A 57,671-nucleotide genomic window follows, 5' to 3' on the forward strand; every position below is an offset into this window, starting at 1 on the left:
GTATTTTGCAGTTTATTAAATATCTTAATATTGATATCGTAAGCTGGTCCTGAATCGGCCAATAAATCGCTCATTCCGTTTTCGATATAATCAGCATCGGTAAGCATTAAGATTGGTTTCTTTAAATCTAGCGCTAATCCTAAAACAGCTTTACGAGTTAATTTATCTGTCCAAACAATTTTCTCTACTAACCATGGTCTGTTGATTCTTGTTAGTTTTGATGATGCTTCTTTGTCTAAAACAAAAACAACATTATTATGCTCTTGCAAAAATGACGCAGGAATTCTATTGGTAACTTCTCCTTCTACAGATTTTCTTACTACGTCTGCTTTTCCTTCTCCCCAAGCTAATAGAATAACTTGTTTAGCTTCCATTATCTTTTTCACTCCAAGTGTAATGGCTGTTCTTGGCGTATTGTTTAATCCAAAAAAATCTTTACTTGCAGCAACTCTGGTAATGTGGTCTAAGGCTACTAATCTTGTTTTTGAGTTTTGTAACGAACCTGATTCGTTGAATCCGATGTGTCCATTTGCTCCAATTCCTAGAACTTGCAAATCGATTCCGCCTAAAGCTTCTATTTTAGCTTCGTAATCTGCGCAATAATCTGCTATTTGTTCTTTTGTTAAAAGTCCGTCTGGAATATGATAATTTTCAGGTAAAATATCTACTTGATCCATCAATAATTCTTTCATGAATCTTACGTAGCTATTTACTGAATCTGGTTCCATTGGATAGTATTCGTCCAGGTTAAAAGTGATTACGTTTTTAAAACTTAACCCTTCTTCTTTGTGTAAACGTACTAACTCGGCATATAATCCTTTTGGAGATGACCCCGTGGCTAATCCTAGTACACATGATTCGTTTTTCTCTTGTTTTGACTTGATAAGTGCAGCGATTTGCTGCGCAACTGCTTTGGATGCTTCGGTCGAATTCTCAAAAACTACCGTGTCAATATTTTCGAATCGTTTTTCGAAACCAGTTGATTTGTCTATTCTGCTTTTTATCATTTTAAATTTATTTTACCCATTGGGCGTAATTCATTTCAATATTATAGTCCCGATCCTGAAGCACAATGTCATTTAGTTAAGAAAAACAGCTACAATACTGTATCGAATAAATCTCACGCAAAGTCGCCAAGCCGCCAAGTTTACGTTTAAAACCTTTGCGCTTTTGCGTCTTTGCGCGAAAACAATTAACCATAATTAGATTAAAAGAGCTTAACTTAATGACATTATCCGACGCTTCGGAATCGGGTTCCTTTATAAATAGTTATTTTTTAGTACTGGTTAAAAAATGCATTACTATCCAAGCCAATAAATAGGCAGAACCACACATGATAAATATGATATCATATCCTGCAGTAATGTTTCCTAATAGTTTATAATGGTCTAAGATCATACCAATTGCCAAAGGAAAAAGAATACCACCAACCGAGCCTGCCATACCACCAATACCTACAACGGAACTAATATCTTTTTTAGGAAAATAATCAGATACTGTGGTAAAAATATTTGCACTCCAAGCTTGGTGAGCTGCTGCTGCTAAACTAATTAGACCTACTGCAACCCATATGTTTTTGGTAAACTGCGCCAACATAATTGGCAATACACATACAGCGATAAAAAACATGGTAGTTTTACGTGCTCTTTGTACATTCCATCCTTTTTTTATTAGATATGAAGATAAATAACCGCCTCCGATGCTACCAATTGTTGTGGCTGTGTACACAATTACCAAGGGCAAACTTGGCTTTTTTAAATCAAGATTAAAGGTTTCTGAAAAATAAGAGGGCAGCCAAAACAAAAAGAACCACCAAACAGGATCTGTCAATAATTTTCCGAAGATGAATGCCCAAGTTTGTTTTACTTTAAATAAAGCAGTCCATTTTACAGGTAATTCGGTTTCTGAAACTAGCTCGTTATCACTGTGGATATAGCCAAATTCTTCTTTAGATATTTTTTTATGTCGGGCAGGAGTATCATAATATTTCCACCAAAAAATTAACCAAATAAAACCAATAGCACCAGTTATAACAAAAGCTTCTTGCCAACCATAAGCGCCTAAAATAGCAGGAACCATAATAGGAGCAACCACAGCGCCTACATTGGCACCCGAATTAAAAATTCCTGTTGCTAGAGCACGTTCTTTTTTAGGAAACCACTCAGCTACCGATTTTATAGCTGCTGGAAAATTACCTGCTTCGGCTACGCCTAAACCAACTCTTGCTAACCCAAAACCAAAGGTACTTTTTGCAAATGCATGAGCTACAGCAGCAACACTCCAAAAGAAAACAGATACTGAATAGCCTAGTTTAGTTCCGATTTTATCAATCCATCTTCCAAAACCAATAAGTCCGATGGCATAAGCTGCAGAGAAAGCCATAACAATATTACTATAATCTGTTTCTGTCCAATGAAATTCTTTCTCTAATGTGGGTTTTAATAACCCAATTACTTGCCTGTCTATATAATTTATGGTTGTTCCAAAAAACAATAAGGCCAATATACCATATCGAACTCTTTTTTGTGAAGTTATATTCATTTTAAGAATGTTTACAAGATTGAATTAAAATGGTAACTTTTGTGATATATTCGGAAAGGGCTTCAAAATTATTTTCTTCAATTACATTGGTTTTTAATAATTTACTTCCCATCCCTACAGCAGATACACCTGCATCAAACCATGATTTAAGGTTTTGTTCTTCTGGCTCAACTCCGCCAGTAGGCATAAAAAGAAGATCTGGAAAAATATCTTTTATAGATTGTACATAAGATGATCCAACTAAATTTCCTGGGAATATTTTTACCAATCTAGCTCCATATACTTGCGCCTGATGAATCTCGGTAGGGGTTAAGCAACCCGGAATCCAAGCTAAATTATGCTCTAAAACTATTTTTGCAACCTCGGCAGAAACTATAGGACTTACTATGAAATCGGCTCCTAAGTCTATAAATTCTTTAGCTATTTTGGCTGTTTTTACAGTACCAATACCTAGTAATAAATCAGGCATTTCTTGTGAAGCTATCGTCCTTAATGCGGCAAAATTAACTAAGGCATTTTCTCCTCGATTTGTATATTCTATAATACGAATACCAGATTGATATAAAGCTTTTAATATACTTATACTTAAATCTTTACTTTCATGATAATATAAAGGCAACAAACCCGAATTAATGATTTGTTGAATAACTCGTTCTGTCTTATTCATTTTGCTTTATTAACTGTTCGATTTCTTCTACTCTGGATGTTGTGGCGTCCCCTTTTATAAATAACTTTTTGTAGGCTGCTCTTGCGGCAAAATCTATTATTTGCTGTGGTTCTTTTCTGTGCAGTATTCCATAAATAAGCCCAGCCATAAAACAATCACCAGTTCCTACTTTATCTATTGTATTTGTTGCAAGTAAAGTTTCGCTTTTATAACCATTTCCCTTTTGATATAAAGTCCCAAAATAAGTTACACTATCGTTTTTGCTAAAACGGAAAGTATTTGCTACGACGTTACAATTGGGATATTTTGCCAAGATTTCTCTAGAAGTTGCATTTACTTGTTCTACAAAATCAATCTCTTTATCGGATGCTATTAATTCCTGATTAATTGAAATTCCCAGCATTTTTTCTGCCGACCAAATATTTCCCATAATTACATGAGCATATCTAGCTAGTTTAGGCATTACTTCATGAGGTTCTGAGCCATATTTCCAAAGTTTTTCTCTATAATTCAAATCAAGAGAAATGGCAATTCTTTTTTTTGTGGCAACAATTAATGCTTCTTCACAAAGTGCTGCAATATTTGCATTTAAGGCTGGCGATATTGCGGTAAAATGAAACCAAGAAACTCCCTCAAAAACTTCTTCCCAATTTATGCTAGACGGCTGTAGTTCTGAAAAAGAAGAATATTTTCGGTCATAAATTACCCCAGCATTCTTAACGTCTGCACCTTGATTAAGGTAATACGTTCCAATTCTTTCTCCAGATTTTATAACTGTATTTGTATCAACACCCATTTTGTTATAATAGGCAAGAATGGTATCCGACAAAAAATGGTCTGGTAGGGCGGTACAATAGGCTACAGGAACTTTCCATCTTGCCAATGCTAATGCTACATTACTTTCTGCACCACCTATATATGCAGACATATCTTGTTGTTGGGGGAAATTTTCGCCCATGCTATATCGTAAAAGGATTTCCCCAAAACAAAGTACTTTACCCATGATAAATTATGCTTCGTTTGAGGGTTTTCCTATTGTAGCTAGTATTCCACCATCTACATACACGATGTGACCGTTTACAAAATCGCTCGCTTTAGAACTCAAAAATATTGCTGCTCCTTGCAAATCTTCCGGATCTCCCCAACGACCAGCTGGTGTTCTGCCAATTATAAACTCATTAAATGGATGCCCATTTACTCTAATTGGTGCAGTCTGGCTTGTAGCAAAATACCCAGGACCAATTCCGTTTGTTTGTATATTAAACTTAGCCCATTCGGTAGCCATGTTTTTGGTTAACATTTTTAATCCTCCTTTTGCAGAAGCATAAGCACTTACAGAATCTCTACCAAGTTCGCTCATCATAGAGCACATATTTATAATTTTTCCGCCTCCGCGAATGATCATTCCTTTGGCAACATTTTTAGAAACGATAAAAGGCCCTGTTAAATCTACTTTAATTACTGCTTCAAAATCGGCAACTTCCATTTCTATAATTGGAGTTCTTTTGATTATTCCAGCGTTGTTTATTAAAATATCTATAGGCCCAACTTCAGCTTCAATTTTGGTTATTGCTTCAATTACAGCAGCTTCATCGGTAACGTCAAATATATATCCGTAAGCTTCAATCCCTACAGATTTATATTCTGCAACAGCATTATTTACAGCTTCTTGAGAAGAATGGTCGTTAATTACAATTTTTGCTCCAGCATGCCCAAGTCCTTTTGCCATTGCCATTCCCAGACCGTGAACTCCTCCAGTTATAAGTGCTGTTTTTCCAGTTAAATCAAATAAGTTAATTGACATTTTTTCTTTTTTTTAGTTAATAGTAATCTTATGTTATTTTGAATTTTTTATATGATTTTATATAAATTCCTAAACTTTTATTTCGTCAAATAAAGACATGGGTATGGCTGCCAACTCCAATTTAATGGGATGATTAGGTATATTTATCTAAAGTTTTTATTTGAGTATTACAGTAGTCTTATTCTACTTTTATAATTAGTGGATTTTTTATTTGCTGATGAAAATTATCCAAATAAGTAAACCATTGTTTGGCATCGGTAATTTTTCCGGCTTTGTTCCAAGCTGCACCTGTGTAATACACGATAGGTTCGTTATTTGTAACAGTAGTTTTTGCTAATATTTGAGTTTTATCTACCCACATATTTTTAACAGGAGTCGTTAATATCGATCCAACACCAGTTGTGCCGTCTTGACCAAATGTAGGTTCCCAATATCCCATAATACCTTGTTGTTCATTTAATGAAATAACTCCGGCTTCGGGTTTTTTGCTTAAGCCAACTACAACTTCCATAGGTTTATTTCCATCAAAAGTATAGGTGTTTTCTACACGATTAAGTTGTGACCCAGCATCTATAGAAATGATCTTTGTTGCTTTCACTGTTATTCCTCCTGCAATCCAAGTGTCATAAGTTAACTGAAATGTACTGCGCAAAGGACCATTGTCTAATACTAACCATTTACGGTAATTACCTGAATAGCAAATACTATCATTAACATACGGTGCCATGTTTCCTGCGCCCAATGTTGCACCTACATGGTAATAATCCATTCCGTTACCGCTATCTATATGGTAATTTCCAATTTTGTAGCGTTCGTTAATGACCATTTTATCAATTCTTTTTACCCAAACATCAAATCCTGATGCATCTTCTTTTGTGTTTTCTATCGCTTTACCGTAAGCACGAAAGGCTATTTTGTCATTTTCCCAAGCAAAATCATCTTTGCGTTCTGGTACATAACGAGCATACGTTTTTGTCGCAAAAGTTTCTGGTTTTCCTTTTTGAATTATCAGGATAACTGACGCTTTTGCTTTAGCATTAATTTGCACTAAAAGGTTTTGAATAGAGGAAAGTCCGCGATGTTCTAACTGAAAAGGAATTTGTTTTTTTGTAGCCTGATTAATTACAACAAAATTTGTAGTATCTATTTGTGGATAATGAGATAGGATTGTTTCCCATTTTATGGCTATAACAGCTTCTTTTCGTTCTTGAGCAGAATTATTCTGAATCGTAATTGTTGCTTTTGTTTGTGCCAAAATGCCTAAAGGCGAGATAAAAGCAAGACAAAGAAAGAGTTTGATCAATTTCATAATTACTTATTTTAAATCATTAATTGCACAATGATCCATATCTCCATAATCTAGATTTTCTCCAGCCATTCCCCAAATAAATGTGTAATTTGATGTTCCTGATCCTGAATGAATTGACCAATTAGGTGAGATTACAGCTTGCTCATTTTGCATCCAGATATGTCTTGTTTCTTGTGGTTGTCCCATAAAATGGCAAACACTTTGATTTTCGGGTACTTCAAAATAGAAATAAGCTTCCATACGTCGATCATGTGTGTGTGCAGGCATTGTATTCCAAACGCTGCCTGATTTTAGCTCAGTCATTCCCATTTGAACCTGACACGTTTGCACCACACTATTTACAATCAGTTTATTAATGATACGATGATTAGCCGTTTCCATCGATCCTAATTCTACAATTTCAGCATCGGCTTTTGTTACTTTTTTTGATGGATATTTATGGTGAGCAGGAGCAGAGTTTAAATAAAATTTTGCTGGAGAATTAGCATCTACAGATTCAAATATAACTTCTTTGATTCCTTTTCCCAGATATAAAGCTTCTTTAAAATCTATTTCAAAACGCTCTCCATCAGCGATAATAATTCCTTTTCCTCCAACATTTATGATCCCGATTTCTCTTCTTTCCAAAAAATATTCTGCTTTAAAATCAGTCGGATTTGGTAATGCAATTTTTTGGTTTACTGGCATTGCTCCGCCAATAATATATCTGTCGTAATGTGATAAAGTTAGTTTTACCTGATCTGCGCTAAAAATAGTTTCGATTAAAAAATTTTCGCGTAAAGCATCGGTATCCATTTGTTTTGCTTCTTTTGGACTTACTGCAAAACGGCTTTCAAAATTGGAATTCATAATAATTTGGTTTGTTTTGTATTATTGAAATTTCAGTTTTTACACTGTATTTGGTTAAGATTGTTTTTCGTCATTTAGCTTGGCTAAATACTCACTTGGCATACAACCATAATATTGCTTAAATGCTGTTGAGAAATACGAAGGCGAGTTAAAACCACACATATAAGTGATTTGCGCAATGGTATGACGCTTGTTTTGCATGAGTTCGACTGCTTTTTTAAATCGTATTCTTTTTATAAAATCCATAGCAGATTCTCCTGTAATCGCTTTTAATTTTAAATAAAGGTTTGATCGACTCATTCCGATTTCCTTACTGAATTTATCTACTGTAAATTCTGAATCGGCCAAATGTTCTTCGACAATACTTATGGCTTGTTTTAAAAACTCTTCGTCAAGGGCATTAAAAGCAATATTTTCTGGAACCATTTCTTTTCCTGCCGAATAGTATTCTTTTAATCGTTTGCGAGAGCGCAATAGATTTGCAATTTTGGCAGCAAGCAAATTGGGCGAAAATGGTTTTGTGATATAATCATCGGCTCCCATTTCTAATCCTTTTATTTGCTGACTTGTTTCGGTTTTGGCAGTTAAAAGCATTAATGGAATGTGTGATGTATTAATGTTTTGTTTTACACGTTTGCAAAAATGTAATCCGTCTAGTTCTGGCATCATTACATCGCTAATAATAAGGTCAAACTGCTGAATTTCTAATAGTTCGAGCGCCATTTGTCCGTTGTAAGCAACTACAATTTCATACATCTTACCCAAATAATCTTGTAGGTAATCCAGAATTTCTTTGTTATCATCAACGATAAGTAACTTGATGATTTGATTTCCATCGGTAGCTTCGTCTAATAAAATTTCATTTTCTCCCAAAAGGAAATCATCTTCTATAACCAGGTCTTCGTCTGTTACCATAGATAGCTCATATACAGAATCTTCTACACGTAAATCATTTATATATGCTGATTCAGAAATAGGAATTGCAACCGTAAACGCACTTCCTTTTTCCTTAGTACTTTCGGCAGTGATTTCTCCATGATGTAGCTCGACCAATCGTTTGGTAAATGCCAAGCCAACACCCGAACCTAAGTTCATTTCTTTATTATTTACTTGATAAAAACGATCAAATACTTTAGATAAATCGTCTTCGCTTATTCCAACTCCTGTATCTGCGACTTTTATAAATACTTTGTCATTGTCTTTTACTAATTCAACTTTTATGCTTTGACCACTTTGCGTGTATTTAAATGCATTTGAAAGAAGATTAAACAAGATTTTTTCCATTGCATCTTTATCAAAAGAGAATATAAGTTGTGTCTCAGTTGAATGATAGGTGTAATGTATATGATTCTTTTCGGCAAGTGGTTTAAATGATTCAAATATCTCATTTGTAAAACTTACCAAATCGCTTTTGCCTACTTTAAGTTGTCGCGTTCCCATTTCGGTTTTTCTAAACTCAAATAACTGATCGACCAAATTGTATAATCTTTTGGCATTGATAAACATGAGTTCATGTTTCTTTTTGGATGTTTTATCTGCAAATGGTGATTTTAGCAAATCTTCTAGCGGTGCCAAAATCAGCGTTAATGGTGTTCTTAATTCGTGAGATACATTGGTGAAAAAATCCATTTTTACCTGATTAATGTAGCTTACTCTTTCTTTATCAATACGTTCTAGTTTTAATTGCTGTAACGCTTTTATTCGCTCAGTAATCATCCTAAAAGCTATGTATGCTGCTGTACCTATAATTACCAATAACAGTAAATAAAACCATATTGTTTTATACCATGGAGCAAGAATTACAATTTTTAGACTTCTTACAGGACTCATTTCTCCGTTTGGTCCCATTGCTTTTATTTGCAAATTGTATTTTCCTGCTGGCAAATTGCTATAGCTTATTTTTAGCCCATCGGTGCGTTGCCAATCTTTGTCGAGTCCATCCAGTTTATAATAGTAATGCGTACGATTGGCAGATATGTAATTGAACGTATTAAAAAAGATGCTAAATTGCTTGTATTCTGGTCCAATTTCTAGTTCTTCTGCCTGATCAATATGTTGCTCAAGTATATTTGTTTCATCATCTACAGCAACGGTTTTGTTTAAAGCTTCTAGTCCTGTAAAACTAAGTTTTAGCGGAAGCAATTGTTGCTTAATCATTGCTGGATAGAAATAAGAAATCCCTTTTATTCCTCCAAAAAGCAACATTCCATCTTTGGCTTTATAGAATGAATATTCATTAAATTGCTTGTTTTGAAGTCCATCACTTTCGTCAAAAGTTTGTACCGAACCGTTGTCGGGATTAAATTTTATTAATCCGCTATTGGTCGAAATCCATAAATTATTGTCTTCATCTGGAATTATCCCATAAATGGTTCCTTTTATAAAGTCATTTTTTGTTTTTAAACTGATAAAAGATTCCTGATTTTCATCATATAAGCTCAATCCTTCTCTGGTTCCAATCCAGATTCTGTGTTTTTTATCTTCGGTAATACAATTGACAATATCTTCGCTGACTTTTCCGTGTCCGATGTTTCCAAATAAAAGATTATCAGGATAAAATAGGGTAACTCCGTTGGTTGTTCCAATCCAGATTCGATGTTTGCTATCTTCGTAAAGGAAAGTAATATCATCTGATGTTGGGCGTTTTCCCGCTTTATCCAGGTGAATATGTGTAAACGATTTTGTTTCTGGATGGAATTGGTCTAATCCTGATCTTGTTCCTACCCAAATGCGCCCTTTATGATCTTTAAGAATGCTATATACTAAATCGCCCGCAATAGAACTTGGATTGTTTTCGTCGTGGCGAAAGCGTTGCACAAGTCCACTAATTGGGTTCAGTAAATTTAATCCGCCGTTGTGAGTTCCAATTAATACATTGTTGTTATCATCAAAAGCAATAGCTTTTATATTATTAGAACTTAAACTATTCGGATTGTTCTCGCTATTGGAATAATAGCTGATTGTATTGTTGTTTTTGTTCCAATAATTTACTCCTTTGTCGTTGGTTCCAATCCAAAAATTACCTTTTTGATCTTGTTTTATAACTCCAATAACTTCATCGTTTAAAGATGGTTTACCAGAGTTCTGGCTTAGTAAATTAAATTTAATATCGTTTTTATGATAGTAATTTAATCCTCCATAATAAGTTCCTAACCAGATTCCGTTTTGATTATCCTTAAAGAAACAACGCACAGAGTTCTGACTAATCGTGTAAGGTTGCGATATTTGATGGTAATAATTTGTAAAAGAATTTGTCTTAGGATTAAAAATAGTAAGTCCTTTAAAGGTTCCTAGCCAAATATTTCCTTCGGTATCTTTACCTACACATCTTATATTATTGTCGGCTATACTGTTAGTTCCTGAGTTGTGTAGGAGGGAAGTAGCTTGCCCGTTCTGGCTATTATATTGGATTACTCCATATCCTTCTGTAGCTACCCATAATTTTTTTCCATCTACATAAACATCATTAATATAAGGTTTTTTGGCTCCCAGATTAATCTTAACTAATTCGTGTGTATTTGGTTTTAATTTAAAAAGTCCAACATCTGTTCCTAAAATAATTTGTTGTTGCCAAACTCCGATATAGGCTGTTTTTTTTACCTCGTGTGAGGAAGCATTAAATTTTATTGTGGTGAAATTTTCGGCTTCGGGAGTAAGCATAAATACATCTCCTGCTATAGATGTTGCCCAGATTCTATGAGCATTATCTTCTGTAATAGACGATATATACCATTCGCCAAGACTACGAGGAAGTTTATAGTTAACAAAGCTATCTGTATCGTAATTATAAACACTTATTCCTTGGTTTCCTCCAACCCATAATTGCCCTTTATGATCTTTGAACAAGCTTCGGATGTAGTAAGATTGTAAGCTGTTTTTAACTCCTTTTATGGGTCTATATACTTTAAATCCTTTGCTATCATACCGATTTAAACCATCCTGAGTTCCAATCCAGATAAAGCCAAGTTGATCTTGCTGAATCGCAAAAACAGAACTTTGCGATAGGCCTTTATCAACCGAAATATTGCGAAAATATCGGTCTTGCACCTGAGCGTGGCTTTTTATTGCAAAAAGTACAGTGCATAAAAGGGCTATTATAGCAATCTTTTTCGTCATGGTAGTTTAAATAATTCTTGTTTTTTCTTTGTTTCTTTTCTTTGCACTAAAAATATAATATTTTGCCTGATTTCTGAGCTTCAACCTTATGAGTATTGAATAAACTCATTTTAACCATATAAGCTATTTAAGGTATTATAAGTTTGAAAACTTTACTTAAATGTACTTACATAACTTATATGGTTTACTTTTATCTATAACCTAATAAAATCATTTTGACCATATAAGCCATTTAAGAAATTATAAGTTTAAATATTTTACTTAAATCAGCTTACATAACTTATATGTTTACTTTTTTATTTATATTCCTGATACGAAGTTGTCTCCATTAGTTTTACACCAATTTTTTAAATAATTACGCATTTCAATTAGTTTCTTTTTATGTGATTTGTTTACTGCGAGATTGGTTATTTCGCCAGGATCTTTACTTAAATCAAAAAGTTGCTCTTTAATCTCTCCTTTATTGTAAACGATATATTTATAATCTTTGGTAATTACGGCACGACCGCTTATCCCTAATAACTCTTCGTTATCGGCAAAATCAGTTTCTATAACTAATGTATCACGTAAGTTTAGCGCTGGATTCTCAATTTTTTTACTAATGTCAATTCCTTTTAAATAATCAGGTTTTTCTACGCCAGTAAATCCACAAATGGTTGGGATAATATCGATTCCATTACAAACTAACATATCATCGGTGCGAGGTTCCCATTGTCCTATTTTTGAAATGATAAAAGGAACTCTTGAAGCTTCTTCGTATAATATTTGTTTCTGATTCCAACTATGACCCGCATAACCATCACCATGATCTGCTGTAAAAACTATGATGGTGTTTTTTTCCATACCATATTTCTTTAGCGATGCCAATACCATTTCGATATAATTATCTACTTTTTCGACCAGACGATTATAAGCCCAACGATATTGTCGCCATTGATCAGCAGTCCAGTTTACAGTAGGATAGGTGCGGGCGCTTACTTTTTGTTGGTCGCGTACAATTTGTGGTTCGTTATCTGGAATTCTCCAGTTAATCGGCAATGGCGGACACTGATCAACTGGAGGTGTTTTGGCCAATACATCCATTTTTAAATCTTCATCTCTTGCCCATTCGCAAATATCATGTGGATTTAAAAATGAAGCTACTAGCAAGAATGGCGTGTTTTTATTCTCTTTGATAAAGCGAGCACAAAATGATGGTGTAGCGGCATCATTATAATCCTGAAAAGTGGTGTTTTCGATATATTCAAAACCATGCTGGCTCTTTTTGGTGGTAGGAACGGGTAAATGCCATTTGCCTACATAACCGGTTTTATATCCTCCGTTTTGGAATATTTTGCCCATCATTAATAAATCATTTGGCCATTGTCCGTCTTTTTCGGGTGCATTGCCTATAAAACCAGTTTCGTAAGGCATTTTTCCGCTGAAAATTGAAGCGCGCGATGGTGTACACAGGGGTTGTGCACAGTAGGCTTTGGTAAAACGGACTCCGTTTTGCGCTAGTTTATCCATTGCAGGTGTATGCAAATCTTTATTTCCGGCAATACTCATGGCATCAGCAGTTTGCTGATCGGTCATGATGATGAGAATGTTTGGGCGTGTTGCTGTTTGAGCAATACTTATTAATGGAAAAATCATTAATCCAAACACATATAAAAGCAATACGTTTTTTCTAAATTTCATATCTACTTATTATTAATAGATTATTTTCTGTGATCCTTCAAAATCACAAAACGAATTTAATCATCAATGGTTAAAAGGGGTTTTAATTTTGTTTAAAATGATATTAAATTCAATTAAAACCCCATATTTTATGCTTTCAGGCTCTTATTTATGAGCTAGAAATATCCTTTTCCTTAATATTTAGGATTTTGGCGTGTAATACTTTTATTTACATCAGTTTCGTTTTGTGGGAAAGGATATAACTCATGTTTACCACTTACGAAGTTGGCAACAGAAGGATAAAAATAGGTTGTACGAATTAGTTTTACTGCTGTACTTGTTTCGGCTATTTTATCTGCCAATATTCCCCATCGTATTAAATCGGCTCTACGCATCCCTTCATTACTAAGTTCCCAAGCTCTTTCTTGTTGTAATGCTTTAAGAAAATCTGCTTTGCTTAATCCTGTTTTAAGGTTCATTTCGGCAGTTGTTGCTTTTGGTAAAACTCTTGCCACAGCTGTTGCTCCCGAACCATTTCCGTCTACACTGGTAATGGTTACAATAGGCTCAGATGTATATCCATCTCCTGAACGCAACATCGCAATTGTACCAATACCACCGCTTGCAAGTGTAACTACAGCTGCTGCTGCATCGGTACCACCGCCACCAGTAATTTTTATTAATACATTGGCTGCCGATTTATATCCTGTTCCTTTGTCTTTTATATCAATAGCAATTCGGCTACCTTGAACATCAGCTCCAAAAGCTCTTTTTCGTACCTGATTAATAGCATCATAAGCGATAGCATTTGGTCCTTCGTTTAATTCATTTTCAACTTCGGCACGCATTAATAACAGGTCTGAATAACGCATGATTACCCAATTTATGTGTGTGTAAACTCTTTCCTGAGTTGAGTTAGTCTGAAATTCTCTGCTCCATTTAGCAGCTGTCCAGCTTTCGTCTTGTTTTGTAGTCAAAAGTGCTACTTTATTCCCAAGTGCGTTAACAGTATATGTTGCGATAGAAAAATCTCGTCGTTGATCTCCTTCTGTAAAACTATTATAAAATGGTTTTGGTACTAAACACCTGCCTATACTTGTAGGATAAACTCCGTTTGATGTTAATGCTCCATTAAAATAACCAACCCAAGATCCGTTTTCTTTTGCTCCAGCTGAATTAAAAAACGCTACCTGAAATATATTTTCAGTAGGTTCTAAAACGTGTTGACATTGGTTTTTAAAAACTTTAGAATACGATGGGTTTAATTTATATGGATTTTGCGCCATAACATCATTGATTTCCTTTTGTGCTAATTGGTAATATTCTTTGTAATTAGCTGGACGTTTCATCGTTCCGTCTGCGCTTAAAGAATATCCTCCTGCAAACAAAGCTACTCTGGCAAGCATAGATTTTGCAGCCCATTTATTGATGCGTTCATTTACAGGCGTTTGCTCTGGCAATACAAGTGCAGCTTCTTGCATATCTTTTATAATTTGAGCATATATTTCGTAACGATCTATAAGTGCTCCTTTAAGATTATCTCCTGCTTGCGAGCTTTTTGTTTTAAAAGGAACATCGCCCCATAAACGCACTAACTCTGAATAGTAAAAACCACGCAAAAATTTAGCCTCACCAATCATTCTGTTTAGTTGGTCTTTTTCTGCTTGAGTTCCATTTGTATATAATGCCATGTTAGGAATTCTCTCAATGACTACATTTGCTCTATCAACTCCTTCATATAATTTACTCCATACGAGGTAGAATGTGTTTGTTTGCGAAATTCCCTGATAGTGTGCTACTGTACGCCAATCATCAGAACCTATTCCGCTTAGTTGACCAATATCTGTATCGGCATCAAAAGTTAAAGATATATTCCAACCATAACTATCTACAGACGACATGGATTCGTAAACTCCTAATGTTGCCATATTGACTTCATTAATATTAGTAAAAAAATTAGCAGTTGTAAAGTAGGAGTAAGGGGTTACTTCTAGTTCTTTTTCGCAAGAATTAAGTGGTAATAGTAGGCAAGTTATCCCAGCTATTACAATTGTTCTAAAGGAAAATATATGTTTTTTCATTTTAATAAACTTTAAATTATAGTGAGATATTTAAACCTGTAAGAAAGGATTTGCTTCTTGGATAAGCACTAAAATCGACTCCTCTTGTTATGGCGCTATTCATAACACTTACCTCTGGATCATACCCTGAATATTTGGTAAATACGTACACATTATTTGCCGTAAAATAAATTCTCAAGTTTGAAATTTTGGTAGAACTCAACCATTTTTTAGGAAAAGTATATCCTAAACTAATATTGTTGATTCTTAAGAATGAACCATCTTCAATAATATCACTATACAAACGTCCTGTGGCATTTCCATTAAATGCTGGGTTGGTTTTTCCGGAGTTAATAGCTGCAAGTTCATCTGGGTTAGTTATACGTTGTCCGCTAGAATTAATAGTTGTCCATCTGTCGGCGTATACTGCAAACGTGTTTAGGTTTTCCTGATTAAGTCTTGAATTATTAAGCATATTTGCATTATAAATATCATTACCTACAGAGAAATCTAAAAATATACTAAGATCTAGTCCTTTGTAACTAAATGTATTGTTTAATCCTCCTGTATATTTAGGATTAGAATCTCCTATTGCAGTTCTGTCTAGATCATTAATTACACCATCTGGCACTCCGTTTGGCCCGCTAATGTCTTTAAATTTTATAAATCCTGGTTGTACTACAACATTATCAGCAACCACACCAGATTTTAAAGTATAAGTATTAAGTGCTGGGTTATAATCGAAATCGCTTACCTGATACAAACCATCTCTTACATATCCGTACATAACTCCAACTGGTCTTCCTACTTCTAGTATATAGTCGTTTGCATTAGTGTAACTACTTGTTATTAAAGAGTTCTCGCCTTCGCTTAATGCAAGAACTTTTGTTTTATTAAATGCGATATTAAAACTTGTATTCCAATTAAAATTGGCATTTCTTACGTTTACAGTATTTAATGTAAATTCTAAACCACGGTTAGAAGTTGCCCCGATATTCTGAAACTGTTTCTTGAAACCTGAACTTGCTGGTACACGTGTGTTATAAAGTAAATCTTTAGAACGGTTTTCGTACACCTCGGTTGTAAGTGAGATGCGTTGTTTAAAAAATCCTAAATCCAAACCTATGTTAGTCGATTTTGTAGCTTCCCATTTTAATAGTGGGTTTGGAATATTATTTTGATACGCCGTAATATTTGTTTGATTGTTAATAGGGTAGGATCCTGCATTAAAAATACCTAACGCTGCATAATTTGCAATTCTGTTATTTCCTGCTTCACCATAACTTACACGAAGTTTTAAATCTGAAAATTCAGGTATGCTTCTCATAAAACCTTCTTCGATAATTCTCCATGCAGCAGATACTGAAGGGAAATATCCCCATCGGTTATCAGCACCAAATTTTGAAGATCCATCGGCTCTGATACTTGCTGCAAACAAATACTTATTTTTGAATGCATAACTTGTCTTCCCAAAAAAGGATAACATTTTGTCATCTTCGGCAAATGTTGATGGGATTCCCGCAATTGTACCTAATTGTAATTTATCCCAACCTAAATTAACATCAGAGAAAACACTTGCTGTTGCAGTAATTCCTTCAGAATAGTTATAAATATATTCTTGTCCTGCTGTAACATCAAACTTATGGTTTTTGGCAAAAGTATTGCTGTATGTAAGGACATTGTTATAGTTTAAGCGGTTAGATGTGTTATATGTAACTCCGCCATTAGGACCACCGCTTCTTATTGCCTGAATACCTCTGGCATCGTTAAAATATTTATTATTATTGTTATTATCTGTATAACTAACCAATCCGCGGTATATTAACTTAGGTGTAATATTATACTGAAGTTGAAAACTCATATTAAGAGATTTATTAATCGCCTCTCTTTTCTGACTATCAATTGTAATTGATGGACTCTGAAATATTGGTGAATCCTGATTGTCTAATGGATCTACCGTAAGTGTTTTAAGATCTTCGTCTGATCCATTTTTCCCAATTGTAGGGCGATATTGTAGTAATGTTTGTAACATACTTAATCTTGCATTTCCTCCTTCGCCTGTATCTAATCCTGTTATTTTTTGGTTAGAATAGTTTACAATCGCGCTTACAGTTACTTTTTTGTTTACATTATGAGTTACTGCCAATTTTGCGATATTTTTTACAGATTCGCTTCCAAGCATAATTCCCTGATCATTATTTACAGAATAAAAAGCATTGAAGTTGGTTTCGTTTCCGCCTCCGCTAAAACTTATTTTGTGGTATTGTGTTTCTACAGCATTTCCGAAGATTTCGTCTTGCCAGTTTATACCCGGTCTGCTTTCGTAAAGCGATGCTAATTCATCAAATGTTCCGTAATTGGTTGTGAATTTCTGCAATTTAGTATCGTCTGTTGCACCTTCATACATTAACTGAACATACTCATACGGATTCATCACTTTAAGTTTTTTGGCTATTGTTTTGATTCCTGCATAGGTATCATAACCTATTGTAAGTTTTCCGCCTTTTGGTTTTTTAGTCGTTACAAGTACAACTCCGTTTGCACCCTGAGCTCCATAAATAGAAGTAGAGGAGGCGTCTTTTAATACATCTACCGATTCTATATCTGTTGGATCAAGAAAACCCAATCCGCCCGTTTGTGCCACTCCATCTACAACATACAAAGGTTCGTTACTTTGTGTAATAGATGTTCCACCTCTTATTCGTAACGAAGGTTCTGATCCTGGTGTTCCATCGGCCATTGTAACCTGCATACCAGCTACACGACCTTGCAAAGCTTGCGCAACGTTTTGTACTGGCATTTTTGCAATTTCTTCTCCTTTTACAGATGATATTGCTCCAGTAAGATTTTTTCTTGATTTTGTTCCGTAACCTACAACAACTACTTCGTCTAGATTATTAGTATCATCAGCTAATTTTGTATTTATAGTTGTTCGGTTTTTAACCTGTACCTCATTCGTTTTTGTTCCCATAAAAGTAAATACCAATGTAGCGTCTGGTTTTACTTTAATTTGGTATTCACCATCCATTGATGTAACGGTGCTATTTTTAGTTCCCTTTTCGTAAACTGTTGCTCCAGGCAATGGCAATTGTTGGCTATCAGTTACAACTCCCTTTACAGTTATATTCTGCCCATACGTAACTTTGCAAGCTAGAAGCAGCAAAAATAAAAATATAGTCCTTTTCATATTTTTCGTTTAAACTGGAATAAGTTTTACCCTCTTATTTCCTAATTGATATTATTTAAATTGATATTCAGTTTTGATTTATACTTTTTGTTATTTCTCAAAAGATATTCATCAAATAATTTTTCGTGAGCGTTATAGAAACTCTAAATTAGTTTTTATCATAAGTTGGTTTTAGTGGTTAGTTGATGTGGTTATTTTTTATCAATTATTAAATTGTTATCGGTTTAAGGAATTATAACAATTTGTTAACTGGGAGAAAAACGCAGGGAAGTTTTGTGCTTGTGTAATAAAAACTGAGGCGTAGTGGTTTGTTCATTTTGTGGTTATTTAAATTTGATTTTGGTTTAACAAAAACAAATATATACATCAAGGATACATCAATGTTTTGAATACGTCCAAAATACTATTGAATTTGATTAATACGCCCTTTAAACCTAGCAAAACCAAGAAAATACTTAAATTATTCTGGTTGCTTTTTTTGAATAAAACACCGCTATTACTGGACAATTTTGAGATAGAAAGTAGGGGAGAATGGTTAAATAAAAATCAATGAAATGTTAAGTTTATTTTACCCAAAAAAGGAATTAAGTACTACTTTTATTGCAATTTTAACTGAGAATTTGATATTACATTTCTAATATTTATATGGGATTGATTTTTTTAATTCTCTTTAATAATAAATAATTCAAAATTTTAAATAAGCTTGATTGGGAATGGGTGTTTTTTGATGAAATGTCTATAAATGGGATGCGGATTAAACTTATTTTCATGTAAAATTATTCTGTTTTGTTCGCCAATTTTTAAAGCCAATCTTGTCTTCCTGACGAGGGAAGGATCTCCGCGAGTAACTCGATTGTCTATAATAAAACACAATGCAATGTCAATAAATGGAACGCGGATAAAACGGATTTTTTGAATAATAAAATATTGTTTTCTTGCTCCAGCGGAGCATTATGTTTATAGCATACAATTACGTTATCCCTATAAAAGCTCCATTGGAGCGACATATATCCTAATCTTTTTATTGCCAAATATGTCACCCCGATGGGGTTCCTTTTGGGAATGATCAAATTTCTATAAACATGGCGTCCCTCTGGGACATGTTCTGCATAAAAAACCGTTTTGTTTGCTCATTTTTAACGACAATTGACACCATCATATTTTAACCATAGCACATGGTTTCAATCGTGTGACAGGGATTAGATTTCGATAATATATTGCGTTCCAACGGTTAAAACCGTTGGCTATGTTTATAGCGTGTTATTTATGCTTGTAATTTATTGTCTAGCTAGGGTTGGCATATTCATCAAATCATTTAGATGGTTTAAACTCATTTTCAAACATAAAAAAAACGCCTAAAAATTACTTTTTAGACGTTTTACAATATAACCACTTTGCTTATTTAGAGTCTTTTAATCATTTAAACTCGTTTTTATATCGCTTTTTTTACCATCAATTGTAATCGTTAGGTTGATGTTTCCTTTTTCAAAATCATTACCTGTGTTTGGTTTAATGCTGATTTCTGGGGCTTTGTCGCCATCATAAGGATATACAACACTTATAAATTGTTGTGTTTTATCATCATTCTTAGGTTTTTCGAAAGCAAAAGCAGGTCTAGCAGTTTCTTTTGCGTAAGAGTAAGATACTTTTCCTTCTTCTTCGGTTAGTGTAACTTTATCACTATTTAATGATTTAATTAATAAGTTGTTGCCATCTGTATATGTAGTATATACGCTATTATTAGCTTTATCATAAACAGGTTTACTATCTTCTTTTAACTGAAAATGTACGCCTAAATTTCCTGTAGCTTTACCAATTGCTTTATCAATTATTATAAAATATTTTTCGTTGATAAAAAGTACACTACGTTGGTGGTTTAAATTTGTATAACTAGGATTTGTATAGGTTAGAATATCCAAATTTTTGCTTGTTTTCCACTTATTTTGTTCTGCTTTGGTAATTATCATATTCTGATTATCCAATGTAAGTGTACTGTGAACTCTTGTTTGGCGGTACCAGTTTCTCATTTTGGTAACTTCGGCATCACCGCTGTAAATATAGCAGCCACTATCTGGTGTAAAATTGCGTCCTTTTACCCAAAGTTCAAATGTTCCGTTATCTGGTTGTGCATGAAACTCTGCAGCTGGTCCAGCTTTTAAAACTAGTATTGTAGCTTTATTATCCCATCCGTTTCTAAAGCTGTAAAAACCTCCATTTGGGAATGCATTCGATAAATAATTAGGTAATTTTCCCGATGCTCCTTCTGTTGCGTAATATTCTATAAGTCCGTCTTGTGGGAACATTTTTGACCAACTTGCAAATTGTTTGATTCTTGTTTTTTTGTCAACAACCCAAGTATCACCAAACATAGGACAGTTATAGTCAGGAAAAGAAATATTGGCTGTAACATAAATCATCTTTTCGATTGTTTTTATATATGATTCTGGAAACTCTTTTTCTACGCCCGCCATTTTAGCAGCATTATATGCTTTCGTAAAAATTTCGATACAACCTACATGATACGTAGGAGAAAGTTCCCATTGCACACCATCGGCAAGTACTTGTAATTTTATTTCGCGGTTCAGGATTTCGATACCGCTTTTGCGCCATTGTTCCGCTTGTTTAAATTCAGGAAAAAAAGCTCCTGCGCCTAATACACGTTGCGCTTCAAACAATAAATGATTTCCTTCTTTGCTGTAATGTTCCGGAATGTATGCTGTTTGTTTATTAAAGCTATTTAAGAATTCCATCAAGAATGCTGGAGTAAAATTTGGTGAAACTACGAATAAATTAAACGTTCCCGGAAAGCTTTGTATACGCTCAGAAACTTCTAACGGACGCCAAGCTATACCATCGTTTTCTTTAGATCTTCCTAAATAATTCTTCTTTTCCCAATCGCGAAACTGAAAAACCCATTCTTTGGCATATTTCTCATCTCCGCTCACGCGATAGGCCATTCCCATAGCTTGCCACCACGTTACACGGTGCAATTGCCAGCGAATTTCATTGTCTTTTATAGGCCAATAATCCCAATCGATGTCTTTGCCAAAGTCAAAATAGCCATATCCTTTATGTGGCTGAAATTTATGTAATAATGCATTGTCAGCTTTTTCTTGATTGGCTTTTCCAATATCTTTTCCTCTAAAACGGGCTTCGTCACCAACATTAAAATCGGGATGTTTGATGTTTTTACGATTGCGATAATAGGTAAGTAATTCTTTGGCTGCATCATCATATTTGGCTTCTGCAAAAAGTTTATTTACTTTTTCTAAACCAGGATAGGCTAGGTTAATGTTATCGAAACTTGCCTTGGTAATAGGTGTTTCTTGTGCATTGGTTAAACAAACGGTCATTAGCATAAAAAATAATGCTGCTGTTCTTTTTAAATTTATCATTTGGTTTTAATTAAATAGATTTAATTTTTGTACTAATTAAGAAGCTATTTATATTGATATTTCATGTCAAAAATAGCTTCTTAATGTCTTTATTTATTCATTATGTTGGTTAATATTTTTATTTATTGTTTTATCAGTTTTACTGTCTTTTTATTCTTACCCTGATGTATTTCGGCAAAGTATATTCCTGAATCCCAATCATTACCTAATGTAATTGTTTGATCATAATTTGTTTTTAAAGTCTTTATTTTTCTTCCTAAAACATCAAATATATATACGTTAATATCTTGTCTAGAATCTCCTTTTACATTTATCTTAAAGTCAGTTTGTGATGGGTTAGGAGCAACAATAACTTTTAATCCGTTTGTATCTTGTTCAGTATTTGGATTGTAAATTCCTAAGGTTGGGCTAACTAACTCTGTTTGTATCGTTAAGCCATTAATAGTATTAAAACTAATATCGGTATTAGCGCCATTAATTGTGGTAGTTATATTGTTTGTAGGCGAAGATAAAATCCAATTGCCCTTAATTGTAAGTGTAACAACATCGGTTTGAGCTTCTCTATTTAATATTGAATTCTGACCACTAATCTGACTCCATTTATATGTTTCGGTAGGAGTTAATAATCCCAAATTAGGATTGGTAAGGCTTACTTTTAATTTATTTCCGCCATCTACTTTTTGAGTCATTACCACGGCTGGTTTGTTTACACTTACCACTGCATCATAAGCAAATACATTTGCTGGGTTAAAAATAACATAGCTAAATATGGCGTCTGGTACATACTCTACAATGTGCGCCTGACTGTTTTGGTGGTAAATTTTAAAATATGAAGCAAAATTATTAGCCAATTGTTGTGTAGCCGTTTGACCTCCTTGCATTACGATTGCATACTGAAATTTTCCTGCTGTTGGAGCAATACCATGATTAATATATGCTGTTGCAAAATTGCCTGTCGTATTAACTGTATTGGCATTATTACGAGAGTTTTGCACTGATCTGTTAACTGTAATAGCTTCGGTATTGCTAGAATTTGCAGGGATTACATACCCATTACCAATGGCATCGGTTGCCCAAAAACCACCACCAGTTTGTGTAGTTGTAAAACTAGTTCCTGTGGCTAAATTTCCATTTACGTAAGTAGGAGTGTTGGTATCTGCCAAAGCTGTTTGAAACAAAGTAGTATGAACAGGAAAAGTTCCGTTTGTATCTTTAATATTAGAACCTAAGCAAAGTATCATATCCTTAAAAAAGAAATTAGATTTTAAAGCCGTCATTCCTGTTGCGGAGTTAAAGTCTTTGTAATCCATACCAAAAACTCCATTATTATCAAGAGATGCGTGTGCTAGAAAAGATTTCCCGTTCATTTCTCTCATCGTACCTGTTCCGAGTGTACTTAACGGAAGGTAAGCGACTGTGGTTCCAGGTACGTGCGACCAATCCCAACCGTTTTCTGTATAACCATTGGAACTGCGAGTAACTGGATTTCCTGTTGTAAGTAACTCCAAAGCTCCTGCAGAGGTGTATCTTCCAAAAACATTCTCGGTACTTGAATTCTCGAAATGCCAAATATGTTTGCTTGTTCCTTTTGCACTTACCTGAAATCCGTTATACTTATGAACGCTTAATCCTGCATACGGAAAATTAAATTGTCCTTCGGTTATTTCGGGAAGAGGTGTAAGGCCTGAGTTTAAAGTTTGCAAAATATCCATTACACCACTTGGGGTATAAACCATGGTAATAGATAAGGCATTTTGTCTAAGCAAAGCAGTATTAGCAGTTGTAGAAAGATTCCAAAGGCGTATAAATTCTCTTCCAGCCTCTTGATTATTAGCAGGATCTGTTACGTATAAAAATGCCAAAGCAGGTCTTAAATCGTTTAACGCATCAGTATTGGTAGGGAATCTTCCTGCAAGTCCTAAAGGCATTTCGAAACCTTTACTAAATTTGCTATAGTTTAAAATGGCCTTTTTTAAATTGCTTTGTGCCTCCGTATTTAGTTCATACCCCGTATTTTTGAGCATCATATTCATGATAGAAGATTGCTGTAAAGCCTCTACACCATAAGTATTGGCATACGCTCCTCTGTGATGATAGGTAATGAAATCAGGTTTAATACAATCGTTCCAACCATTGCTAATTTTTAAGGCATTATTAATGAATCTTTTAAGAAAATCCATATTGGCAAGTTTAGAATTCTCTGAATCGTCTTGAGCCAAAACATAACAAAGACGTTGTTGAACTGACGAACGAATTACATCTGAATTATAACCTGGATTGGTAAAATTGAAATATTGAAATTCTGGCGCTATAAAGGCTGTAAGTGCGTTAAGCGCTCCCATATGATGTGTAAATTCTCCTGCGGCAATTAGTTCTTCTTTCATCAAAAAGATAGCTGTTGCATATCCCGAAGATCGCAAGCATACGCCATGACCACTGGTAATAACTTCTTCGGTAGCGGGGATAGACAGGTAATCAAAATCGGTTGTGCTACTTATTCCTTTTGCTTTCATATAATTAAAAAGACTCAGAATCATATCTCTAAGTACAGGATTATGATAGTCAGGATTAGGAGTTCCAACAGATCCTTTTAACTGATATAAAAATACAAGTCTAATTAACTTTTGCTCTACAAGTACCTGATACGCATTTTGGTCTGCACTTACCGTGAAATTCCAAACGGGTCCAGGACTAGCAAAATTATACGCAGTTAGGTTTTTGGCAGCAATTCCGTTGCTTAAGAATCGACTGTATCTTTCATTAACTTCTGCTTTAGAATAATCCAGATTTTCTCCTGTGAGCCAATTTATATATTTAGTCTTAATGTTGTTTACATCGCTCATTTGACCATACGAAAAGTTGAATACTATGGCAATTAGCCATCCAGATAAAAGTAATTTTTTACGCATAAGATTATTTTTTAAATAGATTCATTTATTATTTTCTGTATTCTTAGCTATTCATCTGTTATCAACTTAACGCATCAGACACATCAAAATAGTTTACTTAAAAAGGTATTTCATTCTTTAATTTTAAATCTGGGTTTTATATAATTTTAGAAGTTTAAATTTTCTTTAATATGGCTTATTTTGTTATCAATAGTTAATGTTATATCAATAATACCTTTAGATAAATTGTGTGTTGCATTTTCGATTATTTTTACAACTGGTGCAGTATTCCCATTGTATGGATATAATATCGAAATAAAGCCCTGAGTTGTATTATCTCCTTTATTTTTTTCGAAAGCAAAAGCAGGACGAGCACTTTCTTTTTGGTATAGATACGATACAAAACTAGGCTCTTCTTTTAGGCTTACTTTATCCTTGTCTAATACTTGTATCAAGAGATTATTGCCATCGCTATAATTAGTCGTAACACTATTATTAGTTGTATTTGCAGTGGCTTTACTGTCTTCTTTTAAATTATAATGTATACCTAGATTACCTGTAGCACTCCCGATTGCTCTATCAATAATTATAAAAAAAGTTTTATCGATAAAAAGAAAGCTTCTTTGATGATCTAAATCTTTGTAACTAGGATTTATATAAGATAGTAACTGAACATTACCTTCTGGTTGCCATTTAGTTACTTTAGCATCATTTATAATGTTTTTATTATCGATCGTTAGGGTTTGATGCGCTTTGGTCGAACGATACCAATCTCTCTTTGGGTTTTCTTGGTTACCAACATTGGCGTAGACAAAACTACCAGAATCAGGAGTAAAATCTCGCCCTTTTACCCAAAGAACAAAATTACCATTGTCTGGATGGGAGTGAAAACTTGCTGGCGGACCAACTTTTATTTGCATTACAGTTGCTGTTGAATCCCAAGCATTTCTAAAGGCATAAAAACCCGCATTTGGCAGACCACTAGAAAGATAATTAGGTTTTTTTCCTGATTTTCCGTCAGTTGCATAATATTTAATTTGTTCGTTTTGAGGAAAAGCTTTAGCCCATTTCTCATAATTCTTAAGCATTAAACTTTTATTGGTTAAAAACGAATTACCAAATAATGGAAATGTATAATCTGGAAATGAGTATTTACCCACAACAAGAATCATTTTCTCTACCAGATTGCGATAACTTTCTGGAAACTCATTTTCAGCTCCGTTTAATTGGGCAATTTGCAATCCATCTAAGAATATCTTAATACTACCAATATGGTACGAAGGGGATAGCTCAAACTGAACTCCGTCTGGCAATACTTGTTTTTTTATTTCTTCATTTAAAACATCAATACCGCTTTTGCGCCATGCAGTAGCGTTTTTTAATTCTGGAAACGTACTTCCTGCATACATTAAATGAAGCGCTTCATACAATCGATGATTACCAATATCAGTGTAATTTGCCATTACATAACTTGCCTGTTCATTATAGGAGTTTAAAAATTCCATTAAAAAAGCAGGTGTAAAATTTGACGAATCTAAAAACATATTAAAATAGCCTGACCAATGATTAAGCCTAAACGAAACTACAAAAGCTTTCCAGGCATAATCTTTATCATCAGGATACGCTCCTTGCTTGTTTTTTTTAATCCAATCACGCACTTCGAGTACCCATTCCTGAGCATATTTCTCGTCGCCAGTACTAGTATATACAATTCCCAATGATTCCCAAAAAGCTGTACGATGCAAAAAAGTCGATAATAGTTGATCTTGTACTGGGCGATATTGCCAATTAATATCTTTGCCATAATCGTATGCAGGATAACCTTTGTGTGGCTTAAACTTGTGCGATAAAATATCATTAGCGAGCTCTAAGGTATTATCATTTACCTTTTTACCTACTAATTTTTCTTTATCAGCACGATTAAAATCCAGATGCGTGACACCTGTGCGAGTTCTATAATATTTTAAGAGTGCAGCGGCAGCATCCTCATATTTTTTTGATGCTACTAATGATTTTACTTTTTCAAGTCCCTTACTATCAAGGTTAATATTTTTAAAACTCGATTGATTGATTTTTACTTCTTGCGCAAAATTATTCTGTATAAGGAGTAAGATTAACGCCAAAAGGAATATGTTTTTTTTAATGTTCATCTTTAAAATTTATTAAATTATAATTTTTCCGAAAAATCTATTTTTTTGATGGCTGCATATCTTTTTAATGCTTCCAGATAATAATAGTCTGCATAATCTAGTGGTGTATCTATCTCAGAATTGTACAAAAATGCACCTACACTATGTTTTAATAAAAAATAATTATTTTCACCCGGTTTAGCCAAATACGCATCAGATGATAATGATTTTAAAATATCTTCGGCATAATTAGCATATTTTTTCCCGTCTTTTACCTGAGTGCTTAAATTTAGTAAAGCTGATGCAATAACTGCGGCTGCCGAAGCATCTCTTGGTGCAAGTTCTGCTGTATCCATCGCATTATGCACATCAAAATCCCAAACAGGCACTTTATCTTTAGGCATACGCGGATGATTCATGATAAAAGAAGCAATATTCTCGGCTTGTTGCAAAAACTTAGGATTTTTGGTATTCTCGTAACACATTGCATAGCCATAAAGTCCCCAAGCTTGTCCGCGAGCCCATGCCGATTCATCGGTAACGCCTTGATGAGTTCCTTTACGTAATACTTTGCCTGTTTTTTGGTCATAATCGACTAAATGATACGAACTATAATCTTTTCTGAAGTGATTTTTTATTGTTGTCAATGCGTGCGTACTTGCTGCATTTGCATAATCGGGTTTATTAAATTCGATAGCACTCCAATATAAATACTCAAGATTCATCATATTATCGATAATTACCGGATAGTGTAACCAAGTAAAATCCCAAGAACGTATAGCGCCAACTGTTGGGTTAAAACGAGCATAAAGATTTGCAGCTCCATCAGCAAGTACAGGAAGATACATTTTATCACCGGTAATTCTATAGGCATTTCCGTATGAGCAATAAAGCATGAAACCAACATCATGTGTATTTTTTATATTTCGAATAGAATCTAAAGCAAGCGTAAATTTTTTAGCTTCTTCAGCTATTACTTTGTCACCTGTAAGTTCATATCCGTACCAAAGACTTCCTGGGAAAAATCCTGTTGTCCAATCTGTTAAACCAGCCAATCTTACAGATCCATCTGGGTTTACAGAACGTGGATTCTTACCCGGTTTGTAAGTTTGAGCTGCTTTATTTAATTGAAAATGAATTACCTCAGTTGTTTTTTTGAACCAATCATAAGAAGGATCATCTTGTTTGGGTTTGGCAAAGGCGCTTATAGTAATGGTGGTGATTGCTAAAAATAGGCTAAAGGTTTTTTTCATAGTTTGATATTTTATTTATAATCTTTTGTTCTAATACTTTAATTAAGCGAAGTTAGATGGGAGTTATAAAACGGACTTTCAAATTTTATCATAAATGTTTCGAATTTGTGTAAACGTCTTATTTTATGCGTCTATTCAAGGAATTGTACAGAACAAACTGGCTGTTTATTTACCGAAAAGAGTTTTTACTAAACAATCAATAATGAGTAAATTTGTCCCTCGTAAGTGAGAATCAATTAAAAAAAACTCATTTAAAACAACTATGGAAGACTTCTTAAAACAAATCAATTTATATTATCCTATTTCCGAAGAAACTTCTAAGGCTTTGCTGGGTATTTGTAAAGTAAAACATTTTAAGAAAAATGAATTAATACTTCAAGCTGGAGATTTGGCATTGTATTATTATTTTGTCCAGAAAGGGTTGCTTGGCTATTATACTATTGATGAAAATGGCGATATTATTTATAAAATCTTTTTTGAAGAAAATAACTTCGTAGCTTCTACAGCAGCAATTATTGAGGAGAAACCAAGTAATTTTAATATTATCGCTTTAGAAGAGGTTACCTTAATAACTTATCCTGCAAATGCTTTTCGCGAATTGGTAAAAAAACATCACGATTTAGCCTTATTTCATATTAATTATCTAGAGAAAAATTGGGTAGTAAGAAAAGAGCCTTTAGAAATTAACTTAAAATGGGAATCTGCAACTCAGCGCTATATCGAGTTATACCAAAACCAGCATTTATTCCTGAGATTAAAACAACATCATATTGCATCTTATTTAGGCATAACACCAACTCAGTTAAGCCGTATACGTAAAGAAATAAACTTTTAATTCATCAACATTTGTAAACATTTTTGCTTTTTATATATCTGAATTTTGCTTTGTAAATAAAAAACAAAAAAAATGAAAACATTACTTTCCACAGTCGGATTACTTGCCTTATCGTTATCAATTTCTGCACAAAAAATCATTCATAAGAATGTATATAGCAAAAAGATGAATAAAGAAATTGAAACTGTAATTATTACCCCAAATTTTGTAGATGGCGAAACATACAAAACCATTTATATACTCCACGGTTATAGCGGTAATCCCGACAGAACATACAAACAGGATATTCCTGATCTTGTAAACAAATCTCAAAAAAACAAAACTATTTATGTATTGCCAAACGGTAATTTTAATAGTTGGTATGTAGATAGTCCTGTGAATAAATCTTCGCAATACCAAACCTTTATTGGAAAAGAATTAGTTGACTATATCGATGCTAATTATCCAACAATTCAGAACCGAAAATTTAGAGGAATACTAGGGTGGAGTATGGGCGGATATGGCGCAACCAATATCGGAATTGCGTATCAAAATACATTTTCGATAGTAGGTAGTTCTTGTGGAGCACTAGACTTAAGTCGATTTGGAGAAAGTTTCCATAATTATCAAGTAGATGCTGTTTTAGGCGAATTTGCAAGCTTATCAAAGCAATATTTAACCTTTGATAAAACAAAGCAAATGCAGTCATCTAATCAGTTTTATATATTTGATTGCGGTACCGAAGATGCCCAAATGATAGATATGAACAGAGATTTTCATAAACTCCTAACAAGCGAAAAAGTAGAACATCTTTACATAGAATCTCTTGGAGTACACGATACAAAGTATTGGAGTAAAGCCTTATCTAGTCAATTAGTTTTGTTTGAAAATTATTTTAGTAATGAAAAAATGTAAGGATTGAGATTATGTCTTCTGTATTCTTGAGATATAACTTTGACTTGAAGGATAATTCCCGTTTTAGCGAACGGGAATATTTTGATTTTGTATACTGATTGGAAATCAATGTTATATTTGTGTGTGTTTGAGTAATTAGACAAAAAAAAACATATCAGAATGAAATATAAAGAAATTTTAAAACTATTGCTTTTCTCGATTGCAACTGCAGCTGTAACAAAGTATATTGCTATAAACGTTATTTGGAAAAGTATGGAAAATACAAAAAATAATTTCCATAAAAATCTAATAGACATAACTACATATCAGCAAAAGATTGTTGAAAATTTATATCTTCAATTAGTAGTTTTATTTGTTTTTCCTTATGTTGCTGCAATAGTATTTTAATTTTTGTCCAAAATTAATTTAAGACAGAAAAATAATCTTTTAATGTTTATACTTTTATTTACAATATTATTTTTTTTCATCGTACCTATTAATAGGTTACAGCTATAAAATTTTAAAATAAATCGATAATATTCCAGGTTAATGTACTAATTATGTGTTTTAAACTCCAGTCATTAATTCAATTTTTAAAATGAAATATTTAGTACTAATGATAAGCTTTTTTGTGCTTACATCTTGTTATAATGATGTACAAAATGTTCAAATTCACGGAACGATTATAGATAGTTTATCTAAAAAACCGGTCGAGAAAGTAAAGATTTCAATTGTCTGCTGGAGCTATAGCAAGACTCCAGATGGTAGTTATACTAGTCAAGATTCAGTAATCGTTACTACAAATAAAGATGGACTTTATAAATCTAATTTTGAAAAGGGAGCTTTTGTTGAGATTAAAGCATATAAGGATGGATATAAGACTGGTTTTAAGTCAGAAGAAATAAGAGACAATGAAGTTATCATTAATTTAGATTTAAAGAATCAAGGAAACAATTTATGAATCATAATTTATTGTACGCAATTTTATTTAGCATGACATCATTTGGTTTCTTTAAGGTACATAAATGGTGGCTAAAAGAAAGAAATGAAAACAAGGACTCTAAGCCAATTACATATGCGGAAACGTTTAAACATTGGATTATTATAATTGGATTAGCCATCACAGTATTAGTGAACTTTTTTATTGCAATCGCATAAAAGATAAAAAATATGAATTTTGAAGAAATTGATTGCCAGAATTTTTAATTTATTTTGATTGTAGGCACTGATTACAAATCAGCGCTATCTTTACCTATATTCGAGCAATTGGGATAAGCAATGGGCTAATTTTATTGAAGCAAACTCAAATGCATCACCATCTCAAATATTTCACCAAGCTGAATCTATGTTAAAAAGTTTTGGACTAGAACATTCACGTTATGTACCATATAAAAAAATAAAATGAAAAATATATCAACTAAGAATGAACCGTTAGAATTAGATATTAATAAATCATATTATATAATTGATGCATTATATTTGAACGATATAAAAGATGAATTCTTAAATAAGAATAGCTTGCCTAAAGACAATGACATTAGGAATAATGTTTTTCCATATACTGATACACCTTTTGCTAAATACAAAGCAAATAAAAAAACCTTTTTTGTTTCTCAAATAAAAAAGGTAGACTACGATGAAGTAGTATTGGGTGATACCTCTTTTTTTTCTACTGATACAGGATTAATTATTTTGTTACTGGAAAATATTTTGATTGAGTTTATTAAAAATTATAATTATGAGGATTTAGTTGATTCAAAAGATGAATTAATAAATGAAAATTATTGGAAAGGATTAACTTTAAAATTCAATCCAACAGACATTGGTTTAATATTATCGGATATGAATTCAGAAAATGATTTTGACGGAAGCGGAACTTACAGAATTGTCGAAATATGATGATATTTCCGCTTGGCAAATACCCCGATCACTTTGTTGGAAAAGGGGTGCAGCAAAAGGAGGCCAATCTGCATCAGGTAAAAGTTTCTAATATAATAACTATAAGAATGATAAAAAAATCAATACTCTTAACATCTTTTATAATTATTTTGAGTTCTTTAAGTAATTATAATGATAGTCACAGCAGTCTAGGAGACGATAAAGATACAATCCTTTGGTCAAGTAAGAAAAAATTAACTTGGCAAGATTTCAAAGGAATTCCAGACACTCTTAATTCAATAATGCTTGCTGGAACATGTTCGGATATAAATTTTGAGTATAAATCTTCAAACAATTTAGTAACAGATTATAAAGTTGAATGTACTTTTATAAAAAGTAAATCTTGGACTATAACCGATGATGCACAAATTTTAGCACATGAACAATTGCATTTTGATATTAGTGAGTTATATGCGAGAAAAATCAGAAAAGCATTTGACAGCCTTAAAATTAAAAAAAATAATTTTATAGAAAATTATACTATAATTTATGAATCAAATATAATTAAGAGAAATGATTTAAATAAGCTATACGATAGTCAGGTGTATGGAAACAATATCCTTCAACAGCGATGGATAAAAAAAATCGAAAGCGATTTACTAAAATTAAAAAAATATGAATATGCCTACTAATCCTGAAATGATAACACAAAGAAAATCTTATTGATTATGAAAAAAAATAAATATACTTATGTATACTTGGGGTTAACTTGCTCCTTTATCATGTGGTTTGTTAATGAAAAAATTATGTTTAATTTATTTTACCTAACAGCACTAATTTTTTTATCTTTTCTTATTTTTGATTTAATTAGAAAAAGAAGAGTTTTTACAATTAATATTTTTGAAAATTTAAGCGATTTTTTTTTTAATTTTTATATTCTTATTTATGATTTATGAAAATCCAAAAATAAACTGGTTTTTTATATCAATATTTATCTTTTGCCAACTAATTATGATTTTTACTAAAGATTCATCTGAAGATAATAAGTCTCATCGCTAGGATATAAAATCCGCGCTCTGCGAAGAGTTCTAAAGCACCAGCTGCGCGAATGTCTCTGACTTCGTGCCCACAAAACAAATCACTCAAACCAATCAAACCTTGTCCAAAATATTGGCGAGGTTTTTTTATAGCATATGGCGCCTAAGTCGAACTGATTTTTACATTTTCAACTAGTAACATTCAGGCAAGTTCAAATTGATATTTTTTTCTTTTATCGCTCGCTCCTTTGTTTTCCTAAAATTGACTTTTTTATCCTATAAGGACATTTTTGTGCGGTATTGTGGTTCTGAATTAAGTTTTAAAACTTTGTGGAAAATAGTAAACAAAATATGAAAATTTTAGCCCAACAGATTGAGGAATTAAACGAGAATTTAGCAAAACAACTTCCGATTGAAGTTTTAGAAGTATTTAGCAAATCGATCGAGGAATTGAAAACTCAAGGCATCGGGGAGGGCAGCATTAAGTTAGGCGAGCGGTTTCCTAATTTCAGTCTGCAAAATACTAATGATGAAAGAGTAGAACTAAAAGAGCTGTTAAAAAATGGGAAAGTGATTGTAGCTTTTTTTCGTGGTAGTTGGTGTCCGTATTGTAATCTAGAATTAAAAGCATTACAAGAAGATCTAAAACAGATTGTCGACAAAAAGACAGAATTGGTAGTAATCACTCCGCAAAAGTCTGATTATAGCAATGAATTAAAGAATAATCACCAACTAGATTTTGAGTTATTAACGGACAAAGACAATGCTCTGGCTAAACAACTAGGTATTTCCTTTGAACTTCAAAATTATGTAATTCCTACTTACAAGAGTTTAGGAATAGATTTATCTAATTATAACGATAATGATAACAACGAATTACCTATTCCTGCAGTTTTTGTAATCGATACAGATTATCACATTACGTACAAATTTGTTGATGCCAATTATATGAATAGGATAAACATTCAAGAACTTATTCTACAATTATAAATAAAGTAAAGGGAGAGGAGAAAGATTCTCGTTTTAAAGTAAGTAGGATTTACACAAGAGCAACTTAATTTAAATAAAATTCACTTTTTAGCGAACGGGAACTTTTAATTTAATTTTGATTGCGGGCACTGATTACAAATCAGTGCTATCGTTACCTATATTCGAGCAATCGGGTTTATGTTTGAAGTAAATTAATCAATTTTTAAAAAGTTTTGAGAAAAAAACTTAAACAATTGTTTTAAACTGGCAAAATATATACATTTGGTTTTCGAAAGAAAAAACTGTAATAAAATACCACTCATATTACAAAAGTAAAATCATATTATTGAAAAAAGATTTTTCTAATAACATCTTAAAGATATTATTTCTCTTTAAACGATACAATTGCACATTTTTAATTAAGACACTTGCAGTTGATAAATAAAACCATCCTATTGTTACTTTTGTAGAATTGCTTTAATGTCTTTATGTAAATTACTTAATGAATTCATTCTTAATTTGAAGTACATAAGGTTAATACTGGATTAATTATTGGTTCTGAATTCTTTACACTTTAAACAATTATAATCTTTATAAAATAACTTAACCAGTAAAAAATGAAAAACAAATTACAAAGAATTGCAAAAGTGGTATTATGTTGCTTCCTTCTCATTGCACTGAGTTGCGAGACAGATAACACATTTAGCGAACAAGATGTCAAAATGATTGAAGCCAAAACATGGTTTGATAAATATCAAGCTAATGGCATTAATTATGAATTATTTCAGGATTTAGAATACAAGTGGAGTGAAGCAAACATTACGAAATCAGAAGATGGTACAGAGACCATTATTGTACCTGTTATTGAGTTAAAAGAAGATAAAGAAGAAATTTGGTCACAGAAATTATATCTTTATAAATTAGATGAAGGTAATTTCAAGGCACTATTGTTCGAGATATATCCTGATAAAGATGTTCTAGCAAGCAGTCAAAAGATAGATGGAGGAGATTTCAATGGTTACATAGCTACTTGGGATTTAAAAATGGGTTTTGTTAGAGCATCTAGATTCAAAAACAATCAAGTTGTTGAAAATGGAATTGTAGCAGTAGTTTCAATTGACAAAAAAACAGGCAAAGCCCCTGCTATTCTTCCATGTGTTGATGATATGTGTCAAACAGGTCCCGGAGGTTTAGGCGATGCAGTTCAATTAAGACCTGTTGTTGTAAAAGGTCCTAGTACTGGAACTCCTAGTTCATATTTTGGACCACGTACTCCTGTGACTGGCGGAACAAGTCCAGGAGGTTTTACTACTCCTGGTGGCGGAGGTAGTGGAGGCAGCAGTACTTCTGCTAATGCTAATGCGATTGAAGATAAAATTGACGATTCAAAATTAGATCCTTGCGCCAAAGCTACTTTAGAAAAACTTAAAAATTTAAAACAAAATGATATTGCGAGTATGATTTCAAAATTTGCGTCAAACAGCTCTATTTTTTCATTAAATATACAAACAGGAAAGGTTACAAAATCAACTAATGATGCTGAAACATCCATTATATCATTGTACAATTACAACATTACACTTAGTACTAATTATATTAATGGTGTTATGGAAGGTGAAATTAATTCTCCACCAACAACATTGTCGTTAGCAACAACATTAACACATGAAATAATTCATGCATATCTTTTGAGCGTAGTTGATGAATATAAAACACTCAACTCTTCTACAATTTGTGATTTTCCTACATTATATGATGCTTATGTAGTTCAAAACACTCCAAAAGGCGGTTCTAAAGCTCAAATAGATGCTCAACATGACTTAATTGCGGAAAAATATGTAAATTCGATTGCTTCTACAATACAAGAACTTAATACTGATTCGCCTGTAACCTCTGGTTACCCAAATCAAGTATATCTTGATATTGCTTGGGCTGGATTAGAAGGTACTTATATCTTTAATAAAAATTATCCAAATGACCCAAATGATAAAAATTATAACGATAGAAATAGAATATTATCTAGAGGTTCGATTGAAAAATATAATAAACCCCGAGGAAATCAAAGTCCTTTAGGTAAACCTTGTAAATAAATTATCTCATGAAAACTAGAATAGTACTCATTTTAATAATTATTAACAGCTTAATTTCTAATGCTCAAACAACATTAAAAAATTATGATTGTATAGATACGTACCTAAAAGAGAGAAATATTGAACACAAAAAAGCTAGTATTGTAATTAAAGAAAAAGATGATAACAAAGGGGCTCTAAGAATCTTTTATGGAGGAGATGAAGTATCTCATTTTTCAAACAATTATAGAAGTCCATTATTTGATGAAAAGGCATGGGAAGAAATGTATAGGACATACTCTAATGATACAATTACCAAATATTGGAAACCAATCGATTTTCCAAATTATAATTTTACTTATGAAAACAGAAAAGGCTTATGGAACTTTGATTTTTTTGATAAGTATGAAAGAAATCCAATGAATATTTATATTATTTCCGAACCCATGTTTTACAATCAAAAGAAATATGTGATTTTTGAATTTTCAGAGGGTATTACTGGCACTGGTGGAATTCAAAGAAATCAAATCGTAATTATGAAAAAAAATAAGGGTAAGTGGGAAGTTGTTGAAACTATTTTTGATTACGTACTGCATTAAAATACACTTCGCGCTTATAATAATTTATTTTTTACTATTTGCGAAAATTTTATTGATAATACAATAAATTCAAAAGATAAAATAGCATCACAAAATTTAGTGATGCTACTTTTTTTATTTTAAAGTTATTTAAACTGAATATTAATTCCAAGAAAAACGTTCTTATTTAGAAGTTGGCTGAATTAAAGTTATTGCATCCGTTAGATTATGATGTGAGATAAAACGTTCCGCTGCTTTATATCTTAATGCTTCACAAATTGTAATTATCAATGAAGAAAAAGAATTTATTGTTACTAATCAATAAAAATAAAAAGACACTACCGATTTGCGAAAGCAAATACAACGTAGTGTCTTTTTTTGAGTAAATAATCTATTACATTGCTGTATTTATTACAGCGTAGTTGTTTCAATAGATTGCTCTATAATTGAATTAATAATAGTCAAGGTACGTGGATCTTGTTCTCCTGAGAAAAAAGCATCTAATATTTCCTGAAAAATAGGATGGCAGTTTTCTACCAAGGTAAAAAGTGTCATCGAAGAGCGCAATTTTCTAGCGTCTAACTCTCCCAAAAGTGATTCTGCCGATTTCATTTTATAAGTCAATAAAAGCTCAGAAATCTCTATAAGGTGTTTTCCTAAAATTGGGTGCTCCGCAAATGCTGTAGCTTCTTTTAAATCGGTAATAGCATAAAAATTGGCTGTATCGCTAGTGCCTAAACCCGTAATTTGCGGAAAAATAAACCACATCCAGTTTCTTTCTTTCTTTCCCTTCTTAATTTCAGAAAGAGCAGTAAGATAGAGCTGGTTTTGTGCTTCTAAAAAACGGATTAAATCATTGTTTGAATGTGCCATTGTTGTATTATATTATGTCAAAAAAGGGTGCAAAAGTACTAAAAAAGAAAGGTACTTCCTAATGGAAGACTCAGACTACGTGAGTTTTATGACTAAGTTGAGTAATAATCTTACTTAAAATTTTATAAAATTTAGCTTCAAATAACTGATATAATTAAAAATACAATTCTATCGAAAAATTATAAAAAAAATCTCAATTTTAACAAACCCTCATCAAAGTTCAACTATTATAAATCAATTTTAAAGACAAATTTACTTCATCTGTTCGTCATCGCTCGAGTCATCAATTATCACATTTAGTAAATTAATTTCTCTGACTAAGTTAATCATTAAGAGATATCCAAATTGTTAAAATTCAGATTTGTTTTTTTGTATTTCTTAAAGATTTCTTTTCATTTCAAATTGCGAAATGGTATACGGTATATTTAAATTTTTTATAAAACCTTTTGCTTCTACAGAACTATTCTGAATATTATATACTAATAATTCATTTTGATCTACAGCATTACTAATATGATTACATAAACTCGTACCAATACCTTTACGGCGATATTCAGGAGATACAGCTACTTGATTAATTTTTCTTGATGTGGGATTATATATAGCATAACCTATTAATGCATCATTTATATATGCACCAAGAATTTGAGAAGATGCTATACTATTGCTAATACTCATAACATCGTTTTGCCATGAAGGTTCAATATCCCAAAAAGATTTAAACAAATCCCATTCTGGAACAAGGAGACTCTTTATAACAACTTTAGGGTTTATATCTAATGCAGGTACGCTCCCTCTAAAACAATCTAACTTTCTGTGGATTGTATAACCCATTTTCTCGTAAACGCGTATTGCAGGATGATTTCCTTCTATAACCTCTAATACCATTTGCTTTACCCCAAGTTTTTCTAATTTAGGAACTAAAACGTCATACATTTTACCAACTAAACCTTTCCCTCTATAATCAGGAATAACTCCTGTTGCTGCATTATATGCTATAAATTCTGTGTTTGTAGTATTTAAAGCGTGTAGCATAAAACCAACTAATTTATCTTCGGCATAAACTCCGATAGATAAATCTAATTTAATTCCTTCAGCATTAATTTTGGATTGTAATTGTTCTAAAGTAAGACTAAAAGGCACGATATAATCTGAAAAAGACAAATTAATAACGTCTAATAAATCTTTGAGATTGACATTTTCTAAACTTTTTATTTCCATTTTTTATTCTAAAGTTTTTGAGTTTAAGGTTAAGATTCTCTAGTTCTTCAAGAGTTTTCTGAAAATCTAAATAGAGAAAATCAAATATACATTTTATGTAAAAAACTAAGGTCGAGTATTTTTTATTTTTATTAAAAAACAGGTGAGAATTTAATAGATTTCGCAACATCTACATAGCAATTTTACATGAGAATTATCTAATTCTCAAATTGATAGATTGTCATATTTTCAAATTTATTGGTATTAAATAAAAATTATCAAATTAGCAGATTATGCTCTTATTTTATTGTCTTAATTGTAATTAAATTAAATAAGGACTTTTTTTCATAAACTTATGTTATATATTTGCTCAAAATTTTGGTCTACTTTTTCTTAAAAATTTAAGAAGAAATAGTTAAAAGGGAATCAGGTGTAAATCCTGAACAGACCCGCTACTGTAAGTTCTATATAAGTCTTTAAACGTTACTAATGCCACTGTTCGTGCCGCGGATGGGAAGGTTGTTTAAAGATGGAACAAGTCAGGAGACCTGCCAAGATCACATAGTTTAAAACTTTCGAGGAATAAAGTTGAAGAACAAGAAAATTAGCCTGTTATTATATAGCGGGACTTTCTTATTATGCTTCTTGATTATTACATCGCGAAAAGTTTTTATAATTTATTTAGTGATGTATATTACAAACAAAAAGCTTTTATCCGTTTTTATCTTATTTACTCCATTTTTGCTTCATTCTCAAGCAAGCAATGATAGTATTCGTAAATTAAAAGAAGTCATTCTAAAGGCTAAACCTAACCAAGAAGTAATTCCTGTGCAAAGTCTTTCAGGCAAATTACTAGAAAATTTAGCGAGTCATAATGTTGCCGACGCACTTAGGTATTTTGCAGGAGTCCAAATTAAAGATTATGGTGGTCTTGGCGGACTTAAAACTGTAGATGTTCGTAATATGGGAACACATCACGTAGGTGTTTTTTATGACGGAATACAATTAGGAAATGCTCAAAACGGAGTTACAGATTTAGGGAAGTATTCGCTAGACGACATGGAATCTCTTACGATGTATAATGGTCAGAAAAGCGAAATATTTCAATCCGCAAAAGATTTTGCAGCAGCATCTACCATTTATTTAAGAACAAAACGACCTGTTTTTGAAGGAAATAAAAAAACAAATTTATTGGTACGGTTTAAAACCATGACTATAAATTATTTTGATCCTTCCTTTAGATGGGAGCAAAAGCTAAGTAACAAAGTTAGCATGAGCGTGAGTTCTGAATATATAAAGTCTAATGGCGAATATAAATTTAGATACAAAAGAAACAACCAAGATGGTAGCGTAGCCTACGATACTACTGCTACAAGACATAATAGTGATATTGAAGCTTTGAGAATTGAATCTGGACTTTTCGGAAAGATAAATAATGGTTCCTGGGATGCTAAAGTTTATTATTACGACTCAGATAGGGGAGCGCCGGGAGCAATTGTCGAAAATAAATTCTCTGACGGTTTTAGACAATACGATAAGAATTTCTTCACTCAGGCATCTATCGTAAAGGATTTTACAAAAAGATATAAATTTCAGGCAAAGGCAAAATACGCTTATGATTATACGCATTATGTTGCCAGAGATACTACGAATATTTTAGGCGAAACGGTAACCGAAGGAGCACAATCAGACGATAGTTATTATCAGCAAGAAATATACTTCTCGGCAGTAAATATGTACAACATTTTACCTACATGGGATGTTTCGTTAGCTACAGATTTTCAATACAATAAACTAGACGCTACAAGAAAAGGTATAAAAACTCAATTCTCTTATCCACAACGTTATACAGCATTATTTGCTTTGGCAAGTTCTTTTAGGCTAGGGCAATTTAAAGCTTTAGGTAGTGTAGTGGGTACTTATGTTCAGGAAGAAGTACGATATAATGCCAAAGCTCCCGACAAAAAAGAGTTTACTCCTGCATTATTTCTAGGTTATACACCATTTAAGGACTACGATTTTAACTTGAGAGCATTTGCAAAACGTATTTTCCGAATGCCAACTTTTAATGATTTGTATTATACTATGGTCGGATCTAGTACTTTGAGACCCGAATATATGAATCAGTACGATGTTGGGTTTACCTATAATTTTCCTGTAAACAATGTTTTCTTAGACAAACTTTCTATTCAGGTTGATGGTTATTATACCAACACCAAAGATAAAATTGTGGCTGCCCCAACAGGAAATTTATTCCGATGGATGATGACTAATATGGGGCAAGTAAAAGGAAAAGGGATAGAATCGGTACTTAATATAGGAATGCATATTAATAAATTAAATCTATCTGCAAACCTGACTTATACCTATTCTGAAAGCAGAGATTATACAAAATTTGCAGGTTTAGAATTGTCATCTTACGGAGATCAGATTCCTTATACTCCGTGGCATAGTGGCTCTGGGATATTAAATGCTGATTATAAAACCTGGAATTTTAACTACAGCTTTGTTTATGTAGGTAAGCGATATAATGGTAATGTCAACAATATCAAAATCAACGAAATTCAGCCTTGGTACACCCACGATTTGGCAGTACAAAAGTCTTTTGCTTTAAGTAAATATTTAATAAAAGGAACAATAGAGGTAAACAATGTACTAAACCAGCAATATGAGGTTATATACAATTACCCAATGCCGGGACGAACAATGAAATTTATAATAAGTATTGCGCTATGAAAAAGATCACGACACAATTAATCCTTGGTTTATTTATAGCCCTTGCTTTTGTTTCTTGTAGAGAAGAAGAAACCATTTTTCCATCAACAGATAAAAGCGTTGCCGCACCAAGAAGTGATGGCAAAATAGAAGGTTTTTATTTGCTTAACGAGGGTAATATGGGGATGAACCGGGCAAGCATCGATGTATTTAATTATAGAACCGGAAACTATACAACCGATATTTATTCGGAACGTAACCCTACAGTAATTAAGGAATTAGGCGATGTAGGCAACGATATAAAAATTTATGGTAACAAGGTTTATGCCGTAATAAACTGCTCTAATAAAGTTGAAATAATCGATAAATGGTCGGCTAAACGTATTAAGAAAATTGATATTCCTAATTGTCGCTATGTCGCTTTTTATAAAAACAAAGCTTATGTAAGTTCTTATTCTGGCCCAGTAGCCATAGATCCTAACGCAGAGATAGGTTTTGTTGCCGAAATTGATACGACATCATTAGAAATAAAACGGAAAGTAAACGTAGGATATCAGCCAGAACAAATGGTGGTAAGCAACGGAAAATTATATGTAGCAAATTCTGGAGGCTACAGAGTTCCTAATTATGACAGAACGGTATCGGTAATAGATCTTGAAACTTTTACCGAAATAAAAAAGATAGATGTAGGCATAAACCTTTATAGTATGCAAATAGATAGTAGAGGAGATATTTATGTTAGTTCCAGAGGAGATTATTACAATACGCCATCGAATCTTTTTGTAATTGATACCAAAACCGATGAGAAGAAATTGCAACTCGATATTCCGGTTCTGGGAATGTGTCTGGTAGATGATTTACTTTATTACTATAGTGTATCATGGAGTTATCTTACCAATAGTAATAAAGTAACCTACGGAATAATAGACACTAAAACCAAGAAAATAATAACCGATAAGATTATCACAGACGGCACCGATAAACAAATAATGATTCCTTACGGACTACAAATAAATCCCGAAACGAAAGAAATTTATATCACCGACGCTCAAAATTATGTTGTAACGGGGTATATCTATTGCTTTACGCCCGATGGTAAACTAAAATGGAAAACCACGGCAGGAAATATACCTGCACATATTGCTTTTATAACCAAAAACTAAAATAGTAACATCATGTATAACAAATCTTTAAAACACTTCCGAACGCTATTGCTTATACTCGCAGCAGCATTAGTTACCAATTGTTCCAGTGGCGACGATGGTTCTGATAATAGCAATCCGCCTACAGGAGGTATTGGTAACAATGAGTATAATGCGCAAAGAGCCACAATAGTACCAATTACAGTAAATAGTACCGTAAGTGCTAGTGCTACTTATAGTTGGAGCGTAACAAATTCTCCATCCGAAAATTATTCTTTGGCAAACAACACCGCAAAAGAAGTCTTATTTGCAGCAGCAGAAATAGGAACCTACGAACTTACTGTAGTTATAACGGATAACGGAAACACACAAACTCAAAAAATAAAAGTTCATGTAAGCAAAGAAGCTAAGGAATACAAAACTTTTATTGCAAAAGTATTTGATTTTAAACCAGCACCAGGACAATTTATAAATGATTTACCAGCAGCTAATGATGGTGAAACATACGATAAAATTTTAGGCAGAGCCAATACTTATCTAACCAAGAAAAACGGAGATCTGATTTCGCTTGGAGCATTTGGTGGTTATATTGTTTTCGGGTTTGACCATACAGTTGTAAACGTAAAAGGCAAACGCGATTTTAGGGTTTTAGGCAATGCTTTTTGGGCAGAAGCAAATCCTAATCCAGATTCATCCATGCGCGGTGGTAGTAGCGAAGCTGGAGTTATAATGGTTTCTTACGACAAAAATAAAAACGGACTTCCTGATGATGAATGGTATGAGATAGAAGGGGCAGGGCATAAAATGGCGAAAACTATCGCTAATTATGAAATTACGTATTATAGACCAGACCCGAATAAAATTCCAGTTCCAGGAGGCGGTACAGGATCTGTACTTTTTACAGATATAGAGTATATATACTGGAAAGACAATCAAGGAAAAGATGGCTATTTAGCACAAAACAATGCCTACAATCATTCTTTAGATTATTGGCCAAAATGGCTAAAAGATCAAGAAAAAATCACTTTTAAAGGTACACGATTACCAGATAATGCTGTTGACGAAAGCGGAACAGGAAGTTATTTTGTTCAGTACGCATTTTTATACGGTTATGCAGATAATGCTCCAAATACTGATAACGACTCTGCAATAGATATTGATTGGGCGATTGATAAAAACGGAAACAAAATTCATTTACCAGGAGTCGATTTTGTAAAAGTTTACAACGGACTTAATCAGCAAGCAGGATGGTTAGGAGAAACTTCTACCGAAATTATGGGAGCCAACGATTTGCACCTTTTAGGAGAAAATATTCCAACCCGATAATAAATTAACCAAAACCATTATATACCAAGACCATGAAAAAAAATGTTACCCATTTATTATTCCTCGCCCTCTTATTTGTAGGATGCAGCAGCAATGATGATGATACAAAACCTGTAGACGAAGCTAAGAATTCAATAGCAATTACACTTCAAGAAAAACATGATATAACTACATTTAGTGTATTAAATATAAATGCATCAGCTACTGTTACAAACCCAACTTATCAATGGGTAATGACAAAAAATCCCGTTAATAAAACCACCGATTCTATTGTTGGGAATACTAAAGATTTAAGATTCATTGCGCTATATTCAGGAGCATACGAACTTACATTAAACGTATCGGCAGATGGAAAAAAAGGAAGTAAAAAAACAATAGTTAATGTAACTAATGAGGCTAAAAATTACAATCCTTATATAACATCAATCTACGATTTTGATCCTGCACCGGGAATGTTTGCCAACGATTTATTTAAAACAGGATTTACAAAAGATGATGTAGTACGAACTGCATTAGGTAGAATCAATGAAACCAATGTAGGCTACCAATTGGACTTAGGTGGTTTTGGAGGTTCTATTATTGTAGGTTTTGATCATACTGTTATCAATACTCCGGGTGAAAGTGATTTTAAAATATATGGAGGAGATTTAACAGACAAAGCCAATCCGCCAGCACCAGGATTGATATATGTTGCTTATGATAAAAATGGTAACGGAAAACCAGACGAAGACGAATGGTATGAAATTATAGGAAGTCAGCATACAAAAGCAAACACAATTAAGAATTTTAAAATTACGTATCACAAAAAAGCTGCGGGAGTGCCTGTAGTTGTGGGAGGACCTAATGATATGTTCTCTGATCGTGAGCACGTTTTTTGCGAAAACAATCAGCCTGAATCGTATTATATGCCAAGATCTAAGAGTAAAAAAGAATATTATCCTTTATGGACGGCTCAAAATACAGTTACGTATGAAGGAACAAAACTAAATGTTGATTTTGTTACGGCACGCCCGGGACAAACTACATTATGGAATTTTACTCCTCCACAATGGGGATATGCAAATGCTGTCGATCCAAATATTGATATTGACTGGGCAGTAGATAAAAACGGGAATAAAGCCAATCTTCCGGGAATCAATTTTATAAAAGTAGTAAACTGCGTTAGCGAGCCAATGGGTCTTTGCCATCAACAATCTTCTATGGCTACCAGGTTTGCAGGCGCTGCAGATCTTCATTTATTAAAAAAATACAATTTAAAAAAAGTAAAAGAATAAGTATATGAAAAAGTATTTAAAACATAGTTTGTTTCTAGTAGCTATTGGTGCTTTTTATAGCTGTAGTAGTGATGATTCTAAACCCGAAGATATTAAAACAGAACCAGTAAAAGAGGCAACTATTGCATTAAAACTGGCTTCGGATTTTACAGTAAGCAGATACAATGTAGTAGCGATAGATCCAGAGGTTATTATAGAAAACAGTAATGATGCCGTTGCGCAATACAAATGGACAGTAAAAGTTTCTGGTAAAGATGGCATTGTAAAAGATTCTGTTATTGGAGACACTAAGACTTTACAGTTTATAGCGCCAAAAGCAGCTAATTATGCAGTAGATTTAACTGTAACATTGGGTAAACTTGTAAAACAAGCGGCTACAAAAGTTACCGTTTCAGAAACGGACAAAACCTATACTTCAAAAGCATTATCGATTATCGATTATTTACCTGCACCTAGTTATAGTAGTGACAATCTTGCTTTTTCTACCAAAGCCGAAGTTATGGCACAAATACAGTCTGATCTTGCAGAAGGAAATGTTGTTCCATTGGGAACATTTGGCGGATATATAGTTACAGCATTTGACCATACGGTTATAAACGCTTACGGCAAACGTGATTTTACGATTTTGATGAATGAGAACAGCGGTAGCTTGAAATTTTCTCCTGTAAGCATATATGTTGCCTATGATGCAAATAAAAATGGTATTGCAGACGAAAACGAATGGTATGAAATTGCTGGTAGTGAACATAATAAATCGACTACAGTTAAGAATTATGAAATTACATACAACAAACCAAACCCAAGTAAACCAGCCGTAACAGGTACGAAAGACTGGCAGTTTGATAAAGAATATCTTAAATGGACAGATAATAAAAATGCATCCAACTTTATTACAAAAACAAAAAAATGGAGACGCTATAATTATTATCCACAATGGTTGGGAGAATCATATACACTAAAAGGAACAAAAATATACTTGCCTGTAAAAGATGTAAGCGATGGCGATGGTACAACGTATAATGTAGGAACTTTTGAGTGGGGTTATGGCGGAATCAAAGATCCATCAATAGATATTAGTTGGGCTGTAGATAATAACGGAAAGAAAGTTCATTTACCAGGAATCGATTTTGTTAAAGTATACGTTTCGACATTTGCAGAAGCAGGCGCTACAGATTTGGTAACCAATTACTTTAGTCAAGCTGAAGATTTGAATTTTGCAAAAAAATAAATAATTAAAACCGCATATTAAATGCATTGTTACTCAAGTAATTAAATAAGAATATTAACCCCTAATTTTATAAATAATGAAAAAAGTACTTTATTTTTTGACAGTTGGTTTACTTTTAGGACTTTCGTCCTGTAGTAACGGAGATGATGTTTTAATTGATGCTAATGGAAATGCAATAGCAAACAGTGCAAATGCATCAACCAAAAGAATCTTGGCAGATCCAGCCATAGGAACTACAACAACGCTTAACCTAACGAGTTCTTTATTATCAAGCGGAATCACTACTACAGGTGGTAAATACTGGCAAAATACCTATGTGTCTAACACAAAACTAAGTGTAGATATCTTTACATTCTCACACACAGCTACATCTGCGGGATATAATTACTGGGATGGTTTTATCGTTTCTAACGTAAATGATATTAAAGATTACGGTTCTGGAGCAGCACCAGGCGGATCAGATGGTTGGGTGCCTCACCAATGGGGAACAATGGCAGGAAGTGGTTTTAATACTTCTTCTACCATTGCACCGGGAACTCCGGGAACAACGGGAGATCCATATATTGTAGCTTATTGGTCAAGCTATTTAGATCCTAAAAATCCACAAGGAACTACTTTCACCGAAGGAGGTTTCTCTAACTGGATAAAAATAGGAAACACAGGATCATACCAAGTAAAAGGATTAAAAATTAATATGCATCCATGGCCTTACTACGGTTGTTTAAACGGAGATGGTTTTGCTAAGAAATTTGTTTCTGGAGATCATTTCGAATTATTAATTTATGGTGTTGATGCAAGTGGAGTTATTTCAGCTCCAATTACGCATACATTAGCAAATCATACAGGAGGTTCTCTTGTTATGCCAACAGGTTGGATAGACGTAACCGCTATTAAACTTGCAAACTTAGGAGAAGTAAAATACCTTATTTTCCAAATGGCTTCAACAGATTCTGATCCTACTTACGGAATCAATACTGCAGCATACTTTTGTTTAGATAAACTTTCGGTAAAACGAGTAGACTAAAACTAAACGTTTACAATACCAAAAGAGCCATCCAAAAAGATGGCTCTTTTTTATTATCTAAAATATTCTTTATTGCTATTTAAAAATAACATCTCTTTAAATAATCTACCAATAAATAGCCTATATTTATAATCTGTATCCGTTTATAAATCGTTTTCTGTATCTGTATCTGTTTTTATTTGCTCCGTAAATTTGTAGTAAACAATACTACTTATGAATACTCAAATAAATAAAGCGCAACGTCTAGAATTTGGAACTGTAAATATCTCGCACCTTGGTAGTATTTTAAGTATATGCGATCGAGCAAAAGAACGAACTAAAAATGACCTAAATCTGATACAAAATAAAGAGGAGAATAATATTAATCATTTTGGACTTCCGCTAAGTGTGGCTCATTGCGGAAACCAAATGTTAGGCTACGGATTTGTATCGATTAATACTTCTGGAGAAATAGATTTTAATTATTGTTTTGATGAAAAAGAGCACAATGCATCCGAAATTAAAGAAGGTTTAGAACTAGAAGCAAAAAAGACATTTAAAGTTTTATTTAATGATAATGCTACTAAAGAAAATGCGGTACAAAATGCGATAGACAAGCTGGCAAACTGGATTAATCAGTGCTAGGAAATAGAAGGCTTAGAACTGATAATCAAGATTGGTTTTCTCAAAGTGAACCATAAGTTATATAAGTTCATTTAAGTGTAGTGTTTTAAACGTATATTTCTTAAATGACTTACTTAGTTTAATGACAAACGAAACATATAAGTTATGTAAGTTCATTTAAGTGTAGTGTTTTAAACTTATATTTTGTTAAATGACTTACATGGTTTAATGATAAACGAATCATATAAGTTATGTAAGTTCATTTAAGTATAGTGTTTTAAGCTTATATTTTGTTAAATGACTTACATGGTTTAAACTTTTTTTACTCAAAGTAAATCACATCCAAGATTAAAATAAAAAAATGGCTAAAGAAGTCTTATATATAAAAATTGCACACATTATTCAGGAACAGATTCTATCCGAAACGCTAAAAATAGGGGATAAGCTGCCTTCAATTCGTGCGCTACAAAAATTATATAACGTAAGCATAAATACAGTTAAACAAGCATTTTTAGAGTTAGAAAGTAAATCCTTGATAGAGTCAAGACCTAAATCTGGGTTTTATGTGAGTAATACATCCAATAGGAAATTTTCGATTCCTTCGATGAATAAATTAAAAGTATCTGAAACCCAAAAAAGTCCTGACGACTTAATTACCAAGGTATTTGACACTTTTGCAGATAAAAGTATTACCCAATTCTCCTTAGGAGTTCCGCATAAGAGTTTGCTACCTATAGCCAAACTGAACAAGGGAATTATCAAGGCTATGCGAAATATGGAAGAAAGTGGAACTGATTATAATTTGGTTCAAGGAAATTTAAACCTAAGACGTAATCTTGCAAAATGGTCGCTTGTATTAGAAGGTAAACTAACCGAAGATGATTTTGTAACAACATCTGGAGCCATGAATGCAATTTATAGTTGCTTAATGGTTTCGACACAGCGAGGAGATACGATTGCTATAGAAAGTCCTGTTTATTTTGGAATACTACAAATAGCAAAGTCTATGGGACTTAATGTTATCGAGTTACCAACACATCCCACAACAGGAGTAGATCTGGAAGCATTAAAAAAAGTAATCCCAAAGATTAAGGCGTGTTGCTTTATGAGTAATTTTAGTAATCCATTGGGGAGTTTAATGCCCGATGAAAACAAAAAAGAATTGGTTGAATTGCTTACTTATCACAACATTCCGCTTATAGAAGATGATTTGTATGGCAATCTTTTCTTTGGTGCAGCCAGACCAAAACCATGTAAATATTATGACGAAGCTGGAATTGTAATGTGGTGCGGATCAGTATCTAAAACACTTGCACCAGGATATAGAGTAGGGTGGGTGGCTCCGGGTCAGTTTAAAGAGAAAATAATCAGACAGAAATTAGTACAAACAATCTCTACGCCGTCTTTATATCAGGAAGTAGTTGCCGATTTTATGGAATTTGGGAGATATGATCATCATCTAAGAAATTTCAGGCATACATTACATACCAATTGCTTGCATTTTCAGCGTGCTGTAGAAGATTATTTTCCTGAGAATACTAAGATTTCTCAACCGCAAGGAGGTTCTTTTCTTTGGCTCGAACTAGACAAAAATATTGATACCGCCTCTTTATATGACATTGCTATAAAGCAAAAAATCAGCTTTGCACCAGGTCGAATTTTTACACAACATGATCAATATAACAATTGTATGCGACTCAATTTTGCCTTAGAGTGGAATGAAAAACTCAACAATGATATAAAACGTTTAGGTACAATTGTAAAAAATGCTTTGTGATTCTATTATCAACCATAACCTCTTAACTGTCATTGTGACAGCATGTTTTAAAACGTGTTAAAGTTTTATCTAATTAAATAATAATCAATCTTTTAACTAAACACACTTAAACTAATAAATTCAACATAAAAAAGAATGAATCAAGATATAATTAATCTAAAATCAAGAATAAAAATAATAGATTACACAGATCAATTTAAAGAATATATCAAAATCCTGAACTACGCTTGGCTAGAAAAGTTTTTTAAAATTGAAAAAATGGATCAGGTTTCACTATCAAATCCGAAAGAAGAAATTATCGATAAAGGTGGTTTTATATATTACGCTACACTAGATAATGAAATTGTTGGTACAGCATCACTTCTTAAAAAAAGCGATACTATTTTCGAATTAGGGAAAATGGCAGTCAGTGATAAAGCGCAAGGTTTTGGTATTGGCACATTATTATTAAAACATTGCCTCACGACAGCAAAAGAAATGAAAATAGAAAAACTAATTCTATATTCTAATACAAAATTAGGATCTGCAATACATCTTTATCGCAAATATGGATTTGAAGAAATCCCGTTGGAGCAGGGGCTTTATGAAAGAGCAGATATTAAAATGGAAAAGAAGCTAGGGATTTAACACATAGATTTCTTGGTATTTAACCGCAAAGCAAGCAAAGGTTTACGCAAAGTCCGCAAAGTTTTTCCTCGATATTGTCATTTCGACGCAGGAGAAATCTCCTCGAGTAGCTCGACAAAGATTATGGAGTTTCTTGTGAAGATTTACTTCGTCTGTTCGCTATCGCTCGAGTCTCCTGCGTCGAAATGACAAGTTTGTGGCTAATCCGTATCATCCGCGTTCCTCCACAAACAAGGAATAACTTTTAAAAAGCTTCACCAATGCGGAAATAAAGTCCCCAATCGCCTTTTCCTACCGCTGCATCCAAGCCAACATTAAATTTCTCGTGTTTAAATGCTCTGTAGCGATAACCAATTCCAGCACCAGGATATAAATTCCAATTAAAATCGGAGGTATCAGAACCATAAATAGTTGCTACGCCTGCAAAACCAACAAGCCCCATTTTTTTATTAAAGTTATAACGGTATTCACCTTGTAAAGCCATTAGTCCGTCGCCACGATATTTACCTTCAGAATATCCTCTAATATCCTCACCACCAATAGTTACTTGCTGCTCAAAAGAAATATTTCCTAAACCAAACTTGCCCGAAAAGCGCGCTGCCAGCACATCAGTTCCACCTCGCATCGGGAAGTATTTATTATATTCCGATAAAATTTTATTGGCACTAACATCATTCCCAATCCATGTAGGATAACTAATCCATCTTAATTTTGCTTTATCACCTTTGGTAGGATAATAAACAGCATCACGAGTATCATACATCATATTTATTTGTAAACCATTTGTTTGCGTAACAGACGATGGTTGTATATCATCTTCGTATTTTGTGTCGTAATGCGCATACGAATAACCAATTCCTGCATATAATGCTTTAACCAGTTTACGCTGAATAGTCATGGCTAGAACAGTTTTTTTGGTTGAATAGTCATAAAAATCAGGTGTATCAATATCATCTACATAAAACTGAGCATTCTGATTACCAGTTATAAAAATAAATTGTGCACGCCACTTATCTTCATTAAAGTACCATTTGTTAAAAGAAGCTACAAAATAAGATTTATTGGTAGTATAAACTGCCGATATTCCCGATAGCGATTTAGGTGAAATAGTATCAGCTTTATTGAGTTTATACATCATCATAGGAATAGCACCAAACATAAAATCCAACGTTCTGTTGTAATTAAGATAAGGCATTACATTAAAATCGATATTCTTGGGTTCTGCTTTAGCTTTAGCAATGCTATCGGCTGGTTTTGTTTGGGATGATGCACATAAACAAAATAAAAAAAGCAATATAGTAGATAAGATTCTATGCATTTTGGATTTATTTTTAAGTTACTTTAAAAACTATTTAATGTATTCCAGAGGGTATGCAAATGAGGTAATTCTTGACGCAAGCAAATAAATTTATGCTTGATAAATCTTAAAGATAAATTATTTTTTTTAAAGCAGCAAAAGCATGTCGTACAGAACCTTATATTCTATATCGCATTGATAACTAACCACCTAAAAACTCATTAGGTCTTTTATTCAGAATCTGAAAAAAACTAGCACTAAATGCTTGAATACTTTTATAACCTACAAGATAAGCTACTTGAGATACGGTATATTTTCCGGTACTTAAAAGTTCAACTCCTTTTATAATGCGCACAAACTGAATATATTTAGAAATTGTAATTGTTGTTTCTTTCTTAAATACTCTTTCTAAGGATCTTAATGACATATTATTGTTCTCGGCAATTGTACTAACTTGTAAATCATTGCCAATATTATCTATTATAAAGTTGCTTATTTGCAACAAACGTTCATCATTTGGGATTACAACATTTAAAGCAATTGCATCTTTAAAAAAGCTAGGTAACTCTACAAAAATAGCATTCAAGAAAGCTTCTTCCTCAACCGAATATGCTTCTTTTTTGCTCCATTTAGAAGAATATGATATAATTTCCCGAAGCACTGGAGGAACAGAAAAAATTCTTAGTTTATCATAAAATTTGTCTTCCTCATTAACAGAATAAAAAATGGTTCTCAAGTTTATATCTTCAGAAACTGCAGTAGTTCTATGAGATAGGTTTGAGGGAATCCATGCAGCATGATTTTGAGGTAGGAGATAGATACGCCCAGCCACATGTAAGTACTGAAAACCTTTTTCTACATAAACAAGTTGCGCTCTTTTATGAAAGTGCTCATCGGTGTCATGTACCCAATTATCTTCAAACCAAACATAGGCTTTCTTGGCAATTTTGTCTACTAATTCATGGTTCTTCATAATATATCACGCAATTAACTTTTGTCGTTTTAGATTAAACATCTGGCAAATTTAATTATAATACGCATTGTAAATTTGCCGTAGAAAAAAAATAATATGAATAAGCATAAAAAAGACAGAAAAAGTAAGATTGGATTTTTTTTCGGAATTTTACTGCCATTCCTCGGGATATTATTTGTTGCCTCAACATTACGAGCACCATTAACTGCCTTAGGACCTGTATTAACAGAGATTAGTAAATCATTAAGTTTGTCTAACAGCGAAGCAGGATTTCTTACAACCATTCCGTTAATGGCATTTGCATTCCTATCAATACTTGTTGGTCAGTTATCTAAAAAATTGAGTCTGGAGAAATTTCTACTTTTTTCGATTCTGCTTTTAATTGCAGGATTATACATAAGAGTAATGGGATCAGTAATGACACTATTTTTAGGATCGGCTATATTGGGTATTGCAATTTGTATAGGAAATGTTTTAGTACCAGGATATATCAAAAAGACTTTCCCTAATAAATCCGGAATGGTTATCGGTTTCTATTCTGTATCGATGAATCTTACTGCTGCTCTGGCTTCAGGATTTAGTATCGCAATAGGTAAATTAAGTGGTTTCGGCTGGAAAGGTTCTTTAGGTATATGGATATGGATTGCTGTATTTTCTTTTTTAATATGGTTGCCTATCGCATTAAAAAGAACAGAAAATATAGAAAAAGTTGGAATAGTAAAGAGTAATTTAAACATCTTTAAATCACCATTAGCATGGCAAATTAGTGTATTCATGGGACTACAATCATTAATGTATTACTCGATTGTAACTTGGTTGCCAATGCTTTTACAGGGTTTCGGGATGGTAAAAGAAGAAAGCGGTTGGGTTTTGTCTTTTATGCAAATGGCAATGTTGCCTCTAACTTTTCTTGGGCCGATTATAGCATCTAAACTTAAAAACCAAAAAAGCTTAATTGTAGTTGTTGCAGCAGGAATGTTTATTAGTGTTTTGCTGATACTATTCTTTCAGTTACAATATATTTATATCGCAGTAATTCTTTTCGGGATATCCTCAGGATTATCATTCAGTCTGTCAATGATGTTTTTTGTACTTCGTACAGCAGATAGTCACACAGCCACAAGAATATCTGGTATGGCACAATCAGTAGGTTATTTATTAGCTGCATTTGGACCTCCTATTTTTGGTAGTTTGTATGAATACGGAAACAACTGGAATTTGTCTTTATATTTCCTTTTAATAATGGCTGTAATAATGTTTTTTGTAGGTCTTAAGGCAGCAAGAAACAGAATAATAAATTAAGAATAATAACAACTTATTTAGGTTTAAAACAGGCATTTATTGCCTGTTTTTTTTATGTCTGTAAACATATTAATTATAAGAATTTAACATCTTCAAAATAGGTATAAATACGGTATAGGTATTTAAATTTTCGCTTTAAATTGTAGATAAATTCAAAAACCTCAAACCAAAGATTATCAAAGTATAGAAAAAGGAAAATTCAACCTCTAAATTATTATGATAATGGACAAAATTAAATTGAATTTCATCAACAAATCTAATGACTCAGATAACAATAATGTTGTTATTTTTCAACAAAATGTTGCAGACAATTTTAGAGAAAATGCTATTGCCTGGAAAGTAATCGAAAACAGTGGCAGACTAGATAATCATCCTTTTACATTTTCAATGGGTTATGAAATATCAGCTTCCGATTCATACGGCAATTTTACTCCTATGTTTTATACGTACGAGGGATCTGTGTATGAAATGGTGAAGGATTCCGCTGGTAATGTGCTTAGAGCTACATCAAACCCAGCTCCAAATCTTAGCCAAATAGAAATAAAAAACGGACTCTCATCCGGAATAATTAATGCAAACTGTTACAGAAACAATAGATTAATTGCTACAAAAACAAACTTAAAACCTGGAGATAAAGCCGTTTTTGAGTTTTATCCAAGACTTTTTATAGGTGTTGTTCCCGAAATAGAAGAAGGAGACGTATTAGACTCTGCAACAATCTCACAGATTAATTCGCAAATTAATTTATTTGGTATAACGAGTGCAGATATCGTTATGACAGGTGGAGGACCAGGTAATAATTCGACACCATTTAATTTTAGCTTAGAAAACATAAACAAACAATGAACCGAGATATAAAACCATTAGATTTTTTTCAGTACAAACCTTTTTCCAAAAATTCAGTCAATTTTACATTCCTTGCCAAATTAGCTGGATTAAAAATGAAGGGAGATAGAGAACAAATACAAAATGAAGCAATAGCTTATATTGACGGAATTGCGCCTTATGAATCACAATATGTATCTAATCCGAACGACCTAGAAGGAAACATTGGCAAATTCAAATCATTTTATAACATCTTAAATAAAGACAAAAATTTCGCCCAAATAATAGAGCAAACTTGTCTATTCTTTAATACTAATGTAAATGATTTTTTAATCTATCTAAAAAGTGATTCTTATCTGGAAAACAAAGAGAGATTATGGGAATCATATTTTGCTTTGATTATAGAAATGGGATTTCAAAGCGAGAATCGTACTGCAATAATAAAAGCAATAGGGCTTTGTAATTTTCTAGAAACAATATTTAATCATCTAGATGACAACAAATTAAAAACCACACTCAATACAACAAAATTAATATCTCTGTTTAATGCAAATATTATTTTAGATAAAGATATATTCCCGCTTCCTTCCTCATCATACATCTCTTTTAATTAATACGATACAAAGAGCCTTCCTAAAAAGAGGGCTCTTTTTTTTATTATAATAGTTCCTGTAATTAAATAGGTAAGCAATTGAGAATAAAACGATAAATCAGATATAGTGTAATATTAATAAATTATTAAATGACTAAACCACAAAAATATTGATAAGGGTTTAATCTTACTTTTGTAAGGGTCTTCTTTAACGATTTAAAATTACAATATGAGTTCTAATTTAGTAATAAGGTTAAGAGAGGGAGATGATTCCTGCTTCAAAGAAATTTATGATCTATATCATTATAAAGTATTTTGTTTTATAAAAAAATACACATCACAGCTTGCAGATTCAGAAGATGTGACACAAAATGTATTCATACATCTTTGGAAATACAGAACCAAATTAGATCCAAATGTAAGCTTAGAATCTATCTTGTTTAAAAGCTCTAAACAGGAAATCTCGAAATGGTATAAAAAACAAAACAGAATCTTTTCTGTAGAAAATGACCAGTTAATTAAGGAACTCGATAGCGCATCCGAAACTGAAGATGATATAAGCTCTAAGCTAGAAAAAATCGAATATCTGCTTAATAAAATTCCTCCAAAAAGAAGAAAAATATTCAATCTTCATAAATTTGAAGACCTTAGTTATAAAGAAATTGCTGTAGAGATGGATATGTCGCCAAGCGCCGTTGCTAACCAAATCTCTAAGACCTTACAATTTCTTAAAAAAAATTCTGTGCACAATCATGAGTTGTACTGGTTTGCATTATTCTTTATAAGTCAGCCAAGTTTGATGTTATAATATGATTCCTCATTTTATTTCCTTTACAATACTTCTTACCAGCTCTTTTTTTCTTTTTTCTAAGAGTTTTTCTGCTTTTTACAATCAAATAAACATCCCTCAAATGGTTACTTAGATTAAGAAAACGTTAATAGTAATATCACCCCATGATATTTACCCGACTAGGAATCTAATGTAATTGAATTGATAAAATTCATATATAATTTTCAATAGTAAACTTAATTGTAATGAAATCTAAAAGATTAAAAGAAGAATGGAATGCAATACCAAATAGAGGTATACTTCCTGACCAAATTACATCCCGTATGTGGGATAACATTCAGAAAGTTACAATTAATAAATACAAAAGCTTTTATAATTGGGTCGCAGCAGCGTGTGCAGTAATAATTATGTCGTTTACCGGATATCAGTTTTTTGCTCCATCACATAATAACGCAATCGCAATTACTTCTACAAAAACATTTAGCAAAGATATACGCCTGATATGTTTACCAGATGGAACTCGCGTATGGTTAAATCAAAATACGCTAATAGAATATCCAACTGAGTTTGCTGAAAATGAAAGATCGGTAAAACTAACTGGTGAAGCTTTTTTTGAAGTAAAAAGAGATGTATCACGACCTTTTGTAATTACTTCGGGCGCTATAAAAACGACAGTTTTAGGCACATCCTTTAATATAAGTTCTTATGCAAACAAAGAACCAGAAGTAAATGTAAGAACTGGAAAGGTAAAAGTAGAGAGTAATAAAGATGTAGTTTTCCTAGTAAGAGGGGATAAGGCAATTTATAATAATGCTGCCGCAAAAATAGAAAAGCAAAAAACTACATTGCTTGAGCCTGAGTGGAAAAAGGTTCTAATTTATGTAGATGGATTAACTCTCGCTCAAGTTATAGAGAAACTAAAACTCGAGCATAATTTTACGGTAAACTATCTTGATGAAAATCTAAAAAACCTTAAAATACAAGGAACTCTCGATACCAGACAAGGATTTTATGAAATGCTTCAAACTATTGCTTTTGCTCTGGAAATTAAAATCAGAGCGACTGATAAAGATGCCTATCTCATAAGTAGGTAATCGTTCTATATATTTTTTAGAATATCCATTTATAGAAAAAATACAGCAGCATTAAATCAAAAAAAAGGGGATTTAATGGCTAGCTGCTAGGAAACCATTAAAAATTACAAAAATATTAACCCAAAATTTCATCTTAAAAAAAAACACCAATAACAAACTAACAATTATCAATTATGAACAATGATTACTCCAGGCAATTTGCCATTTGGATTTTGTTTTTCGGATTATTCTTCGGAACAAACATTATTTACTCACAAACCGGAACAGTTTCGGTTGATTTTAAAAACTCTACACCACAAAAAATTATTGATAATTTAAAATCCAGAACACCATATCAATTTATTTATCAGAAAGATTTAGATCTAAGCTTACCACTAGTTACACTAAAAAAAGAAAATGTTACGATTGATGAAATTTTAAATGATTTACAAAATCAAACTAATTTAAATTTCAGAAGAAACGAAAATAATATAGCCGTTAATAGGAAAGACGCGAGCAAAAAAAAAAAGAAGGGGAAAATCGTAGGTAAAGTTGTTGATGTAAACGGACTTTCGTTACCAGGAGCTAATATAAAAGTTGTTGAAGCTAATTTAGGCGTACAATCAGACATAGACGGAAATTATATTGCAGAATTAGAACCTGGTGAATACACAGTAGAAATTAGTGTAATATCGTTTCAATCGCAAAAAATTACTGGCGTAAAAGTGACTGAAGGCGGCGAAACTCCTTTGGTAGTTTCCTTAAAAGAAGATGCGCAATCGCTGGATGAAGTCGTAATTATACAAAACTATAAACAAGCAACAGCATCTGTTCAGGGAATGTTATTGCAGCAAAAAAAAGCGGCACAATTCTCTGATGGAATCTCGGCAGAACAAATAGCAAGAACACCAGACAAAGATGTTGGTAGTGCACT

At 32.8% G+C, this 57,671-nt stretch carries 43 protein-coding genes and 1 riboswitch (1 of these 44 running past the window's edge); of the genes, 24 read left to right on the top strand and 19 right to left on the bottom strand.

Annotation, left to right across the window (positions count from 1 at the left end):
• The 15 genes from nagB to IW20_RS17995 all read right to left on the bottom strand — a co-directional run.
• Positions 1-1,007: glucosamine-6-phosphate deaminase (gene nagB / locus IW20_RS17925; protein ID WP_035625524.1), on the bottom strand; the 1,007-nt coding region annotated here is incomplete at its 3' end.
• Positions 1,008-1,269: 262 nt separating this feature from the next.
• Positions 1,270-2,541: an MFS transporter gene (locus IW20_RS17930; RefSeq protein ID WP_035625527.1), complete on the bottom strand. Its 1,272-nt coding sequence runs from the start codon at positions 2,539-2,541 to the stop codon at positions 1,270-1,272.
• A 1-nt stretch (position 2,542) separates the two neighbouring features.
• Entirely contained in the window at positions 2,543-3,208 is a 666-nt protein-coding gene (locus tag IW20_RS17935; protein ID WP_035625530.1) for a bifunctional 4-hydroxy-2-oxoglutarate aldolase/2-dehydro-3-deoxy-phosphogluconate aldolase, read from the bottom strand.
• Entirely contained in the window at positions 3,201-4,211 is a 1,011-nt protein-coding gene (locus tag IW20_RS17940; protein ID WP_035625532.1) for a sugar kinase, read from the bottom strand. Before IW20_RS17940 ends, IW20_RS17935 begins: the two co-directional genes overlap by 8 nt.
• A gap of 6 nt (positions 4,212-4,217) precedes the next feature.
• Positions 4,218-5,012, bottom strand: coding sequence for a gluconate 5-dehydrogenase (locus IW20_RS17945; RefSeq protein ID WP_035625534.1), 795 nt, complete (start codon positions 5,010-5,012; stop codon positions 4,218-4,220).
• A 178-nt stretch (positions 5,013-5,190) separates the two neighbouring features.
• Entirely contained in the window at positions 5,191-6,321 is a 1,131-nt protein-coding gene (locus IW20_RS17950; RefSeq protein ID WP_035625536.1) for a DUF4861 family protein, read from the bottom strand.
• Positions 6,322-6,327: 6 nt separating this feature from the next.
• Positions 6,328-7,170: a 5-dehydro-4-deoxy-D-glucuronate isomerase gene (kduI, locus tag IW20_RS17955; protein WP_035625537.1), complete on the bottom strand. Its 843-nt coding sequence runs from the start codon at positions 7,168-7,170 to the stop codon at positions 6,328-6,330.
• Between the two features lie 54 nt (positions 7,171-7,224).
• Positions 7,225-11,286 (bottom strand): hybrid sensor histidine kinase/response regulator transcription factor, encoded by a 4,062-nt coding sequence (locus tag IW20_RS17960; protein ID WP_035625538.1) that lies wholly within the window; start codon positions 11,284-11,286, stop codon positions 7,225-7,227.
• A gap of 300 nt (positions 11,287-11,586) precedes the next feature.
• On the bottom strand, positions 11,587-12,966 hold the full coding sequence (locus IW20_RS17965; protein WP_035625540.1) for a sulfatase family protein: 1,380 nt from the start codon (positions 12,964-12,966) through the stop codon (positions 11,587-11,589).
• Between the two features lie 173 nt (positions 12,967-13,139).
• The gene (locus IW20_RS17970) at positions 13,140-15,026 is read right to left on the bottom strand and encodes a RagB/SusD family nutrient uptake outer membrane protein (RefSeq protein ID WP_035625542.1); all 1,887 of its coding nucleotides are present in this window, start codon (positions 15,024-15,026) and stop codon (positions 13,140-13,142) included.
• Between the two features lie 16 nt (positions 15,027-15,042).
• Complete coding sequence (locus IW20_RS17975) at positions 15,043-18,192, bottom strand: SusC/RagA family TonB-linked outer membrane protein (protein WP_035625544.1); 3,150 nt, start codon at positions 18,190-18,192, stop codon at positions 15,043-15,045.
• 1,412 nt (positions 18,193-19,604) lie between these two features.
• A complete protein-coding gene (hepC, locus tag IW20_RS17980; protein ID WP_035625547.1) occupies positions 19,605-21,587 on the bottom strand; it encodes a heparin-sulfate lyase HepC in 1,983 nt (660 codons plus the stop codon).
• Positions 21,588-21,709: 122 nt separating this feature from the next.
• Entirely contained in the window at positions 21,710-24,496 is a 2,787-nt protein-coding gene (locus IW20_RS17985) for a chondroitinase family polysaccharide lyase (protein WP_035625549.1), read from the bottom strand.
• Positions 24,497-24,642: 146 nt separating this feature from the next.
• A complete protein-coding gene (gene hepC / locus IW20_RS17990) occupies positions 24,643-26,625 on the bottom strand; it encodes a heparin-sulfate lyase HepC (protein WP_051885900.1) in 1,983 nt (660 codons plus the stop codon).
• A 17-nt stretch (positions 26,626-26,642) separates the two neighbouring features.
• Positions 26,643-27,857, bottom strand: coding sequence for a glycoside hydrolase family 88 protein (locus IW20_RS17995; RefSeq protein WP_035625551.1), 1,215 nt, complete (start codon positions 27,855-27,857; stop codon positions 26,643-26,645).
• A gap of 262 nt (positions 27,858-28,119) precedes the next feature.
• Between IW20_RS17995 and IW20_RS18000 the strand changes: the two genes are divergently transcribed.
• The 9 genes from IW20_RS18000 (at position 28,120) to IW20_RS18045 (ending at position 36,117) form a co-directional block, all read left to right on the top strand.
• Positions 28,120-28,692 (top strand): Crp/Fnr family transcriptional regulator, encoded by a 573-nt coding sequence (locus tag IW20_RS18000; protein WP_035625554.1) that lies wholly within the window; start codon positions 28,120-28,122, stop codon positions 28,690-28,692.
• 72 nt (positions 28,693-28,764) lie between these two features.
• Positions 28,765-29,586: an alpha/beta hydrolase gene (locus IW20_RS18005; protein ID WP_035625557.1), complete on the top strand. Its 822-nt coding sequence runs from the start codon at positions 28,765-28,767 to the stop codon at positions 29,584-29,586.
• Positions 29,587-29,745: 159 nt separating this feature from the next.
• Positions 29,746-29,973 carry a hypothetical protein gene (locus IW20_RS18010; RefSeq protein WP_035625560.1) on the top strand — a complete coding sequence of 76 codons (228 nt, stop codon included), beginning with the start codon at positions 29,746-29,748 and terminating at the stop codon, positions 29,971-29,973.
• Positions 29,974-30,163: 190 nt separating this feature from the next.
• Positions 30,164-30,526 (top strand): hypothetical protein, encoded by a 363-nt coding sequence (locus IW20_RS18015; protein WP_035625562.1) that lies wholly within the window; start codon positions 30,164-30,166, stop codon positions 30,524-30,526.
• A 440-nt stretch (positions 30,527-30,966) separates the two neighbouring features.
• The gene (locus IW20_RS18025) at positions 30,967-31,464 is read left to right on the top strand and encodes a hypothetical protein (RefSeq protein ID WP_035625569.1); all 498 of its coding nucleotides are present in this window, start codon (positions 30,967-30,969) and stop codon (positions 31,462-31,464) included.
• Positions 31,461-32,135, top strand: a complete 675-nt coding sequence (locus IW20_RS18030) for a hypothetical protein (RefSeq protein ID WP_123869556.1) — start codon at positions 31,461-31,463, stop codon at positions 32,133-32,135. The genes IW20_RS18025 and IW20_RS18030 overlap by 4 nt, the downstream gene beginning before the upstream one ends.
• 696 nt (positions 32,136-32,831) lie before the next feature.
• Positions 32,832-33,470 (top strand): peroxiredoxin-like family protein, encoded by a 639-nt coding sequence (locus IW20_RS18035; RefSeq protein WP_035625572.1) that lies wholly within the window; start codon positions 32,832-32,834, stop codon positions 33,468-33,470.
• Positions 33,471-34,066: 596 nt separating this feature from the next.
• On the top strand, positions 34,067-35,539 hold the full coding sequence (locus tag IW20_RS18040) for a hypothetical protein (RefSeq protein ID WP_035625574.1): 1,473 nt from the start codon (positions 34,067-34,069) through the stop codon (positions 35,537-35,539).
• An 8-nt stretch (positions 35,540-35,547) separates the two neighbouring features.
• On the top strand, positions 35,548-36,117 hold the full coding sequence (locus IW20_RS18045; protein WP_051885903.1) for a hypothetical protein: 570 nt from the start codon (positions 35,548-35,550) through the stop codon (positions 36,115-36,117).
• A gap of 390 nt (positions 36,118-36,507) precedes the next feature.
• Here IW20_RS18045 and IW20_RS18050 read toward each other — a convergent pair whose 3' ends face one another.
• The gene (locus IW20_RS18050; RefSeq protein WP_035625576.1) at positions 36,508-36,969 is read right to left on the bottom strand and encodes a DUF1810 domain-containing protein; all 462 of its coding nucleotides are present in this window, start codon (positions 36,967-36,969) and stop codon (positions 36,508-36,510) included.
• Between the two features lie 378 nt (positions 36,970-37,347).
• The gene (locus IW20_RS18055; protein ID WP_035625578.1) at positions 37,348-38,190 is read right to left on the bottom strand and encodes a GNAT family N-acetyltransferase; all 843 of its coding nucleotides are present in this window, start codon (positions 38,188-38,190) and stop codon (positions 37,348-37,350) included.
• Between the two features lie 341 nt (positions 38,191-38,531).
• Positions 38,532-38,739: riboswitch (cobalamin riboswitch) on the top strand.
• A gap of 117 nt (positions 38,740-38,856) precedes the next feature.
• Between IW20_RS18055 and IW20_RS18060 the strand changes: the two genes are divergently transcribed.
• The 9 genes from IW20_RS18060 to IW20_RS18100 all read left to right on the top strand — a co-directional run bounded on the left by IW20_RS18060 (position 38,857) and on the right by IW20_RS18100 (position 49,885).
• Positions 38,857-40,905, top strand: coding sequence for a TonB-dependent receptor (locus tag IW20_RS18060; RefSeq protein ID WP_035625579.1), 2,049 nt, complete (start codon positions 38,857-38,859; stop codon positions 40,903-40,905).
• Positions 40,902-42,047: a YncE family protein gene (locus IW20_RS18065; RefSeq protein ID WP_035625581.1), complete on the top strand. Its 1,146-nt coding sequence runs from the start codon at positions 40,902-40,904 to the stop codon at positions 42,045-42,047. The genes IW20_RS18060 and IW20_RS18065 overlap by 4 nt, the downstream gene beginning before the upstream one ends.
• Positions 42,048-42,059: 12 nt before the next feature.
• On the top strand, positions 42,060-43,352 hold the full coding sequence (locus IW20_RS18070) for a hypothetical protein (protein WP_035625584.1): 1,293 nt from the start codon (positions 42,060-42,062) through the stop codon (positions 43,350-43,352).
• Positions 43,353-43,384: 32 nt separating this feature from the next.
• Positions 43,385-44,626 (top strand): hypothetical protein, encoded by a 1,242-nt coding sequence (locus tag IW20_RS18075; RefSeq protein WP_051885904.1) that lies wholly within the window; start codon positions 43,385-43,387, stop codon positions 44,624-44,626.
• Between the two features lie 4 nt (positions 44,627-44,630).
• The gene (locus IW20_RS18080; protein ID WP_051885905.1) at positions 44,631-45,854 is read left to right on the top strand and encodes a hypothetical protein; all 1,224 of its coding nucleotides are present in this window, start codon (positions 44,631-44,633) and stop codon (positions 45,852-45,854) included.
• A gap of 76 nt (positions 45,855-45,930) precedes the next feature.
• Positions 45,931-46,878, top strand: coding sequence for a DUF4465 domain-containing protein (locus IW20_RS18085; protein ID WP_051885906.1), 948 nt, complete (start codon positions 45,931-45,933; stop codon positions 46,876-46,878).
• A gap of 213 nt (positions 46,879-47,091) precedes the next feature.
• Positions 47,092-47,502: a hypothetical protein gene (locus tag IW20_RS18090; RefSeq protein WP_035625585.1), complete on the top strand. Its 411-nt coding sequence runs from the start codon at positions 47,092-47,094 to the stop codon at positions 47,500-47,502.
• Between the two features lie 340 nt (positions 47,503-47,842).
• Entirely contained in the window at positions 47,843-49,258 is a 1,416-nt protein-coding gene (locus IW20_RS18095) for an aminotransferase-like domain-containing protein (RefSeq protein ID WP_035625588.1), read from the top strand.
• 135 nt (positions 49,259-49,393) lie between these two features.
• Positions 49,394-49,885 carry a GNAT family N-acetyltransferase gene (locus tag IW20_RS18100; RefSeq protein ID WP_051885907.1) on the top strand — a complete coding sequence of 164 codons (492 nt, stop codon included), beginning with the start codon at positions 49,394-49,396 and terminating at the stop codon, positions 49,883-49,885.
• Between the two features lie 244 nt (positions 49,886-50,129).
• On the opposite strand, the gene IW20_RS18105 is transcribed toward IW20_RS18100, so the two are convergent.
• A complete protein-coding gene (locus IW20_RS18105; protein WP_035625590.1) occupies positions 50,130-51,203 on the bottom strand; it encodes a BamA/TamA family outer membrane protein in 1,074 nt (357 codons plus the stop codon).
• A 181-nt stretch (positions 51,204-51,384) separates the two neighbouring features.
• Entirely contained in the window at positions 51,385-52,155 is a 771-nt protein-coding gene (locus IW20_RS18110; protein ID WP_035625593.1) for a helix-turn-helix domain-containing protein, read from the bottom strand.
• A 96-nt stretch (positions 52,156-52,251) separates the two neighbouring features.
• Here IW20_RS18110 and IW20_RS18115 point away from each other — a divergent pair, with 96 nt between their 5' ends.
• The 6 genes from IW20_RS18115 to IW20_RS18140 form a co-directional block, all read left to right on the top strand.
• A complete protein-coding gene (locus IW20_RS18115; protein WP_051885908.1) occupies positions 52,252-53,457 on the top strand; it encodes a CynX/NimT family MFS transporter in 1,206 nt (401 codons plus the stop codon).
• Positions 53,458-53,679: 222 nt separating this feature from the next.
• Positions 53,680-54,303, top strand: coding sequence for a hypothetical protein (locus IW20_RS18120; protein ID WP_035625596.1), 624 nt, complete (start codon positions 53,680-53,682; stop codon positions 54,301-54,303).
• On the top strand, positions 54,300-54,896 hold the full coding sequence (locus IW20_RS18125; protein WP_035625599.1) for a hypothetical protein: 597 nt from the start codon (positions 54,300-54,302) through the stop codon (positions 54,894-54,896). The genes IW20_RS18120 and IW20_RS18125 overlap by 4 nt, the downstream gene beginning before the upstream one ends.
• 207 nt (positions 54,897-55,103) lie before the next feature.
• Positions 55,104-55,682 carry an RNA polymerase sigma factor gene (locus IW20_RS18130; protein WP_035625602.1) on the top strand — a complete coding sequence of 193 codons (579 nt, stop codon included), beginning with the start codon at positions 55,104-55,106 and terminating at the stop codon, positions 55,680-55,682.
• A gap of 227 nt (positions 55,683-55,909) precedes the next feature.
• Positions 55,910-56,758, top strand: coding sequence for a FecR family protein (locus tag IW20_RS18135; protein ID WP_035625604.1), 849 nt, complete (start codon positions 55,910-55,912; stop codon positions 56,756-56,758).
• 173 nt (positions 56,759-56,931) lie between these two features.
• Positions 56,932-57,671, top strand: partial view of a TonB-dependent receptor gene (locus IW20_RS18140; protein ID WP_035625607.1) — the beginning only. It continues 2,497 nt past the right edge of the window; 740 of the gene's 3,237 nt are visible here — the first part of the coding sequence; the start codon lies at positions 56,932-56,934; the stop codon falls past the right edge of the window.

It is taken from the genome of Flavobacterium hydatis, from assembly GCF_000737695.1.
Lineage (GTDB): Bacteria > Bacteroidota > Bacteroidia > Flavobacteriales > Flavobacteriaceae > Flavobacterium > Flavobacterium hydatis.

What these genes read in the sequence shown, in the direction of transcription:
- IW20_RS18075 (WP_051885904.1), top strand. Translation starts at nt 43,385, where the DNA reads ATGAAAAAAAATGTTACCCATTTATTATTCCTCGCCCTCTTATTTGTA.
- IW20_RS18050 (WP_035625576.1), bottom strand. Translation starts at nt 36,969, where the DNA reads ATGGCACATTCAAACAATGATTTAATCCGTTTTTTAGAAGCACAAAAC.
- IW20_RS17930 (WP_035625527.1), bottom strand. Translation starts at nt 2,541, where the DNA reads ATGAATATAACTTCACAAAAAAGAGTTCGATATGGTATATTGGCCTTA.
- IW20_RS18130 (WP_035625602.1), top strand. Translation starts at nt 55,104, where the DNA reads ATGAGTTCTAATTTAGTAATAAGGTTAAGAGAGGGAGATGATTCCTGC.
- hepC (WP_051885900.1), bottom strand. Translation starts at nt 26,625, where the DNA reads ATGAACATTAAAAAAAACATATTCCTTTTGGCGTTAATCTTACTCCTT.
- IW20_RS18040 (WP_035625574.1), top strand. Translation starts at nt 34,067, where the DNA reads ATGAAAAACAAATTACAAAGAATTGCAAAAGTGGTATTATGTTGCTTC.
- IW20_RS17960 (WP_035625538.1), bottom strand. Translation starts at nt 11,286, where the DNA reads ATGACGAAAAAGATTGCTATAATAGCCCTTTTATGCACTGTACTTTTT.
- IW20_RS18090 (WP_035625585.1), top strand. Translation starts at nt 47,092, where the DNA reads ATGAATACTCAAATAAATAAAGCGCAACGTCTAGAATTTGGAACTGTA.
- hepC (WP_035625547.1), bottom strand. Translation starts at nt 21,587, where the DNA reads ATGATAAATTTAAAAAGAACAGCAGCATTATTTTTTATGCTAATGACC.
- IW20_RS18120 (WP_035625596.1), top strand. Translation starts at nt 53,680, where the DNA reads ATGGACAAAATTAAATTGAATTTCATCAACAAATCTAATGACTCAGAT.
- IW20_RS17950 (WP_035625536.1), bottom strand. Translation starts at nt 6,321, where the DNA reads ATGAAATTGATCAAACTCTTTCTTTGTCTTGCTTTTATCTCGCCTTTA.
- IW20_RS18010 (WP_035625560.1), top strand. Translation starts at nt 29,746, where the DNA reads ATGAAATATAAAGAAATTTTAAAACTATTGCTTTTCTCGATTGCAACT.
- IW20_RS18030 (WP_123869556.1), top strand. Translation starts at nt 31,461, where the DNA reads ATGATGATATTTCCGCTTGGCAAATACCCCGATCACTTTGTTGGAAAA.
- IW20_RS18015 (WP_035625562.1), top strand. Translation starts at nt 30,164, where the DNA reads ATGAAATATTTAGTACTAATGATAAGCTTTTTTGTGCTTACATCTTGT.
- IW20_RS18095 (WP_035625588.1), top strand. Translation starts at nt 47,843, where the DNA reads ATGGCTAAAGAAGTCTTATATATAAAAATTGCACACATTATTCAGGAA.
- IW20_RS18110 (WP_035625593.1), bottom strand. Translation starts at nt 52,155, where the DNA reads ATGAAGAACCATGAATTAGTAGACAAAATTGCCAAGAAAGCCTATGTT.
- IW20_RS18070 (WP_035625584.1), top strand. Translation starts at nt 42,060, where the DNA reads ATGTATAACAAATCTTTAAAACACTTCCGAACGCTATTGCTTATACTC.
- IW20_RS17970 (WP_035625542.1), bottom strand. Translation starts at nt 15,026, where the DNA reads ATGAAAAAACATATATTTTCCTTTAGAACAATTGTAATAGCTGGGATA.
- IW20_RS18025 (WP_035625569.1), top strand. Translation starts at nt 30,967, where the DNA reads ATGAAAAATATATCAACTAAGAATGAACCGTTAGAATTAGATATTAAT.
- IW20_RS17995 (WP_035625551.1), bottom strand. Translation starts at nt 27,857, where the DNA reads ATGAAAAAAACCTTTAGCCTATTTTTAGCAATCACCACCATTACTATA.
- IW20_RS18085 (WP_051885906.1), top strand. Translation starts at nt 45,931, where the DNA reads ATGAAAAAAGTACTTTATTTTTTGACAGTTGGTTTACTTTTAGGACTT.
- IW20_RS17985 (WP_035625549.1), bottom strand. Translation starts at nt 24,496, where the DNA reads ATGCGTAAAAAATTACTTTTATCTGGATGGCTAATTGCCATAGTATTC.
- IW20_RS17965 (WP_035625540.1), bottom strand. Translation starts at nt 12,966, where the DNA reads ATGAAATTTAGAAAAAACGTATTGCTTTTATATGTGTTTGGATTAATG.
- IW20_RS17945 (WP_035625534.1), bottom strand. Translation starts at nt 5,012, where the DNA reads ATGTCAATTAACTTATTTGATTTAACTGGAAAAACAGCACTTATAACT.
- IW20_RS17935 (WP_035625530.1), bottom strand. Translation starts at nt 3,208, where the DNA reads ATGAATAAGACAGAACGAGTTATTCAACAAATCATTAATTCGGGTTTG.
- IW20_RS18005 (WP_035625557.1), top strand. Translation starts at nt 28,765, where the DNA reads ATGAAAACATTACTTTCCACAGTCGGATTACTTGCCTTATCGTTATCA.
- IW20_RS18000 (WP_035625554.1), top strand. Translation starts at nt 28,120, where the DNA reads ATGGAAGACTTCTTAAAACAAATCAATTTATATTATCCTATTTCCGAA.
- IW20_RS17940 (WP_035625532.1), bottom strand. Translation starts at nt 4,211, where the DNA reads ATGGGTAAAGTACTTTGTTTTGGGGAAATCCTTTTACGATATAGCATG.
- IW20_RS18115 (WP_051885908.1), top strand. Translation starts at nt 52,252, where the DNA reads ATGAATAAGCATAAAAAAGACAGAAAAAGTAAGATTGGATTTTTTTTC.
- IW20_RS17975 (WP_035625544.1), bottom strand. Translation starts at nt 18,192, where the DNA reads ATGAAAAGGACTATATTTTTATTTTTGCTGCTTCTAGCTTGCAAAGTT.
- IW20_RS18100 (WP_051885907.1), top strand. Translation starts at nt 49,394, where the DNA reads ATGAATCAAGATATAATTAATCTAAAATCAAGAATAAAAATAATAGAT.
- IW20_RS18135 (WP_035625604.1), top strand. Translation starts at nt 55,910, where the DNA reads ATGAAATCTAAAAGATTAAAAGAAGAATGGAATGCAATACCAAATAGA.
- IW20_RS18125 (WP_035625599.1), top strand. Translation starts at nt 54,300, where the DNA reads ATGAACCGAGATATAAAACCATTAGATTTTTTTCAGTACAAACCTTTT.
- IW20_RS18080 (WP_051885905.1), top strand. Translation starts at nt 44,631, where the DNA reads ATGAAAAAGTATTTAAAACATAGTTTGTTTCTAGTAGCTATTGGTGCT.
- IW20_RS18105 (WP_035625590.1), bottom strand. Translation starts at nt 51,203, where the DNA reads ATGCATAGAATCTTATCTACTATATTGCTTTTTTTATTTTGTTTATGT.
- kduI (WP_035625537.1), bottom strand. Translation starts at nt 7,170, where the DNA reads ATGAATTCCAATTTTGAAAGCCGTTTTGCAGTAAGTCCAAAAGAAGCA.
- IW20_RS18035 (WP_035625572.1), top strand. Translation starts at nt 32,832, where the DNA reads ATGAAAATTTTAGCCCAACAGATTGAGGAATTAAACGAGAATTTAGCA.
- IW20_RS18055 (WP_035625578.1), bottom strand. Translation starts at nt 38,190, where the DNA reads ATGGAAATAAAAAGTTTAGAAAATGTCAATCTCAAAGATTTATTAGAC.
- IW20_RS18065 (WP_035625581.1), top strand. Translation starts at nt 40,902, where the DNA reads ATGAAAAAGATCACGACACAATTAATCCTTGGTTTATTTATAGCCCTT.
- IW20_RS18045 (WP_051885903.1), top strand. Translation starts at nt 35,548, where the DNA reads ATGAAAACTAGAATAGTACTCATTTTAATAATTATTAACAGCTTAATT.
- IW20_RS18060 (WP_035625579.1), top strand. Translation starts at nt 38,857, where the DNA reads ATGTATATTACAAACAAAAAGCTTTTATCCGTTTTTATCTTATTTACT.